The organism is Halovenus halobia, from assembly GCF_051414135.1.
In the GTDB taxonomy this organism is placed as follows: domain Archaea; phylum Halobacteriota; class Halobacteria; order Halobacteriales; family Haloarculaceae; genus Halovenus; species Halovenus halobia.
Genome location: NZ_JBLKOA010000001.1, coordinates 1,050,816 through 1,106,305, shown reverse-complemented (window position 1 = coordinate 1,106,305; position 55,490 = coordinate 1,050,816). Strand labels below are relative to the sequence as shown.

Here is a 55,490-nt window from a genome sequence, read left to right as displayed (position 1 = left end):
CAACGCCGTCGAGCACGGCTCGACGAACCAGGAGTCAGAAGTAACCATCAGTGTCGGCCAGTTCGAGGACGGTTTTTACATAGAGGACGACGGGCCGGGAATCGACGACGACGAGAAAGCAGCCGTCTTCGAGTTCGGCCACACGACCGCAGACGGAAGCGGGTTCGGGCTTGCAATCGTCGACACCATCGCACGAGCACACGACTGGAGCGTCCGCGTCACCGACAGCGCTGCCGGAGGCGCACGATTCGAGTTCGAGACTGACGGACAGACAGAGCGGTGTCTCGTCTGCTAACTGAGTGTAAGCGCAGGACAGAACGACGACTATCTCTCGTTTCCAAGTTCTAGTTTCGCAAACTACCACATATATCGGTTTCTACGATTGCAAAGCACTGGCAGCGCGGCAGTAGGTTAAGAGGCGGTCATGGTAACGAGCATGTATGCAATCCGGCGTCGACAAGGACAACGACGAGTTCATCGAGTGGAACGATGACCGGTACAGCACCGGAATCGACCGCTTCGACGACCAGCACCAGCGGCTGTTTGAGTTGTTGAACGAACTCTCTACCGCGATGGACGAAGGCCGGTCTCAGGAAGCCGTCGGCGAAATTCTACGTGAACTCGAGAAGTACACCGAGTATCATTTCGGCGACGAAGAAGAGTTCATGCAGGACTGTGGGTTCGCGATGGACTGCGCGAACTGTTTTTATAATCACCGAGAGATGCACGAACAGTTCGCAGAGAAGGTGAGCGAACTCAGACGGAAACACGAGGCCGGAGAGACGATCAGTATGGAGGTGTTGCTGTTCGCCAGAGACTGGCTCGATTCACACATTGCGGGACTCAATCAAGACCAGAACTACGCGGACTACTACGACGAGCAACTCGGTGGCTCCTACGAGTACGAACCCGGGACGCTGAAAGCTGACCGCAAAAGCGAGGACCCACACCCCGACGACGAGCTCCAAATCGATACCGATGGTCGCAAGCGCGGCTCGGAACAATCAGAAGAGAACACCGAGAGCGTGACACTCGCGAGCGAGATTCTCCGTGGAGACGAACTGAGCGTCCCAACAGAGCCGATGGCCGTCTGGCTCGAACGAACAGTCGACGAGTACGGCGACCGGACGGCAACGGTCGAACTAACCCCAGACGGTCGGCAGCGCAGCCAGTTCGCGGCGCTGTACAGGGAAGCGGTCGCAGTCGCCGGCGGGCTTCTCGACCTCGGACTCGACCCCGGAGACAGAGTCGGTATTCACGCCGACGCGAGCAGTGACTGGTCCACTGTGGAGATGGCAGTCCACCTCGCAGGCCTGGTGTCGGTGCCGCTGTCAAAGCTGTTCGACACGGACCGAGCACAACACGTGTGCCGCGACGCTGGAATCGACCTGCTCGTGACGGACGAGCCACTCCCGCCGGACGTGGGCGAGAGCGTCGACCAGGTGCTCCGGATGTCGTCGCTACCGACCGGCCGCGCGGGGACGCTCCCCGGACTGGACGCCGACGCTGATGACCTCGCGACGATCCTCTACCGGGTCGATACCAACGAGCATCCCAACGGCTGTGCAATTACCCACCGCAACCTGCGGGCGACTGTCGAGATGCTGTCAGAGGGGCTGCCGCTGGAACCCGGTCACACCGGCACCTGTTTCCTCCCGCTTGCCCACCCCTACCAGCGTGTGCTGACCTACCACCTCTGGAACACCGGCGGAACGGTTGCCTACACCCGACGCGAGCAGTTCTTGGACGACCTCCAGACGGTCGAGCCGTCGGTGCTAGTCGGCGTCCCGGCAGTGTACGAGCAACTTCGAGAGCAGATCGCCGAGCAGCGAGAGTCTCGCGGTGGGCTGCGGAGTTCCATCGCCAGCGGCGTCGCCGAATCTGTCGGCCACGCCAAGACCGATGGAGAGGGCGTTTCGACCTCGCTATCGCTCAAACACGCGCTCTCGAAGGGAGTGTTCGCAGACGTGCGTAAGGCTGTCGGGCTGGGAAACATCGAGTACGCACTGACCGGAACGGCCGCAATCGACCGCGAACTCCTCGATTTCTTCCGTGGCTTCGAGGTGCCGCTGAGTGAAATCTACGGCGCGACCGAACTCACAGGGTTTGCAACGATCAACCGTGCCGGAACGTACGACGTCGAGACCGTCGGCGGGCCGTTGCCCGGGGTCGAACTGGCGGTTGCCGACGACGGTGAAGTGCTCGTCCGAGGCCCAAATGTGATCGAAGGATACTGGAACGACCCGGTCACGTGGCGAGAGAAACTGAACGACGGCTGGTATCACACCGGTGACATCGGCACAATCGAAGACGGAGCCGTCGTAATCGAAGGACCGAAGTAATCAGGACTGGGTCGGAACTCGTCGTTCCCTCTTGTGGTTCTCAACAGTGAACTCGGACAGAAGCGACTGTAAGTCATCAGACTGCCCGGAGAGTCGCCGGATTGTCTGTGTCGCTTCAGTCACCGAGGCCGCCTGTTGCTCGGCTGCGGCGGCGACCGTCTCGGCTTCGGCGGTCGTCTCCTCGCTCACGCTCGCAACGTCGTCAATCATCCCAACAACCTCCTGTGTTGTCTGTGCCTGTTCGTCAGTTGCGTCGCTAATCTCCTGGACAGTCTGGTTGACAGCCGTCACATCGTCGACGATATCCTCGAAGTCGACGAGGGCCGTTTCGATTGTCGTGACGCTATCGGAGACCTGTGATTCCATCTCTGTGACATCGGTGACAGTCTGTTCGGAGGCGTCCTGAACAGTCTCGATTCGCGTCGAGATTTCGCTCGCGTACTCACGCGTCTCCTCGGCCAGTTGTTTGACCTCGCTTGCGACGACTGCGAAGCCATCACCGCCAGCGTCTGCGCGGGCAGCCTCGATGGAGGCGTTCAGTGCGAGCATGTTCGTCTCCTCGGCAATCTCTTCGATGAAGGAGACGATTTCGTCGATCTCACCGATCTGGTCGGCCAGTTCTTCGACAGCGTCGGCAGTCCTGTCGATACCGCGTTCGAGTTCATCCAGTTCCTCGAGCGCCCCCTGTGCCGACTCCCGGCCGGAGCGACTCCGGTCCGCGGCCGTCTGTGCAGTCGTTGCGGCGTTGTTGGCAGAGGCCGCAATCTCTTCGACGGTCGCAGAGAGATTGTTGACCTCCTCGGCGACCGCCTGCAGGTCCTCGGTCTGGCCCGCTGCGCCGGCCGAGATTTCCTGCACTGAGCGAGAAACGTCTGAACTCGCTTCGTCAATCTCCGCCATGCTCCCCTCTGCGTCGTCGCTGGCCGCTGAAACCTCGCCTGCGAACGATTGGACTTCCTGAATCGTCTCGCCGAGTGTTTCGACGAGACGGTTGTAGTTGGTGATGAGGGCGTCGTGTTGCTCTTCCTCGATGGCGAGTTCTGTGCGGTCGAGCGTCGCCGTCAGGTCGCCGTCCTGTGCCCGGTCGGCAGCGTCGGCAAACGCGGCCACGAGGGCGTCGAGACGCTCGGAGCGGCGTTCGAGACGGTCAGTCATCGCTTCCAGTTCGTCGGTGTGCGATTCGAGGCTGTCGGCCATCTGGGCCAGCGAGTCGCCGAACTCGCCGGGGACTTCCTCGTCCAGAACTGGGTCGTCGAACTGCTGGGCAGCCAGCGCGTCGGCCTGTGCCGAGACCGTTTCGAGGTACTCGTGCATCGCGCCAAAGGAGCGGGTGAGACTGCCGATTTCGTCGCGCTGGTCGCTGTCCGGAACGTCGACATCGAGGTCCCCCTCGGCGATTGCTTCGGCGCTCGTCTCGAGACGGCTGACCGGGCCGGTGAAATCGCGACGGACAATCAGGACCGTGTTGACCATCGCGACGATAGCCACGACAAACAGTCCACCTGCCAGCAGAGCCCACGCTACCCCCGAGACGATAAGCGGCGTCACAAAGATACAGACTGTGACGAGAAACTGGATAAACACAGCAGTGATGACCTTCCGTTCGATCGATTCTGTGACACCGAGGCCGTCCATGGTTGCCCACAGAAACGACTCGTAGGTTGCTCGTATGCGGGACGACGTTGTAGCTGACATACAGTAGCTTCGCCGGGGGGCGACATGAACACCCCCCACGTTCCCAGGCTGTGAAAATTAGCCGCAGGCGCGGTCGAGCCACGGGAAGAGCCGCTCACACAGGCGCTGCTCGGCGGTCTCAGAGAAGCGGTGGCCTTCCTCGGCGTACAGTTCGAGGGTGGTGTCGGTCGAGAGCACAGCGGCCGCGTCAAGACTGTCGGTAACAGGGACAGACTCGTCCTCGCGGCCGTGGAAGATAGCGACCGGGACGGTGATTTCTGTGGCTGTTGGCTCGAAGGGATGCGCGTCGAGGTCGGTGAAAAACGAGTCATCGGGCCCGACCACTGGAGACCCAGCGTCCGAACGATACCGGTCGAATGCTCGCGTATACGTGACCGGTGCGCGGGCAGCGATTGCGTCGATATCTTCGGTTGCGCCGACGTGGAACGCAACGCTTGCGCCGAAACTCGAGCCGAACAGGGCAACGGTTGGGTACTCGAACGCCGAGAGCACCGCCCGGAGGTCGGCGATGCGGGTGCTCAGCGTCTGCTCACCGAAGGAGCGGTCTGACTCGCCACAGCCACGGAAATCGAAGCGAACGGCGTCGTAGCCAGCAGCGACGGCACGCTCGCACCGACGCTCGTAGCTGCCTTCTTTGTCGCTGACGAAGCCGTGACAGAAGACCAGCAGTTTGTCACTGTCAGTCTCGTGGTGGACTGCAACGAGTTGGTCACCGTCGACCGTAATCTCGTGGCGTGTCTGTGTCATTCGGCGCTCGTACTCTCGAAGGCAGCGGTCACTGTCGTCGCCGTCACCGATTCGATGCGGCTGCTGGCGGGTTCCAGACAGCCAGCCGCGAGTGATGCCATCCCTGAGTTACTCCCAACGCAGAGCACAGTTGTGGCGCGCTCGCCTGTACTCGGTTCTTCCGCCGCCCGTGCCATGTCACCCACTTCTGGACGGGGGAATACAACTCTTGCTCCCGAAAGAGAAGAGCTCACGGCGCGACGCCGACGGTCAACAGCGTCCCCCACCGTCGGTAGCGGTCAACCATCGCTTCTCGGCTCTCCCAGTCTTCGGTCGGGAAGGCCTCTACGGGCGGTATCTCGGTCTCTTCGTCGGGAATCGTGTCCTGTTCGGCGACGAGTAACCCGGCCTCGCGAAACGCCTCGCGGTACTGTTTGCGGTCCCACAGCAGCATCTCGATGTCGATATTCTCCTGCCACGCGTGAGTGTGCGTGGACTCCTCGAAGTAGTTGACAGCGCAGTAAAACGTGCCGCCGGGCCGGAGAATCCGACCGAGTTCTTCGAGGACGGCAATGGGGTCCTGTGCGTAGTAAAACGCCTCCATACTCCAGACGTGGTCCACGCTGTTGGTTGCCAGCGGCAGGTGGTGAAAGTCGCCCTGCATGAAGCCAATCGTGGGGTCGTCGGTGTACTCACGGGCGTTGTGCACCATCTCCGGTGAGCCGTCGAGTCCGAGCGACAGGCCGGTCTCGTGTGTCTCACGAAGTGCGCGCAGCGCATAGCCCGACCCAGTGCCCAGGTCAAGCATCCTATCGCCGGCTTCGACCGGCATCCGAGCGAGTGCGTGTCTGGCTGTGTGCCAGTGTCGGTCTTCCATCCCGCGGTCCTTGCCCGACTGGGCCCAGGAGTCGAACTCCTCTTGAACGCTCATACCGACGACAGGGGCCCCACTGGCATACCCCTTACCTCTCCCACTCGTCGCTCGGTTCGCGTCGGAACTCTTCGTCGTCGTCCTCGTCGATACCGTCGGGGTCGTTGCCACGGGCGAGTCGGGTGTCGTCAGCGCGATTCTCGTGAATGTTGAACACGCTGTCGGTGTACATGTCGCGGTCGGGGTCAGGCGTGCGCTCGTCGCGCTCGAAGAGGTAGGCGAAAAAGCCGAAAAACGGGATGACAAACGAGATGAGCGCCCACTTGTAGGGGTTCATACCGTAGTTGGGCGCGTCGACGTAGGCAAAACCCGCGCAGAACGCTAACAACAGGATGGGAATCACGATCATTGCCGCTATCAGTACTGGGCCCGGCGCCATACTGTATCGTTGGCCCGAATGCACCTAAACGTTCAGCCTCGCCAGTCACGCGCATCGAAGCCCTTTTAGCTATCCCTGCGGAAGCCGGTCGCATGGTTGAGAAGGAGACCGGAGCGCAACTGCTCGCGGCGCTGGTTGCGATCGGTCTGTTCGTCACCGGACTGATTGTCCTGAGCCAGCAGTACGGGGAGCAGGTCAACGGCACAATTGAACTCTCCCCAACGGGAGGGATTGCTCTCGTCGGATTTATTGCCGTGTTTATTGTCGCAATGCCAGTGTTTGGCTATCTCGTCGAACGACGAGAGTTCGACTCGGAGTAGCCGTCAGGATTCAGAAGTCGCAGCCTCGTCCTCTTCACGCCAGTCGATCAGTTCGTCTTCGTCTGCGTCGTCGAGTTTTGCCTCGTAGTACGACAGCGGATGCGAAATCTGTTCACAGAGATTGTCCTTGTTCACACAGTCACCGTAAGACTGCATCGTCGAGCAGGCCGGTGGTGAGTACTGGGTCGGGCTGGTTTTCCCGCGGATGTGGTCGACCTGGTACCGGGTTGCTTCCTCACCGAAGCCAGGGTTGACCTCGAAAAGGTCGACAATCTCGTCAGTCGTCAGGCCAATCGTCGTCAGAAAGGTTGCAATCGCGAACCGCGAGTGGTGTTCGAGGTGTTCACCCTTCTGAACCTGGTCGAGCAGGGCGCTCATACACGGCGGGAACAGGTCCGGCACGACAGTGTCGATGTCGCGTGTGAGGTCCAGATCAGCGAGTCGCTCCTCCAGGCGCTCGCGCTCGGCTTCGAGGTGGGTTGCTATCGCCTCGGGCACCCCAAGCGGGAGCCCATCTGCGACGCGCTGTTCGATTGCCTGCTCGACCAGTGCGAGCAGTTCGACCTCGGTGAGTTCGACCTCGCCGTCCTGCAGCGGGCGGTTGACCAGTCGCCACTGGTCTTCGCGCTTGTCGCTGGCGTAGGTCAGATAGGTGCCGACGCCGACGGCGTACCCTTCGGCCGTTTCTCGGACCGTCTGACGCATCCCGAATTCCGTGAGCAACGTCTGAATCGTCAGTCGCTCGCGGTCCCGGCTCTTGAGGTCGTCGCCCTCGGTGAACGCTGCCTGGAGACGTTCGTGGGCCGTGGCCGCCTCCGCGGCGGCGTACTTCCGGGTGAGGATGTGCTGGTCGACCAGCGAGACGAGCACACGGGCAACGGGATAGGAGAGGAGTTCGACGCGGTCCCGGCGGTGGGTGTCGCCGACCCGGCCCGAATCCAGCGCCGTCTCGATGCGGTCGAGTGCGCGGGTTAGCACCGCCTCGTCACTGCGGACGACGCGGGCAAGGTCGACATCCGCGGCTTCGACAGCCTCGCGTGCGGCGTCGAGAAACGGGTACTGGGCGTGCAACGGCTTCATCGACAGCCCGTTGGAGGGGCGTGTGCAAAAAGCCCCCGTTCGCGCGATTATCAGTTTTTGTTGTCCGGGCGAACCACATATATTACCGCCATTACTACGGCCAGATATGTCACTGCCGGCGCTCAACGAGAAAGGGAGTTCTGAGACCATCGGGGTCGCAGTGCTCGTCGGGATGACGATTCTCGTCACCGCCGGACTGGGATTGGGTGTGCTGGTAATGGGCCAGCAGCAACAACAACAGACCGCAGATGTTGATTTCACGTTCCTCGGCGAGAAGTTGGTCGTGATCTACGAGGACTCAACCGACCGCCCAGCTGGGCGGTTGTTCGTCCAAGGAACGCAACAAAACATGAGCTGGGCTGAACTCGACGACAGCAAGGAACCCAGCGATATGGTAACAGAGAACGACAACGTTCGGCTTCAGGAAGATTCGGCCTGGGGAACGAGGGCAGACCCCAACGCCCGGTACGACCTCGTCTTCATCACTGAGGAGGGCGAGCGGTTCGTCCTCGCGAGCGTCAACGATGGCGGCAGCGGCTCCAGCAGCGGGTCGAGCGGCGGTCCGGGCGGAAGCGACAGGCCAAGCCCGCCGGGGTAATCAGCCTTTGATGTTACAGACCGGGTACGTGCGCGCAACCTTGTCACCGATACCCAGCGCGTCTGAGACGTTGACGACTTCGTCAACATCTTTGTAGACGCCGGGTGCTTCTTCGGCAACAGTTGCGCCGCTCTGGGCTTTGACGTAGATATGGTCCTGTTCTCTGAGGTTGTCTTGCACGTCCTCACCCCAGAACTCGTTTTTCGCCTGGGTCCGGGACATTAGTCGACCGGCACCGTGGGCCGTCGAACCAAAGGTCTCCGACAGTGAGTTCTCTCCACCCCGGAGGACGTAACTGCCCGCGCCCATACTGCCGGGAATGATGATAGGCTGGCCAACGTCGCTGTAGGCGGCGGGTAGTTCCGGCCGGCCAGCGGGGAACGCCCGGGTCGCTCCCTTCCGGTGGACGAACACCTCGCGGTCCTCGCCGTCGATGTCGTGGGTCTCGCGCTTGGCGATATTGTGGGCCACGTCGTACAGCAGTTCCAACTCGCCGGGTGCCGTATCGAAGATGTCGGCGAAAACCTGCCGGGTCTGGTGGGTGATGAGCTGGCGGTTCGTCCACGCGAAGTTGATGGCCGCACACATCGCACCGTAGTACTGCTCGGCCAGCTGCGAGCCGGCGGGGGCGGCTGCCAGTTCCTTGTCCGGCAGTTGGTTCAACAGCCCCTCGTGAGTTTGTTCGATTTCTCGCAGGTAGTCCGTACAGACCTGGTGGCCGAGGCCCCGCGAGCCACAGTGAATCAAGACGACAATCTGGTCAAGTTCGAGACCGAACTCGGCAGCCACGTCGTTGCGGAAGATGTCCGTCACGCGCTGAACTTCGAGGAAGTGGTTGCCGCTGCCGAGGCTGCCGAGCTGGTTGCGCCCGCGGTCTTTTGCCTTCTGTGACACTGCCGACGGGTCGGCGTCAGGCCGGCGGCCCTCGTCCTCGCAGTGGGCCAGGTCGGCCTCGGTGGCGTAGCCCTCCTCGACGGCCCACTCGACGCCACGGTCGAGCACTGCCTCGACAGGGGCGTTGTCGACGACACCACCGCCGCCGAGGCCGGACGGAATCGCCTCGAACAGCGCCTCGACGAGTTCCTGCTCGTGGCCCTGCACATCCCCGTAGGTGTGGTTTGTTTTCACCATTCTTACTCCACAATTAATGTCGTAGCCGACCGCTCCGGGGCTAATACAACCATTTTCGGCGTCGATGGCGGCGACACCGCCGACCGGGAAGCCGTAGCCCTGGTGGCCGTCGGGCATGCAGATGGCGTATTTCTGGATGCCAGGCAGGTGTGTCGTGTTCGTAATCTGTTCGATAGTCTTGTCCTGTGTAATCTCTTCGAGCAGCGACTCACTGGCGAGGAGGCGGGCAGGGACCCGCATGTCGCCGTGCTGGGGGACCTCCCAGACATACTCCCGGATGCGTTCGAGAGTTACGTCACCGGCCTCGAATGTCTCAGTCATATCTGTATATCCCGTGAGGAGGAGTAAGAGGGTTCGGAAGCAAAGGGGAGGGGTTCGTGAGTAGAATTAACACGTTCGGGCTGTATGTGAGAGGTATGGGAGACTCAGGGGTTAGCTTCGAACACGACGAAGAGACGCGGATGATTATCGACAACCTGGAGCAGTTCATTGACCAGGAAGTCGAACCGATTCAGAACGAACTCGGCGAGACCTACACGAATCCACGCCTGCGACACGAAACAGACGGTCGAATTGTCCCAGAGGTTCTCGAAGCGATTCAGGAGGTTCGGCGGCGTAGCGCCGAGGCCGGCTACTATGCGATGAACCTGTCCGAAGATGTCGGCGGGGGCGGCGTCTCGAACGTGACCTGGTACGAGGCAAAAAAGGCCGTCGCAGCCTCCGGCGTCGAGATGGCCGAACACGTCCTCGCCGGACCCGAGGGGCCGAAACCGTTGCTGATGCTCGCAGAGGGCGAACAGGTTGAACGGTATCTCGAACCAACAATCAGGGCCGAGAAGTCGACTGCCTTCGCACAGACCGAACCCGGGGTTGGGTCAGACTCGCCGAGTATGTCCACAAGCGCCGAAAAGGACGGCGACGAGTGGGTCATCAACGGGACGAAACAGTGGATTACCAACGGACCCTACGCGGACTTTGTTCAGGTCTTCGCGCGGACAACGCCACAGGAGGAGGTTGGTCGGTATGGTGGGATTACCTGCTTCATCGTTGAGTCTGATGAATACGAGGTGAGTTCGTTGAACAACGCCGTCGGCGCCGAGGGGATGCAAGCCGAACTGGTGTTCAACGACGTTCGAGTGCCCGAGGACCGCGTGCTCGGACAGGTCGACGGTGCGTTCTATCAGGCAATGGAGTTCCTCTCGCTGGGCCGTCTCGAACTCGGTGCTGAGGCAATCGGGCACGCAGAGTATCTCCTCGAACAGGGGGCGGAGTACGCCAACCAGCGCGAAGCCTTCGGCCGGCCGATTGGGAAGTTCCAGCAGGTGTCCTCGAAACTCGCAGAAGGGCGTGCAAAGACCTACGCTGCAGATTCCGCCGGTCTCCGCTGTGCCTGGAAGATGGACCAGGGCGAAAGCGTCATCGAGGACGCCTCGATTCTGAAGTATTACGGCACGAACGTCTTCTGGGATGTCGTCGACGACGTGGTGCAGATTCACGGCGGCAACGGTCTCTCTGAGGACAACCCCTTCATGCGCCACCTCCATATGGCGCGGATTCTCCGGATTGTCGAGGGGACTGACGAAATTCAGTTGAACACCATCGCCTCGGAGTTCGCGGGCCTGTGACTACGTCAAACGGCCTGAACGGCGGATTGTAGTTTACAGTTTATACCGTGAGTACCAGATAACTAAACAGCCCACGAGCTATTACTGTTTCACCGGAGAGCCGCCGGTCCGGCAAGATACGCCAACAGGCCGTTATATCGGGGGGAGGCAGACTATGTCGTCCCAGTCCGCGCGCGGTTTGCGAAAGAACCGAGTTCAGCCTCTATGCCGCACGTTGCCACTCAACTATTAAATTAACTCTTTGATGACAGAATTTATCTTTTCCGCCTGCGGCCTCCCAGATGTAAACGCCCACTTATAAAGGCCACCTTACACACGACAATAATCGTTATATAGGACGAAGGTGATTACACGGACAGACGATGTCGAAAGACACAACGGGAACCTACGAGGGGACGACGAGACGTAAAGTTATTCAGGCACTCGGGGCAGGAACTGCAGCGACCACACTTGCGGGGTGTGGGAGCCTGCTCGGTGTCGACGAATCAGGGGAGGGGTCACTCACGGTCGGCCACATTGCACCACTCGCGAGCCCGCTGGGAGTCGGTTCCGAGCGAGCGGCAGAGATGGCCAAAGAGGTCGTCAACGAAAACGGCGGTGTAATGGACTCCGATATCGAGGTCAAGACCCGGGACACACTCGTCCAGACGAGCGAGGCGACGCGTGTCACCGAGGAGCTTGTCACTCAGGAGAACGCCGACGTCATTGTCGGCGCATTCCAGTCCGAGGTCGGTCGGTCGATTATCGACCTGACCGCAGACCTTGGCGTGCCATATATTTCCTCTGGTCCAGCCGCACCAGACCTCTCGACCGGATTCGTCGGAGAGGACTACGAGAAGTATAAGGGATACTTCCGGGCAGGACCCATCAACTCGGCGCTGCAGGCCGAGGCGTTGGCAGGATATCTAACCTACCTGTCCGACCGCCACGGCTGGAATTCGCTCGCGTTCTTCCGCGACCAGGCCGCCTGGACAGAGGTCTTCGGCAGTAACCTGCCAGACCTGCTCAGCGAGCAAGGACTCACCATCGAGAACGGCGGCGGGACCGGCGAAGCCATCACGATTCAGGACCCGGACCTGAGCCCGATCCTTTCGACGGCAGAGAGCCAGAACGTCGACTACGTGCTTCGGTTCTTCGCACACATCAGCTCCTCGCCGTCGCAGATCTACCCAGAGTGGCGGGGGAGCCTCAACTTCGGACTCGAAGGGATTCACGTCCCCGGGATGCACCCCGAGTACGATATCGCGACGGAGGGACTCAACATCTTCGAGACCACCTCACAGAACGGCGCAGGTGGCGCGGCACCGATTACCGACGCGACCCAGCCATTCACCGAGGAGTACGTCAACCGGTACGCCCAGGACAGCTTCAACGCGGCGACGCCGGACGGCTCGCCGATGTACATGGGCTTCGGGACGTACGACGCCCTGCTCGTGCTCCAGAACGCGCTCAACGAAGCCGGCACGACCACGCCGGGCGAGAACATGGACGACTACGTCGACGCCATGCTGAACACCGAACCCGACGACGCGGCGACGATTTCGGGCGGCATCGAGTTCTACGGTCCCGACGAACGGTTCCCGCACGACCTGAAAGCGGACCGAGACTCCGAGGGCAAGGTCGTCAACTTCCCGGTGACGCAGTTCCAGCCGAACGACGGCGGAGACTCACCTGCACAGGTCAACTACGAGGGTATCGACCGGCCCGGCAAGGTCGAGTGTGTCTACCCAGAGAGCTTCCGTACGGCAGAGCACCAACAGCCTGACTGGATGGCTTAAAAAATGTTAGGCGCAGTCGCTACGGCCATCGTGCAGGCCGTGATGGTAAGTGCCGTTTACGCGCTGATCGCGATCGGGTTCACGATGATCTTCGGAGTCGCCGGTGTGCTCAACCTCGCACACGGGGCACTACTGATGGCCGGTGCGTACATCTACGGCATCCTCGTGATGCCGAACCTCGTCTCGGGGCTGACGTATCACCCGGCGATTGGCATCATTGCGGGAATCGGTTCCGTTGCGGTGCTATCACTGGCGCTCTACCAGATACTCGTTCGGTGGGTCGAGGATAACGTCGTCATCACCTTCCTCTCGACGGTGATTGTCGCCGTCGCCTCCACCGAGTTTCTGGTCTGGCAGTTCGGCGGCCAGAACAGCCGAATTGCACTCGGCATCGGCACGCAGTTCGGGATCGGCGGCGCGACGGTCCAGGCCTTCGAGGCTATCGGTTTCGTCGTCTCGTGGGTTGCAATCGGTCTGCTGTGGCTGTACGTAACAAAGACCGACGACGGTCGGTCGATACTAGCGACATCGATGAGCGAGCGCGGCGCACGACTCACAGGAGTCAACATTCGAATGGTTCGAGCCAAGACATGGCTCATCGCCGGTGCACTCGCCGGACTCGGCGGCATGTTCCTCGGCTTCAGTGGCGGTGTCAGCCCCCTGATGTGGCTTGACCCGCTGGCGGTGGCGTTCATTGCCGTCGTCGTCGGCGGTATCGGATCAATCAAAGGATCGGTCGCCGGCGCGTACCTGATTGGCTTCGTCGAACAGGTGACCGTCGAGCTAATCGGCAGTGGCTTCCGCGGGATGCCGACGCTCGTCCTGCTGGTTGGCTTCCTGCTGTTTATGCCACAAGGTCTGTTCGGGAGGGAATTTGCCCATGAGTAGTCTCACACTGTTTACGATTCTGGCGGCAGCGAGTGGACGCGTACGAGAAGTACTTGGAACGCTGCGACGGACGATATTCAGTCCAATTGGTCGCGTGTTTGACGTCCTGTTAGCACCAGTCGACCGGGCGTTCGGCCCGCTCGCACGAGCGTTCAACAACCGGCTCGGCCCGTACTTGGGCACGGTGACTGGGCTGCAGTTGGCTTTCCTGCTCGTCTCGTTCCTGTTGCTGTTGACGGGCGGCTTCTGGGGCGCAGGGGTTGTCGTCTTCGAGCCAGGGTCCGGCATCGTCGCAACGAGTTGGCTGCGCACGATGGCACTGGCCTCGTGTTGGGCCATCTTCGCGATGGGCTGGGACATTCAGAGCGGATACACCGGCTACATTAGTTTCGGTCACTCCGCGCTGTCCGGCGGTGCCGCGTACGCGACGGCAGTCATGCTCAACGAGATTAGCACGGGCCTGCCCTTCTACATCACCGCGCCGGTTTCGGTTCTCGTCGCGGTCACAATCGGGATGATCATCGCCCTGCCGTCGCTGCGACTGCAGGGACCGTACTTCTCGCTCGTGACCTTCGCCGCCGTGTTGCTGTTCTACTCGGCGACGCTGGCGCTCGATGTTCTCGGTGGGTCGGCGGGACTCGTCGTGAACCGGCTCGTCCCGATTCAGGGCGCGATTGGCCCCATTGGGTTCGTCCGGTACTATATGATGCTGTTGCCGATGCTGGCGATTGCAATCAGCCTCACGATTCTCGCGCGCTCGAACTACGGCCTGATATTCACCGCAATCCGTGAAAACGAAGACGCGGTTTCGGCCGCGGGTATCAACCCGACCAAGTTCAAGATTTGGTCGTTCTTCCTGAGTGCAATCGTGATGGGTATCGGCGGCGTGATGCTCGCCTCGTTCTACAGCAACGTCGACCCAACGACGTTCGTCCAGGTCGACCGCAGTATCGAGATGATTGCGATGGCAGTGGTCGGCGGAATGGCCTCCATCCTCGGCGCGATGGGCGGTGCCTTCGTGTTCTTCCTGCTGCGCGACGAGATTCTCGGTCTGTTCATCGAGGAGTCGGCACTGCGACTGATGTTGCTGTTCATCCTCGTCATCTTCATCCTCGTCTTCGCCCGGGACGGCCTGTTCAGAAAGCTCTGGCACCGACTCGGGAAGATTGGCCGTGACGACGGAGGTGAGGACTCGTGAGCGTCCTCGAAATCGACGGACTCACGAAACGGTTCGGTGGCCTGACGGCAGTCGACGACCTCAGCTTCAGTGTCGACGAGGGTGAGATTCTCGGCGTCATCGGGCCAAACGGCGCCGGGAAGTCCACAGTGTTCAACTGTGTGATGAGTCGCTACAGCGTCACCGAAGGTACAATTACCTTCAACGGCGACGATATTACCGACCTCGATACGTACAAGATTGTCAACAAGGGACTCTCACGAGTAACACAGGAGTCTGACCCGATCGATCTGTTCCCGGTCGGCGGGAACATCAAGCTGTTCACGCTGCCGAACAGTCTGCTCTCACTGTACGGCGGTGCCAGCGACAGAGAGATTGCAGGCTATGCAGCCCACGTCGACCTCGAGGACAAACTCGAAGAGACGCCCGACGAGCTCCCACACGCAGATGTGCGACGGCTCGAAATCGCGAAGGCGCTCGCAACCGAGCCCGACCTGATGCTGCTGGACGAGCCCTTCGCCGGGATGAACCAACAGGAGATCGGCACGCTCTCGGAGCAGATCGAGGCACTTCGCGAAGACGGGATGACGATGATTGTCGTCGACCACAACATGAGCGGACTGATGCAGTTAGTCGACCGAGTGGTCGTCATCCACAACGGCGCAAAACTCGCAGAAGGCAGTCCAGATGAGATTGCAGACAACGAGAAGGTCCAGAGTGCGTATCTCTCTGGAGAGGGATTCTGATGAGCGAAACACTACTACAACTTGACGACGTGGACGTGTCGTACGGAAAGACACAGGCGCTGCGTAACGTCTCGCTCAACGTCGACGAAGGCGAAATTGTCGGTGTCATTGGTCCCAACGGGGCCGGGAAGACGACGATGCTCGACTCCATTGCCGGCTACAAAGACTACAGTGGCTCGATCACCTACAACGGCACTGAAACCGCAACAGTCAGCAGCGGAAAGCTGGTCAACAATGGGCTCGTCTACTGTACGGAAGACCGGGACCTGTTCCCGTATTTCACCGTCCACGAGAATCTCCAGATGGGCGCACAGTTCCGTGACGACGACGGAATCCAGGACAGTTTCGATTTCGTCTACGACCTGTTCCCGCGGCTGGACGAACGCCGCGACCAGGAGGCACAGACGATGAGCGGCGGCGAGCAGCAGATGCTCGCACTCGGTCGTGCGCTGATGAGCGACCCTGACCTGTTGATGCTCGACGAACCGACGCTCGGGCTTGCACCGGTCATCATCGACGACATCAGCAAGGCGATTCAGCGGCTACAGGACGAAGGACTGACTATCCTGCTCGTCGAACAGAACTCGACGTTCGCCCTGCGTCACGCCGAGCGACTCTACCTCCTCGAACAGGGGTCGGTCGAACTCTCCGGCAGTGCAGAGGAGATGCGGGACAACGACTACATCCGCGACGCCTACGTCGGCGTGACATAAGCTCTGGCCCCCGTTTGCCTTTTTGTGGTGATAGTGAACAGTAGTCACCAGTGACGGGTGTACACAGTGTTCGCAACCGTTATATGTCGGCCTACACTCTACTCAGACGCAATGGCAGAAGGAACGGTTGATTTCTTTAACGACACAGGCGGTTACGGATTCATCGAGACTGAGGATGCGGACGAAGACGTGTTCTTCCACATGGAAGACGTCGGCGGCCCGGACCTCGAAGAAGGACAGGACGTAGAGTTTGAAATTGAGGACGCACCGAAAGGGCCGCGGGCGACGAATCTGACTCGCCTGTAAGGTCGTTTTACCGACGTCCTAATTTTCGTTTATTTTACTCGGGGAGCCCCCGGCCCGCCACGCTAAAGCCCCCACCAGTCGAAGCCACGACAATGCCAGTTGAGTCTGTCCCCGGCCGACCGTCGATGTACGCTGTCGAGACACCGATGCTCGGAATGGCGGGAACATGTAGCGTCTACGTCATCGACGGCCCGGAACCAGCAATCATCGACACCGGACCAGCAGACGCTGTCGAGGAGATTATCGCTGGACTGGAGACGCTGGATATCGACCACGACGCTGTCGAGTATATTGTCCCAACACACGCCCACCTCGACCACGCGGGCGGGGCAGGCCACCTTGCAGCAACCTGTCCGAATGCGACGGTCGTCTGTCACCCCACGGCAGTCGACTATCTCACCGACGAAGCGAAACTGACCCACCTCACGAAAAGCGTCGAGCGCGCTATTGGGATGGACAGTCCGTACGGCGAACCGCGACGCATCGACCGAGACCGGGTTCGCGTACTGGGCGGCGGTGACACGCTCACAATCGGCGAGCGCACGCTCGACGTAATCGACGCGCCCGGCCACGCGCCACATCAGTTCTGTCTGTTCGACAGGCCGAGTGCAGCACTGTTCAGTGCCGACGCCGCCGGGATGAACTTTCCTGATAGTGGCCACCGTCCAACGACACCCCCGCCAAACTTCGACCTCGAAGCGGCGCTTGAGAGTATCGACCGACTGCTTGAGTTCGAGCCCGAAACGCTGCTGTACGCACACGTCGGTGCCGGTGAGGACGGCGGCGCAACACAGGAACTTCGGCGGTACAAGGAGATGCTTCCGGGCTACGTCGATACCGTGGCGTCGCTTCGCGACGAACACGGCGAGGATGTGGCCGCAATCGCGGCGGCGATGAACGACCAGTGGGGCCACTGGTCGCTGCAGACTGATGTGGCAGGCGTCCTCCATTATCTGAGTGAGACTGGGGAGTAGGACCGGCCGAAAGCGAGTCGTTGATATGCCGGGCGCAGTACTGAGAGATATGTTCGAGACGACACTCCATCTCGGGACGGAACACCCACCACTACTGCGGATTGCCGCGAGTGTGCTGCTCGCGTTCGGCGCTGGGGCGGGTCTGGGACTGTACGCGCGACTGACATCGACGGCGGAGTCAGCCGAAACTGTCTCCGAACCGACCGAACAGTGACTTCGGCCGAACCGAACGCTCATATGAATTCGAGGAGGAAATACAGAGTATGACCAAGCGTGCAGTGTCGCTTCCTGACGAGGCTGCCGAAGGGATGCGAGCGTTCATCGACGAGGTCGACCAGCGACTTGCGGGCGACGAGGACACCTGCACTGTTGTCGAGGATGTGCTCGTCGACCTGCACGGTGACCGAAGCGCCTACGAGCGCTGGCAGGACGGCGCGGATATCTCGCCGGCCGAACAGGTCCGTCTCCAGGGGTACGACCCGTGTAACACGACCATCGAGAGCGAGTACTACGCCGAAGTCGACGCCCAGAGCGAGCAGTTCCGCCGCTCGAAACACCTCCAGTGGCTCTGGCGGCAGTTCGACGCCACGCCGATGGCCGACAACGTCGAGTTCGCCCTACAGTTCCGTCGGATGCTCGCCGACCACCTCTTCGACGAGTGTGGCGACAACTGCCGATTTTTCAAGGGGATTTCGATGACCTACGGCCACAACATTTCCATCGGTGACAACGTCGTCGTCCACGACGATGTCCACCTCGACGACCGCGGGAAACTGACGATTGGCGACCGCGTCTCGATTTCCGACGACAGCCACGTCTACAGCCACCAACACGATACCATCGACCAGACCGAAGTGCGCAACTATCACACGATTATCGAAGACGACGTGCGGCTCACCTACGATTCGATGGTCCAGGCTGGCGTTCGAGTCGGCCGGAACGCCATCGTAGCGCCGAAATCCATTGCGGGCGGAGATATTCCGGCCCACCACATCGCCGCTGGGTCGCCGGCGGAGTCAGTCGGTGTCAAATCTGACTGGGAGTCAGTCGCCAAACCGGCCGGTGTCAACCTCGAAACCAACCGCGACCAGCGCCGTATTTCCTACGAGATTCCAGATGACGTCGAGGTCTTCGACGAATTCCAGCGAGAGCTCTCAGGGCCCGAGTGACCGGCTACAACGGCCATTTCAGTGAAATCCGTCTTTGACTCTGTGTTAGTACGTTTTATATCCGGTCTGTAGCTGTAGTTGCAATGAGAGCGAAGATAGTTGCGCTGTTGACTGCCGTTGCGGTGATAGCGCTCACCGCGGGCGGCGCAGCAGCACTGCCTGCGGACGAATTGGCCCCCGAAGACGACACGGAAAATGCCACGGTCGGTATCTGCGTGGTTGGTGTCGACTCCCCCTGTAACGGCGACGCCGCCGACGGCTCGACCGGAGACCAGGTCGGTAGCAACGATTCCGACGACGGACAGCTGTGGATTCCCGAAGACCAGAACCGCGACGGCGAGATAGACGAGCGGTTCCGTGGTGAGGACAACGGGACAGAAATCGGTGACGGCGAGGATACCGAAGACAAACAGATTCTCCTCCCAGAGGACCAGAACCACGACGGTGAGATAGACGAACAGTTCCGTGGTGACACCGGGGCTGAAGAAGGCGACAGCGAACACAGACACGCTGACGCAGACGACCACAGACACGACAATACGGACGAAAAACACGAACACGGTACCGCAGAGGACGGACAGCTGTGGATTCCCGAAGACCAGAACCGCGACGGCGAAATTGACGAGCGGTTCCGCGGTGTGCCCGAGTTCCTCAACGAACTGTTCGCCACCCTCTTCGGACTGAACTGAGGCTTGCGTGCCCTGCTTGTGGGACTGTACCGAACTATGAAGTGGGCAGGTCACGTAGTTTGAGGTGTATGGAAACGTGGGCGTGGCTCATCGCGTACCTGCTCGGGTTCGCCCTCTTGCAGTTGTACCTGTACCGCTACTTCATGAACGGCAGTTCGACAACTGATACGTCGACGACGAACGCGACGCCGGGATTCGAGGGCGGCGCGCCGGTCGAAAGTGGCCAGGGTAGCACCGAGTTACCCGAGGACACTGTCGCTTGCAAAGAGTGTGGCGCGCACAACGAGTCGCACTCGACGTTCACTTTCTGCAAGCACTGTGGTGCCCGCCTCTGATGCGAGCAGTTGCGATCAACATCGGCGCAAACACGAACGAGCCCGGATTTCGCGGGCCAGTCTTTCCTGACGGAACCTTCGAGTATCTCCCGATTCCTGAATCCGAACCCACGACAGAACGGGTGCCGACCTACGGTGACCTTGCCCCAGAACTTGCGACGCCAATTCCTGACTCGCTGCGGGAGACGCCGGTCCACCTCGACCCCGAATTTCCCGAATATCCCTGCTGTGAACAGTACACGTACGGCGACGAACACGGCGTGAAGGCCGGCCCACTCTCGGAGTTGTCGGCTGGCGATATGCTCCTCTTTTACGCAACGCTAACCGTCGACGGCGAAGCAGCGTGGCTCCCGCCGGACTGGGGTGCGTTCATTATCGGCCACTTTGTGCTGGCGGCAGAGCCAGTGACTCCCCAGGACAGGGCGGTGCCCGAGTCCGAGCGAGCGTACTTCGAGAACAACGCCCACACGAAACGTGACCCGCCCGACGCGCGGGTACTGGTTCGTGGCGAGCCCGAGCAGTCACAACTGTACGAGACGGCGGTGGCGCTGAGCAGTCCCGCAGGCGGGACGGAAGCGAACGACATCGTCACGGAGTTATCAGCAGATTCTGGCCGTGGGCCGTGGTGGCGGCGGCCGCTCAGGTTCGACGACCACGCGACTGCGCGGCTTCGGGAGCGACTGTCATAGTCCAGTTGTCAAAGATGAAAAAGGATAGGAAACATCTATACGCCGAGCCGAGTTTGGTTAGGGTATGCGTATTTCGAGTGGCGTCCCTGGCTTCGACGAACTCGTCGAAGGGGGGTTGTTGAGTAATCGACTCTACGTCGTGAGCGGGCCGCCGGGAAGCGGAAAGACGACGTTCTGCTCGCAGTTCATCACGCAGGGCGCAAAGGAGGGGGAAAACTGCGTCTACATCACGATGCACGAGACCAAAGAGGAACTGATGCAGGATATGGCCGGATTCGACTTTGGTTTCGACCGGGCGATCAAATCAGACAGTATCCAGTTTCTCAACCTCGTCACCGAGTCCGGCAAACGGACAATCACGCAGTTTGGCACCGACGGCGGGCTGACGAATCGACTGATTGCGTTTCTCGAATCGAACGATGTCGACCGGGCAGTGATCGATTCGACGATGCTGTTACAGCACTTTTTCGAGGATATGTCCGACGAGATTACGGGCTTTCTCTCCGCGCTGAAACAGACGGACGCGACAATTCTGCTCATCTCGGAGATGACTGACCCAACGTCGTACTCCGACGAGCATTATCTGGCCCACGGCGTCATTTTCTTCCATAATTTCCTCGATTCGGCCGGGATGACACGAGGGGTGCAGGTGATCAAAATGCGGGGAACTGCCATCGACAGCGATATTCGGGAGTTATCGTTCTCGGAACAGGGGTTGCGGGTCCACACGAGCAAGAAAGTACAGCCATAGCCATGACAACCACCAGGGGAGACAAACAGAGCGAGCGTGACCGACGATGAGCCGATACGAACAGCAGTACGGCACCGACTGGGGCACACTCGACCCCGAGGAGGGTGTCGAGCGTGCCTACGCGCTCGGTGTGGCTGCGTCGCTCGGAGAGTACGACCGCGAGGAACTCGACGCGATTCGCGAGGAGATGAGTTCCGCGTACAACACCAGCATGGTCGAACTCGCCTTCCAGGAGGGGAAAAGCGAAGGAAAAGAGGCCGAGTCCGAAGAGACAGAAACGGTGTGGAACGAACTCGTTGTCGGCGAGGTGACGCTGGAAGAAGATGACGGGCCGACCGGTGGCCGGAACGGCCTCCCGGAGGCAATGGATATCACCGAAGTTCTCGATAAGCCAGACCGGGACAGCACCGACGCTGTCGACCTGCCGGAGTTTCTGCGGTAGTTACAACGAGAGCGGTTCGGAATCCTGCTCGCCCGGTGCTCGCGGGTCGCGGTCGCTGTAGCCTTTCCGACCAATCGCTTCTTCGCCAAGCATCCCGTAGGCGGCTTCCATCGCTTCTTCGGGACTCTCGTACTGTTCGTCGGGGAGTCGCGAGAACACGTCACCGAGGTTGTTGTTCCCGTTCGGGAGTTCGACTTTCATCTCACCGTACTCTTCGATCATTTCCTCGGTCGTCATCGGGAACGTCTGTGTCGAGAACGAATCTTCCGCGTCACTAACTAATCTCATAGATGATCGAATCCAGTCAGCGGCAATAAACCTTCACTATTTATAATCAATATTTCCTCTAGGACAGAGTATGGGTATAACCAACACAGAAAATCATGATGGTTCGGTAGGTGCCAAACGGTGAAACGTATCGAAAGCCAGAGACAGGTATGGTCGTCGCGGATTTACACGTACACACGACGAACTCGGACGGACAGTTAACGCTCGAAACGATTCCCGAGGCAGCAACGACCGCAGGCGTCGAGGTGGTTGCTGTCACTGACCACGACCGACTGCATCCAGACCTCGACCAGCCGGTCGTCGAGCGTGAAGAGCTGACTATCATTCACGGAATCGAACTACGGGTCGAAGCGGGCAACCAGCGGCTCGACTTGCTTGGCTACGGCGTCGAGCAGACGGACGACCTCACCGCGCTTGTCGACCACCTGCAGGAAAACCGTATCGAGCGGGCTGGACAGATTGTCGACTGTGTTGAGGACCGAACGGGCGTTGAACTGGATATTGAGCTCTCGCCGGGGGTCGGCCGACCCCACATCGCTCGCGCTATTGCCGACAGCGACGCCCCCTACGACTTTGGCGACTCCTTCGCAGAGCTGATTGGCGACGACAAGCCGTGTTATGTGCCGCGGGACATCCCGACGTTCGAGGAGGGCGCAGCAGTACTGAGCGAGGCCGCAGCAATCGTCGGGCTTGCCCATCCGTTCCGGTACGACGACCCGGCCGCGGCGCTCGACCGAGCACGGGAGCTCGACGCAGTCGAGATTCCCTATCCCTATGGCCACGAGGTGGACGTAACGCCGGCGGAACAGGTCGCGGCGGAGGCTGGGCTGCTCGTTACTGGCGGCACGGACGCACACGAACACACGCTCGGGGTTGCGGGGCTTGACCGTGAGCAGTATCAGGCCGTTGCGGCACAGCTCTGAGCGAGGTTGTCCGGCTTCGGAGGGTTCAATTGTCCGGATAGTGTATATTCGCGTATGGAGTGTCACTACTGCGAAGACGGAGCGGATGTCGTCGTCGAGAAGGACGGCATCCGTGTCGGCGTCTGTGAGGAACACTTCCGCGACCAGATGGACGAACTCGCGGAGTCCGAGTGGATCGAGGAGATTCAGGACCAACTCGACGTCGACCGGGCGGAGTAATCGCGGGAGGGGGAACAGACGGAACTGCTGAGAGCGCAGAAAATGCGGTCGCCTCGACAACCTTTTTCAGAGTGAGGGGTCGGCTTAGTCCGACTTCTCTTCGGCCTGTGCTTTGGCAACCTCGAGCGACCAGAAAAAGCCGAAATACGCCGGAATCCCCGATAACATGAACATATAGTACGCCCACGTCGGGGCGGTGGTGAAGACGAACTGGAACAGCGCCGAGATGAACGTCACCCAGACGACGGCGAACAGCAGGTCGTAGAACATGCCCTGTGAGTTGCCGGCGAGCTGGTCGCGCAGTCCGTCTCCGAGCGTCATCTGTGGCCCCGTTGTGGTGTCATTGGCAGTTGAAAGCGAGTGGTAGTTGGGAAGCGTTACTCGTCAGTCCCCTGGTAGTCAACGACAAGTACTGGGGTGTGCGTCGAGCGCAGCGTCCGCTCGGTGACGCTGCCGAGCAGCGCGCGCCGAACGCCCGCACGGCCGTGGCTACCCATTACGATGAGGTCGATACCGTGGTCCTCAGCGTAGTCGGCAATCATCGCGTGGGGTCGGCCGCCGGCATGGTGTTCGACAACCTCGATGTTGTGTTCGGCCGCAAGGTCGGCGACGTGTCCGGTCGCCGCCTCGGCCTCTTCACGCAGTTCGGTCATCTCGCTGAATTTCCCCTGCCGGATCCGGTCAACCTGTTCGGTCCCGAGGCCGTACGCGATGGCGTCGGTATCGGCAACGTACAGCGCGTGGATCTCCGCGCCGTACTTCTCTGCCAGGTCGACCGCCTGTTTGACTGCTGCTTCCGCCACGTCACTCCCATCGGTCGGAACGAGAATTCGGTCATACATTGTTAGCTCTCCTGTGAATCTGTCTCATTGTCTTCGACGCCGCCATCGGTCATCGGTTCGTCGTCGACGGGCTCACCGCCGTCGGTGGCCGCGTCGCCGTCGAGTTTTCGCTCGACAACCTCAGCAGCAGTTACGTTTTGGCCCATCGGCTCCGGACTGTGACACTGCCGGACCATCATCTTGGTCTTCATGTCGGGTTCAGCAGTCGCCAGCGAGACGGCAATCGTGACGAGGAAGACGAGCGGTGTGCCGGGCAGTGCCGCACCAATCGCAGGCACGATGTCAGCGTAGAGGTCGCTGAACGGGAAGATGAGGTCGTTGACGACCGCAGCCGTCCAGATAGTCAGTCCGGTGATCATCCCAGCGAGTGCGCCCTGTCGGTTGGTGTTCTCCCACCACAATCCGAGGAAGAACATCGGGAACAGGACGAGCGCTGCCAGCGAGAACGCCAGCGCGACGAGTTCGCCGATCAGCGCCGGTGGGTCGAGCGCGGTCAGCGTCACCAGCGCACCGATACCGACGATGGTTGCCCGGCCCAGCAGCACCTGCTGGCGCTGGGTCGCGTCGGGATTGATCAGTTCCGCGTAGATGTCGTGTGAGACCGCCGAGGAGGCGGTGATGAACAGTCCTGCCGTTGTGGCGATTGCTGCGGCCATCGCACCAGCCGCGACGAAGCCGACCAGCGGTTCGGGCAGGCCGGCGAACTGCGCCGCCAAGACGACAATCACGTCACCCTCTGCACCGGACATCCCGCCGGCTTCGGCACTGGCGAAGACCGTGTCGGGCGCGATGTTGTTGACCTGTGCGAACAGGTCCGTCCCGAGTGCAGCCATCGCTGGTGCCGACCAGTACAGGAGCATGATGAAAAATAGCCCCGAGACGGTCGACCAGCGAGCGGTCCGTTCGTTCTGGACCGTGTAGAACCGAACCAGCACGTGTGGCAGCCCACAGGTGCCGAAGATGAGCGAGAACGCCGTTGCAGCCCAGACGTAGAAGCCAGCATTAACGAATGGCTCCGAGAACTGCGTCGACAGGTCGCTAATCATTGCGCCGTACTGAATCTGGGGCACCAGGAAACCCTGGTGTGAGAACCCAACCGCGAAGACGCCAATCAGGAAGGCGGCGATGAGGATGACGTACTGCACAGCCATCCCCTTCGTCGCGCCCAGCATCCCCGACAGCGCGAGGTAGCCGACGGTAATCGACATCATCACGATGACCATCGGGACAAACTCGAGGCCGAAGACGTACTGGCCGACCAGTCCCATGCCGCTGGCCTGTCCGACCGAGTAGACGTACGCGATGAGCAGGGTCGTAAAGGCGGCAATCGCACGCGCCGCCGAGGAGTTGTAGCGGTCCCCGACGAAGTCCGGTGCGGTGTACTTCCCGAACCGGCGCATCTGGGCGGCCAGGAAGATGAGCAGGATGAAGTAGCCGGTCGTCCAGCCGACGACGAAAGCCAGTCCGTAGAATCCTGCCAGCGCAATCAGCCCGGCGAGTCCGAGATACGACGCCGCGGACATCCAGTTCGCCGCGATTGCCATCCCGTTTTCCATGTAGCCGATACCTCGGCCCGCGACCCACATGTCGTCGGTATCGGCGACTCGGAAGAAGTAGCCGATGCCGAGGAATGTGGCCATCATCAGGAAGACGATGGCTGCCCCGACGGGCTTGAACGAGATGTCGAGTTCCCCAGCAGCCTGCAGCAACACGGCGTTCATTCAGCGACACCTCCGTCAGTGGCAGCGGCCTCGTCGGTACCGCTTGGCGTCTCAGTAGTGCTACCGGTGTCGACGCCGTACTGTTCGTCGAGTTTGTCGCGTCGGTGTGCGTAGATTGCTGCCAGAATCAGCGAACTCGTCGGCGCCATGAAGCCGACGAGGAAGTAATGCGCCGGGAAGCCGATAATCGACAGCGATGTCATCGTCTCCGGTGCAAGAAACGTCGCCGTCACTGGCCCCCATGTCACGAGAATCCAGACGAGAAAACTCGCCCAGACGAGCTTCAGGTGGTCGCGCATAAAGCCCGTGCTCGGGCTGAGCAGGTTGACCTCGGCGTCGAGATACTGCTCGCCTGGTTCGGCCGTGCCCCCGTCGGTTACAGCCGATTGGTCTTCACTTGGTTCTGTCACTGTTCCCCCCGTCGTATCCGCGTCTGAGTCGTGCATCTGTGTGGTCCCCCCGGTTGGTTAGTCGCCGCGAACTTTCGCTTCGATTTCGTGGACGACATCCGGGTTGCGCAGCGTGCTGGTGTTCCCGAGTTCGTCCCCGTTCGCGATGTCTTCGAGCAGCCGCCGCATGATCTTCCCCGAGCGCGTCTTCGGCAGTTCGTGGGTGAAGATGACCTGCTCTGGCCGTGCGATTGGGCCGATTGCGTCCTCGACGGCCTCGATAATCTCGTCGCGGAAGGCGTCGTTCTCTTCCTGACCGTCTTCGGTGATGACGTAGGCGTAGACAGCTTCGCCTTTCATCTCGTGGTCGCCGCCGACGACTGCCGCCTCGGCAACCCCCGGGACGCCGACGATAGCTGATTCGATTTCCATCGTCCCCAGCCGGTGGCCAGAGACGTTGATCACGTCGTCGACCCGGCCGAGCACGGTGACGTAGCCGTCTTCGTCGACCTTCGCGCCATCTTCTGGGAAGTAGACCCACTCGTCGGCTTCGGGGTCAGAGTATTCATCCCAGTATTCGTTGATGAATCGCTCGTCGTTTTTGTAGAGTGTCCGCAGCATACCGGGCCACGGATTGTTGACGGTGAGGTAGCCGGCGCGGCCAGCGCCGACCTGTTCACCGTCCGTATCGACGATGTTGGCGTCGATACCCGGCAACGGTGGTCCGGCAGAGCCGGGCTTCATATTGCTGACAGCAGGCAGTGTGGTGATCATCATCCCACCGGTTTCGGTCTGCCACCACGTGTCGACGACCGGACACTCCTCGTCGCCAATGTGTTTGTAATACCACTTCCAAGCCCGCGGGTTGATCGGTTCACCGACAGTCCCCAGCAAGCGCAGGCTGGAGAGGTCGTGCTGTTCGGGGTACTGTTTGCCCCATTTCATGAACGCCCGAATTGCGGTCGGTGCGGTGTAGAGCTGGTTCACGTCGTAGTCGTCGACAATCTCCCAGAGACGGTCTTTGTCCGGGTAATCCGGCGTTCCCTCGTACATAACCGATGTCGTCCCGAGCGCGAGCGGCCCGTAGACGATGTAGGAGTGGCCGGTAATCCAGCCGATGTCAGCCGAACACCAGTATGTATCGTCTGGCTTGACATCCAACACCGCGTGGCTGGTCCACGCGGCGTAGGAGAGATACCCCCCGGTCGTGTGTTTGACCCCCTTCGGTTTGCCAGTCGTCCCCGAGGTGTACATCAAAAAGAGCATGTCCTCGGCGTCACGGACGACTGGGTCGACGTCAGCTCCCTGCTGCTCGTCGACCAGCGAATCGTAATCGAGTTCGCTCTCTCGGTGGTCGACCGTTCGTTCGTCGCCGAGTCGGTCGACGATAACAGTCGTCACGTCGTGGCCGACATTGCCCAGCCCATCACGGGCCTTCTCGAGGTGGTCGAGCGGTTCGCCGCGACGGTAGTAGCCGTCACAGGTCACGAGCGTCTCCGAGTCAGCCGACTCCATCCGCTCGGCCAGCGCGTCAGCCGAGAAGCCCGCGAAGACGACGGAGTGTGGCGCGCCGATGCGGGCACAGGCCAGCATCGCAACTGGCAACTCCGGAATCATCGGCATGTACATCGTCACGACATCCTCCTCCTCGACGCCCTGCTCGCGCAGCGCGGCGGCGAACTCGTTGACCTCGCGGTGCAGTTCGTTGTACGTGTACGTTCGCGTTTCGTCGACCGGTTCCCCGACCCACTCGATAGCGACTTCGTCGCCTCGGTCGGCGAGATGCCGGTCGAGACAGTTTTCTGACGCGTTCAGTTCCCCCCCGACGAACCACTCGTAGAATGGTTCGTCATCGTCGTTGAGGACGTCGTCCCACTCGGAGTCCCAGTCGAGCAACTCAGCCGCACGCTCCCACGCGTCCGGCCAGTTCTCCTCGAACTCCTCGTAGATGTCCTCGTCGGTGACGTTCGCCTGTTCGACGAACGACGCCGGCGGCTCAAACTCTTCCTGTTCGGCGAGTCGAGCCTCCAGTTCGACATCTGGTTGGTCTGACATTGCATATATCTCTCCATAAGGGACCATATTAATGGGACAGGCTAACTATCATAATCGTCCATTGGACTCGACGGGCGATGCTAGCGGATTCGAGTTCCCGTAAGAATCGAACCCAAAACGTCCACAGACGGCGGGTCCGGTTACTCTTCGAGGAGTTCCGCAAGGATACTCTGCTGGGCACGCCGCAGGTGATTGTGCAGCGTCGGCGAGGAGACACCCATCGACTCGGCAAGGTCCTCGGCGGTGCTGCCGCGAGGCCACTCGAAGTAGCCCGAGTGGTACGCCGTCCGGATGACGTCGCGCTGTTTCTCGGTGAGTTGCTCCTCGAGAAGACTGGAACTGTCGAGCCCTGCCGTCGTCGCGGTCCGTTCCTGTTTGCTCCGCAACTCCGCGCCGACGGTCGCCGCAAGTCGGTCGTGAATCGCACGCAGGTCAGCGTCCGGCGCGAGTTCGCAGGTCAGCGTCGCCTGCCCGTCCTCGACAGTCAACTCGGTCACCGTCCCGCCGCGGTCGGTGACAACCAACAGCGGCGACGAGCCTGTCAGTGACAGTTCGAGAACCCCCTCGTCCTCGGTGCTACTAATGAGTCGCGCGCCTGCAATTGGGTCACACGCTGTGGCCGCTTCGAGGGCCGCCTGTGCGGAGCCCTTGAACGTGACGAAACAGAGCAACCCGTCGTCGCTCGGAACCGCACCGTCGAGCGATAGCCGAGTGTCGAGAGCCGCCGCCAAGTCGACGAACACAGCGGCTGTGTCGTCGTACTGGAACTGGACTTCGAGGACGACGCCACCGAGGACGAGTTGTTTGCGGTCGACGGCAGTGAGTGCGAGACTAACCTGCCGACCGAGCATCGCGAGCGCCCTGCGTTCAGGCTCTTCAAATGCCTCCGCAGCAGCGCGGACAACCAGCACGCCGTGTTCGGTTTCGCCGTGGCGCACCGGGACGGCGGCGAGCAGCCCGGACGACCGCTCATCTGGCGTGACCTGCACCCGGCCGGACTGGAGTCTCTGGTCCAGCACAGAAACGTCGCGGTCCCCCTGGAAGTAGTCGGGGTCCTCGCCTGCGTGAGCCCGGTCTCGGTTCGGGTCGCGGTCCAAAATCCAGGCAGCGTCGTACTGGTCGACCAACTGCTGGCAGACAGCCCGCTCCAACTCGGACCGAGAGTTCGTCTCAGCCAGCGAGTCGACGACGCTGTCGAGTGTCTCGACCACAGCCGGGAGTCGACCAGCCGTGTCGCGGGTGGCTTCGAGTTGCTCGAAGGCAGCAGTCACCTCGCTGTCGGCGGGCGCAGGGACCGAAGAGAGCAACGAGTCGACCCCTTCCCAGCCGCCAGCAGCCGTGACCGCCCGCACGTCGACACCGTCTTCGACCAACAATCTGCGCGCGAAGTACTGCCGAAGTGACGCGGGAGTAACGTCTCCGACAGCCTCCTCAGCCCGGTCTGCAACCGCCGACACGAGCATCTGGACGCGTCGCTCGCTGACGTCGACAATCTCTTCGTCGTCGTCGATATCGCTGGCCTCCAGATACTGCTGGACTGTGTCGGCAAGGTCCGACAGGAGCGGGACTGTCCGCCGGTTGCCGTCGCCTTCGCGGACCACGAGCTTGTACTCCAGCGACGAGCCGTCAGAAGGGGTGAGGTCCGCGGGACGAACGCGGACAAGTTCGCCAGCCCGGAGCCCTGCCTCCCCGGCCAACCGGACCACCAGCTCCTCGCGGTCCGTGCGGCACGCGCGTCGTAGCTGCTCGTATTCCCGAGCAGACAGCACCTCTCCAGCCTCGGCCGCCATTTCGCTTCTACTGTCGAGCGCGAAATGCAAAAGTCTGCCTCCTGATTTGGGCTCGTTTCCGCGGGAGCGAGCTCAAAGCCAGACAGCGTGTTTCGGTATTTCGATGAAAAGCGAAACAGTGACTCAGTCGCTGTTGGTGGCTGAATCGATTTCGCCGACAACCTCTGGGTTACGGAGCGCGCTCGTGTCTCCGAGGTCGTTTCCGCGGGCGATATCCGTCAGGAGACGGCGCATGATTTTTCCCGAACTGGTCTTCGGGAGTTCAGGCGTGAGGACGATGCGGTCGGGGCGGGCAAAGGAGCCGATCTGCTGTTCGATTGCATGGTTGATCGCCGCCCGGACCGCCTCCTCGTCAGCGCCGGCCGCAGGATTGGCATACGCGTAGATCCCCTGACCGTGCTCTTCGTGACCACTGACGACCGCCGCCTCGGCAACATCCTCGACGCCGACGATAATTGATTCCAGTTCCAGCGTCCCGTACCGACGGCCACCGACGTTGATCACGTCGTCAACGCGGCCGAGAATTGTCACATATTCGTCCTCGGCCATGACCGCACCATCGCCGGTCATGTACGCCCACTCCGAGTCGGGCAGGACACCGCTCGTCTCGGCCCAGCGCGTCTCTGTCGAGAGTTCGCGCGGCATCCCGGGCCACGGCGTCTCGATGGCGAGATAGCCACCAGTGTTCGGGTCGACTTCCGTCCCTGTTTCGTCGACAACAGTCGCGTCGACGCCGGGCAGCGGCGGGCCTGCAGTTCCGGGTTGCATCTCGTCGACACCCGGAATCGTCGTGATCAGGTGCCCACCTGTTTCGGTCTGCCACCACGTATCGACGACTGGACACTCCTCGTTGCCGATGTGTTCGTAGAGCCACCGCCAGACCTCCGGGTTGATTGGTTCACCAACTGTCCCGAGCAGGCGCAGGCTCGAGAGGTCGTGCTGTTCGGGGTACTCTTTGCCCCACTTCATGAAGGTCCGGATGGCCGTCGGTGCGGTGTAGAGGATATCGACGGCGTGTTTCTCGACCAGCTCCCAGAGTTTCGTCTTCGGGGCCTGGTCAGCCTCGCCCTCGCGGAGCAGCACAGTCGCGCCGAGCGCGAGCGGTCCGTAGACGACGTAGGAGTGGCCGGTAATCCAACCGATATCGGCGGTACAGAGATAGGTATCGCTGGGTTCGATATCCAGCACGGCGTGGCTGGTCCAGGCAGTGTGTGCGAGATAGCCGCCGGTGGTGTGTGTGACGCGTTTCGGTTTGCCGGTCGTCCCCGAGGTATAGATCAGAAACAGTTCGTCGGTGGCCGCTCGTGTGACAGGGTCGACTGTCTCGCCGCTGTGGGCCGCCAGCAGCTCCTCGTAGCGATGGTCGCGGTCACCAAGACTGTACTGGTGGCGGTCACCGAGTCGGTCGACGACGACCGTCGTCACCTCCTGGTCGAGCCCCGCTCGGACCGTCTCGGCACGGTTCGTCAGCGAGACGGCGTCGCCGCGGCGATAATACCCGTCGCTGACGACGAGATACGCTGACTCGGATTCTGCCATTCGCGTTGCGAGCGCCTCCGGCGAGAACCCGGCGTAGACGACGGCGTGGACCGCACCGATACGGGCACAGGCGAGCATCGCCACGACCAGTTCGGGGATGACGGGCATGTGTAGCGTGACAACGTCGCCTTCCTCGACACCGAGGTCGCGGAGTCCCGCTGCGAAGGCGTTGACTTTTCTGGAGAGTTCGAGGTAGGTCAGCGTTCGAGTTTCGTCGAGTTGGCCCTCCCAGACCAGCGCGCGCTGGTTTTTGCGCTCGTCCAGATGTCTGTCCAGACAATTCGCCGCAGCGTTGAGTTGGCCGTCGGGGAACCAGTCGGAAGCGTCCTCGTCGAAGACCGTCCGGTAGGGTTCGTCCCACGTCAACAGGTCGCCAGCCATCTCCCACGCGTCGACGCCTTCCTCGGTGAACCGTTGCAACTGCGCCGGGGTGACGTTCGCCTGCTCGACGAAGGACTGCGGCGGGGTAATTCGCTCTGCAGGTAACTCCCCGGTTTCAAGCTCGAACTCCTCGCCGCCAGCCATCTTTCTATGAGAGTGTACGGCTTCCAGTCTAAAAGCGTTGGCACCGAGTTGCAATTGTTGAAACTGAAGCCGCCGATGCCCACCGATTTTTACGCCGCGGGCCAAACTGGATGACGATGATCACCCTGAGTTCTGATTTCGGCTCGCCGTACCCCGGTGCGATGAAAGGCGTTCTCTCGCAGTGGACCGACAGCCAACTTGTCGACGTAAGCCACGAGTTGCCGCGACAGGACCTGCGCCAGAGTGCGTTCTGGCTGCGTGAGACGCTGCCGTACTTTCCACCAGCGGTTCATCTCGTCGTCGTCGACCCCGGTGTCGGCACCGACCGCGACGCCGTCGTCATCCGGGCGGGCGGCCACGCACTGGTCGGCCCGGACAACGGCGTCCTCCTCCCGACAGCACGCGCCCTCGGCGGCAAGGGGTTCGAGTTGTTCCGCATCGAAACCCGCGAGGAGGCTACCGAAGGCACCGACCGAACCGGCTGGCCGCCTCGACTGGCGAGTTCGACGTTTCACGGCCGCGACGTGTTCGCCCCCGCGGCCGGCCGTGTCCACGAAATTGGAATCGACGCACTCGATGATGACGCGGGACTGCATCGACTCGACGACTACGAGTCGCTTCGCTTTCCCGAGGCTGTCGTCGGCGAGTCGGCAGCAACTGGCACCGTGCTCGCGGTCGATGACTTCGGCAACACTATCACGAACGTGCCGGGGTCGTTCGTCACAGAATCGTTCGGCGGGTCAGTGTCAGTCAACGGCGACACGGTCCCGCTGGCACGCTCGTACGCTGCCGTCGACCCCGGAGAACTGCTTGTCACTGTCGGAAGCCACGGCAACGTCGAACTGGCAGTAAATCGGGGCCGCGGCGACGACGGGTTCGGACTGACTGCGGGCGAGGACGTACATCTCGAACTCGTGTGAGAGCCCCCTGCCATGGGAACCATAATGATTAATAGTCTACGTCGACACGATTCAGACGCATGTACGAGATCATGTGCGAAAGTTGCGGTAAAATCGGATTCCACCCGTCCCGGCTGGCGGCGGAATCCCGAGCAGAAACACACATTGACGACACCGGCCACGAGTGCTCGATTGTGGAGATGGGCGACGTATAAGATCTCGTTTTTCGCGGATTGTCCGTTGTTTTCACGTGCCGCTTAGAGTTGACTCCGCGCACCGGCGACAACCAGCGGCAGGGTGATGGTGGCGTCAGCGTAGACGGAGACGTTGCGCGCCGACTTCTCGAGTTTGCCCCACGACCGTGCCTCGTCGAGCGTCGCACCCGAGAGGCCGCCAGTCTGTGGCGGGTCCATCGTCAACTGGACGGCGTAATCGTAGGCTCCGGGAACGACCAGCATCGTCTGCAGAACGTAGTTTTTCGGGACGCCGCCGCCGACAATCATCGCCCCCGCTTTCTCTGCCTCGTAGGCAACGTCGTTGAGGCCGGTCATATCTGCGAGCGCGTCGAGCGAGAAGTCTGATGTCTGGCTGTACATCCACGCCTGCAATCCGAGCACCGAATCCTGCACGGCAGGGCAGTAGGCCGGCACGTCGTTCTCGTAGGCCGCCGCGGCGATACCGCCGTCTTCGTCGATAGCTTCGCTGTCGTTGATCTGGCTGTTGGCTTTGCCGAGTTGTTCGGTAAAGCGCTGGATGCTGACGACCCCCTCCGCTTCGAGCGGCGGGAAGACGTGCTCGCGGAGGTGGTCCTCGAACAGTGCGAAGTGCTCCTGTGGGAGGTAGACGTTATAGATACGGTCGACGCCTTCGTCGCGCAACTGCTCGTCGTACTCCGTCGTCTCGGTCGGCGTGTCGCCCAGTTCGCCGTGGTGGTGTTTGCCGCCGATTGCCTCGATGGTGTCGTGGGTGAGGTTCGCGCCAGTCGTCACTAAGGCGTCGATGTGGCCGTCCCGGATGAGGTCAGCAACAATCTGTCGCATCCCCGAGGGAACCATCGCACCCGCCAGTCCGAAGACGTTGGTTACGTCGCCGGAGAGCATTTCGGCGTAGATGTCTACTGCCTCGCTGATTTGGGTCGCGCCGATACCGGCGTGGCCGTACTGCTCGATCAGTTCAGAGACAGACATATCGCCATCGACCGCCGCGTGGCCGATGGGGTCGTGGGCAAACTCCTCGCGGTCGGAATGGTCGTGGTCGGTCATGTCCGATTCTGGACGGGCTGGAGGTTTCAACGAATCGGTCTTATGGTCAGTGGGTTTTGAGAGAGTTTTGCCCGAATACAGCCAGAGAAGTCGAAACCCTCAGCGGTTGAGACAAACGGTGTGCTGAATAAAGAGTGTGCAGTCAGGAGCAAAACTATACTTAGTTCACGCTGAAACTGCTGAACCAACCGCTGACTAAATATGCGAATTGAGCATATCCACAGTAATGCTGCTTGGCGAATAATTAGTTGTAGCCCAATCGGTAGTCGTCACAACACCTCGCTGACAGGGGTTTCGATAACAACAGTGAGAAATTAACACGTGACAAGAATTTCTATCTAGCGTGTTTTCAATGGCCGGGCTCGTTTGAGATGCATGGTGACCGTCGTTCCGCTGTCACTGCCATTGATTTCCAGCTCGCCGCCGGATTTCTTGACATACCAGTTCATCACCCATAACCCGACCCCGGATCCGTGAGTGAGCTGTGTTTCCGTGCCGCTGTTCAGCATTTCTATTTCATTAGTTTCGATTCCCTCTCCAGTATCCGAAATGACCAACGAAACCGTTTCATTGTCGACATATGCGGCGATACTGATTGTTATCGGTCCAGGATTGTGCGTAATCGCGTTCTCGATTGCATTACTCACTGCGTTGTCGAACCCGTTGACAACGTGTACTGACTCGTCAGGGAGGTCTATCTCCACTGAGACATCGGCTGGTAGCTCTGACTGTTCAGCCACAGCGTTGCCGACGAGTTGTTGCAGGCTCATCTCGGTCCGATCAGGCTCAGTATCAATGAGTTTCTCTATATCTCTCGTCTTTTCAGCATGCGATAGTAAGCGGTTAGCTGCTTGCAATGCACTCCCTGCACTCTCTGTGAGGGACTCGTCTGTGAGCCGATCCGCAATATATGACAGCCGAGCTGTGACAACGCTCAATTCGTTACGGATATTATGGCGGAACACCCGAGAGAAGAGTTGCTTCAGCATATCTAAATCCCGCTCGCGCTCGATCCGTTCGGTGATATCCGTGTAAATCCCATATCCCTCCACGGCACCACCTATTGTGGTTTCCATGGCTGTCCGCTGCAGAAACGTCCGTTCCTCGCCAGTCGCCGTGATTCGAGTCACTTCCTGATCGGTCTCATCGTTGGTTCTCGCCCACACATCCATCCCATACTCTGTGTTAGACGGGACAATTAAATCGGCAAGTGGCTCCCCACGGATCGCTGCTTTCTCGTAGCCGAATACTGTCTCGAACTCTCTATTGACGGTTTTCACGACTGGAACAGATTCATCAAACATCACGACAACGGCCGGATCTGGCACGTTCTCCAGCAGGGTATCGAACCGTTGTTGTGCCTGTGTCTGAATTTGTAGTTCTGTGGCAATCTCGGCTATGTATCCGTCGTACTCAGCCGCGATCTCCTCGCATACATCTCTGACATCAAATCCGGAGTATGTCTCTTGCTGTTCAAATCCGAGTGCTGCTTCCGCTTCAGCCACAATACTCTCGGCTTTCGACACCCCGACGACTTGACTGAGCCTCGATATTAACTCATCCCGATTCATTCCGGAAAGAGATTGATCACCGTCGTGCTGTTGTGGAACCCGCTTGTCTGTCCAAAATTCATGTTCATCTCCCCGTAGGTCTCGAACCCGACGAACGGCTTCGTAAGTTCACTTCGCATCGCATCAACAGCCGTATCGAATTCATCGTCCAGAATCACGTGGCGACAGGCACAATCGTAGATGAACGCACCGGAATACTGACCGCCGGAAATCTCGTTGGCGGATTGTGCTGCCGTGCGTGCCGAATCAATCTGTGAATCGACGGTGCCACGCATTACCTGGACGTGTGTTCCCTCCGGAATATTAACCAGTGCCGACATCGTGCCGGCGTCGGGATTGGACTCAATACACGCCCGCATCTTGTACGATTTCCCTTGATCGATGCCGAACTCGAAGACGCCCATCATCCGAAGCATCGTCTGATGATCATCAGCCACTTCATCGAGATCGATGTCGAACATCTCACGAGCATATGGCCGGACAGCCTCTTGCCATACCTCAAGGGCTGGTCGCCCATCAAGTTCAACCAGTTGGCGGCCATCAGCTTCCGTCACTTCGAACCGTTCGGAAATTACTTCGTGGCCGTGATTGCCCACTATACACGACTGATGTTCGGAATCGATAGTCGCAATGACGACGGCGTCGTTCTCGACTCGGTCGCCACAGAAGACGGGCGTTGATTCGAGCTGGTAGGTGTCAGAAGCGGCTCCACCAGCAAACGGGACCCGGGCCCCGAGCTTTCGTCGAACTCGATGGGCGAGTTCCTCGCCGTCGCTGTTGAGACTGTCATAGAGTACGAGTGCGGAACGGTACGGGAAGGAGTCATCAGTGCCCGAGAGGTCTTTTCGAGCGTCGCGTAACGCTCGGTGTATCCCGTCGCTGAGCCCCGTCCCGATACCGGTCTGAAATGTCATCGTCTCGCTACTAACCAATGCGAGAGCAATTCCCGATTCAACACTGCGGACATCTGTAAATGGGCCAGTTCCAGCACAGCCAATCAACGCTGGTTCGTCTCCGACAACTGAGCGAATGCCAGCCAGTACGTCGTCGTAATCAAAATGTGCGGTAGAGAATACTTGGCAGAAATCTGCTGTGGTTCCGTTCAAATTAGAGGCGGCTTCCCGCCCTGCTTCCACGCCGGCCTCATATCCATCCCCGGCTACTCCGTCAGCGATACCAGACGCGAACTGCGTTTCCATCCTAGCACGTTTTCTTCTTGACCCAACAAAATAAACATTCCCTTAAATGTTATATTCTGATACTCAAAAGAGACCGATACAGCCTGACTTTGTCATTCGCTCTGCGATCTTACTCTCCAGAGAGACTTGTTTTCAGCCAGCTAGTTGGTACACCGCCTGTACTGGCCATCTCAGGCTACCGTTTTCTGGCAGGGGTTCCGTGAGAGATACGCGTTTTGTACCTCACACGGTGCTTACAACCTATGTTGGGTTGATAAGATTGTGAGAGATCAGTTCGCATCTATCTAACTCCGAATCCGAGATATCGCTACTACACATTCCGGCAGAATATTACCCGTTCCCGTGATAGTCCCGCCATGGTAGTCGTATCGGAATCTCTGTTCTTTCTACTTTATGTTTCGGTGTTTGCTGTGGCGGCGCTCGCCTGTTTTGCAAGTCTTACACGGCTCCAGCAGATCACGGACTCCGATACTCGATGGGGTTTGAGGGCTCTTTTGCTGACGAGCGGCGGGTGGGCGACCGCTCACGTCGGGTATCTCGTCTCCCCGACAACCTCGCTCAAACTCGGATGGTATACCATTGGGTTGGTCGTAGGCCTCGCAACTGTCGGCGCGTGGCTGTACTTTTGTTCTGCGTACACTGGACGCACATACCATCGGAACCCGACGTACCGTCGCCTTGCCGTTGCCGTCTACATCGCACTTACCGCGGTGAAGCTCACCAATCCCCTCCACCAAGGGTACTTCACAGCAACGGCCATCGCCACTCCGTTTCCCCATCTGTCCGTCTACACGGGACCACTTCACTGGACTGCGATGGGACTCTCATACGCGTTCGCGTTTGTCGGCTACTTCATGTTGCTAGAGTTGTTCACCGAGATCGACCTCGACACGCGAGCCCTGTTTGTTCTCATCGGAATTACTGCCTTTCCTGCCGTGTTCGATCTCATCGGATACACGACGCCGTTCCTGCTCGACATGACCTACGAACCACTAGGAGTCGCCGTCTTCGCTGTCGGAGTCGCGTTCGTCTACACCGACCGGCTTGATGCTGTCCAGCTGGCCGCTGAACAGGACGACCCCGTTATCGCGCTTGATGTGGACAAGCAGATCCGGGACACAAACCAGGCTGCCCGGACTGTTTTCCCCGACCTTGTCGGTGCAGAGGGCACTCAGTTAGAGATGACACTCCCACAGGTGGCCAACTGTCTCGGTAGCGACGACCCGATTCTAACTGTCCAGAAGGAGGGCAACACGCGGTATTACCGTGTCACAGAGGCCCCTTATGGGACTGCGAACACCAGCCTCGGTCGGACCATTGTGTTCACCGACGTGACCGACCGCGAGCAGTATAGTGAAGAATTGAAGCGTCAGAACGAACGCCTCGAACGGTTCGCCAGTTTGGTGAGTCACGACCTGCGCAATCCACTCAACGTGGCCCAACTGCGGTTCGAGTTACTCCGCGAGGAAGCGGAGGTGCCAGAAAATAATGACCACGCAGCGGCTGTTGAACGGTCACACAGCCGGATGGAGGAGTTAATTGAGCAGATTCTCACGCTCGCCCGCGATGGGAAACCCGTCGACCAGTGGGACGCAGTGTTACTCTCATCGGCAGTGGAGGAGTGCTGGGAGATGGTCGATACGGGCACTGCCGAACTACGGCTAGAGGACGATCTGACGTTCAAAGCCGACGAGAAACGGCTGCAACGACTCTTCGAGAACCTCTTTCGGAATGCCCTTGACCACGCCGGCCCGGATGTGACGGTCACCGTTGGGGCGCTTCCTGACCGGTCGGGCTTCTACATATCTGACGATGGCCCTGGCATTCCCGAGGGAGACCGTGAGTCCGTACTCGAACCGGGATATACAACCCGCAAGGAGGGGACCGGGTTTGGACTCGCAATCGTCGACGAGGCGGTCACTGCGCACGGATGGGAGATTTATGTAACAGAGAGTGACGATGGTGGCGCTCGATTTGAGATCACCGGCGTCCAAACGTTAGCCTGATCAGTCCCGATGTGCTCCAAACGCTCCGGTGGCCTTCCCCTCTACATTGATCGATCACAGTACGCTTGAGCAGACCAATCCGTGGTGCAAGATACGCGCTTTCTATTCAGCACGGCTACTGAAACCTATAACAGATTGAAAGATTCCACAGATCTAACCAGAAGAGGGCGTTCACGGCGCGAAGCCTCCGACAACGACGGCCCTTTCGGTTCCTCACAGTCCCTGCTGAGTAACCGAATCCATCCTCACAGCCCCGTTGGGTGCTCGATGAACGTCGTCTCCAGCCCCCAGTCCTCGACCAGCGACGCCAGCGCTCGCACGCCGAAAGTCTCCGTGGCGTAGTGACCACCGAGCACGACGTTGAGTCCCGACTCCCGGGCCTCGTGGTACACAGACTGCTTGCCCTCCCCGGTGATGAGAACGTCCGCGCCAGCCTCGATGGCTTCGTCGAGCCAGTCGACGCCGCTGCCAGTGACGATAGCCACGTCTTGCACCGTCTCCGGGCCGAACTCTAGAGTTTGTACCTCGTGGTCGCCGTCCAGCCCGCCAGCGAGGTTTGCAACGAGCGTACTGAGGTCTGTAGACTCGGATAGCCGTCCCCGCTGGCCGATGTACTCCCCACCGTAGGCTCCGAAAGGTTCGCGCTCGCCGAGGCTGAGCAGGTCGGCAATCCCTACGGCATTGCCGAGTTCCTGATGGCCATCCAGCGGCAGGTGGGCGGCGTACAACGCGAGGTCGTTGTCGATGGCCGTGGCGACGCGGTCGTACTCTCGGTCCGTGACGCGCTCGATGCCCCCCCACGAGATACCGTGGTGAACGACAAGGAGGTCAGCGTCGTGTTCTGCAGCCGCCTCGAGGGTTTCGACAGCCCCGTCGACGGCGAAGGCGACGCGGTCGACCTGCTGGTCTGCAGGCCCGATCTGTAGCCCGTTCGCACTCGCGTCCGCACTCGCGTACGCAGCGATATCCAGCCGCTCGTTGAGACGGTCGGCAAGCTCCTGACAGCGCATACCGGGAACTCGCCCGGCAGACACGTAGGCGTTACTCCTCGACGACCGACAGGAGCCGGTCGTACGCGCTCCGGTCTCGGTCGCTTCCGCAGCGGTCGACCACGTCGTCGAAGTACGCGATGCGCTCGCGCAGTTGGCCGCTGTCGTAACTCTCGACATTGAGGCGAGAGGCAGCGACGGTCCCTTCGACCACTGCGGCGTATCCCCGTGAGAACGTTGGAACAACCCGTGACTCGACGGCCGAGTCAGTCCCCCGAAGTTCCCACTCGACCCACTGAGTCCCGCCCTCACTGCCGTTGTCAACCTGTTCGGGATGAACCTCGACCCACGCGCTGGCGTTGTCCAGCACTGGCTCCGCCACTTCGTGAATCGACAGCGCGGCGTCGACAAAGAGGACCGGGTCAGTTGTGAACTGGACGTATCCCACGCCTCGTTCACGGAAGTTCCGCCACGTCCGGGTCCGTCCCCACGTGCGGGCTGTCGGCGGCCCGTCTTCAGGCTCATGCACACCCAGCGCAGCGACGTTCCAGCGGTCGTTCGGGCCGCGTGTCGTGACGAGCGTTTCGGTCACGCCGGCGAGGTCGACAGGCCACGCCGTCATCTCAGACCTCCAGCCCGCCCTCGAGGGCAACAAAGAGACCGCCAGCCACGAGGTCAGCTGTCGTTCCGGGGTTGATACCACGCTCGACGAACTCGGTGGCGAGGTCGGACACGTCTTCCGCTCCGTCGAGGGCGGCCTGTGCACGCTGGCGCACCTCTTCGGCGGTCTCGTGGTCGTGCTGGGTCACGACGAAGGTGTCAATCTCAGCAGCGAGGGCTTCGAGAAAGGCGCTGGCGGCGCGGTCGGTAACTGGACCTGTGCCGTCACTGATTCGTTCTGCCATCGCAAACGTGCGCTCGAAGCCGTTGACGTACTCCGCCGCGAGTCCATCGACATCGGCGCTTTCGGCCATCACGTCTTCCAGCGTCAATCCCCGCTTGCGGAGGGCCGGTTCGGCGTCAGCGCCGTGGCGCACGTCCGGCGCGCCGAGGTCCTCCGGCGGGTCGTCGACAGCCACGCCGACGTGCTCGAACGCGCGGTAGAAGCCAACGGCGTCGTCAACGGTTGTCTCTGCCACAACCTCGCTCGTGTTCTCGGGCGTCAATGGTCGCGGGAGGTCGGCGTCGCCGTGGGTTTGAGCAGCAGCGACGGCAAGCGGCGTCATGAGCAAAATCGCGCCGAATTGCGTGTTGCCGCCGGACTGGTCGCTCATCCCAGCGATAGCCTGCTCGAAGGCGTCGCCAACGGGGCCACCAGTCGCCGCCCGCTCGAGACCGCGGCGTGCGCCGACGCCACCGGTGATGAAGTGCTCGAAGCGGAGGTCTTCGTACTCGTGTTCGCGGTCGACGTTGCCGGGCTTGGGCGTACTCGACACTTCGAGCAGCAGCGCTAGCTGGGCGTTGTCGGCAATCGACCTCACGGCGACACCTCACTGAGATAGGATTCTGCCGCCGACGTGACGCGGTCGAGTACCACCGGATTATCGCTCGGTCGCCCGACACTCACCGCGTCGGCACCGTAGGAGAGATATTCGACCACAGATTCGCGGTCCCGGACCTCGTTGTTCGCGATGACCGTTGCCGTCGTCTGCTCGACAACATCGGCGATGACTGACTCCGAATCCATCGCGTCGACGTGCAGGTAGTCCGCGCCAGCAGCGTCGAGGTCAGCCGCCAGTGCGGGGAGCGAAACGCCCTCGACCTCGGTGCGGAGTTTGACGCTGACCGCCGCACCGGTTTCGGCGGCCGTCTCGACCTGCGCACAGAGCCGCGCGGAGTCACGGAGCAGCGATTCGCCAGCACCGGCCGCACACATCTCGTCCTGTCGGCAGTGGGCGTTGAGTTCGATGATGGCGTCGTGGTCGGCACAGACCCGACCAGCCCGCGCGAGTGGGTCGTGGCTCGTCGTCCGAACGTTGAAGCCGGGAACCAGCGGGACATCCGCGAGGGCAGCCAGTTGGTCATCGATGAACGCGATGGGGTCTGCCGGGAGGAACTCTGTCCGGTCGCGTGCCACCAGCTCGCGGGCTGCCGCTCTGGTCGGAGCGTCGAGTGCAATCCCACCGAGAAACGCCGCACCGGCGTACTCGGACGCCTGTCGGGCCCACTCGGCGTCGGCCTCGCCGCTGAGACTCGCCAGCGCCACCGGCGGGTCGAAGACTGCGTCGGTCATCCCGTCACCTCCCGCAGTGCCTGCTGGACTGCGCCGGCAACTCGTTCGGCGTCGGCCTCGGTATCGAGCGTCGTGTCGGTTCTGACAACTGGCTGATCGAGTTCTGTTCCGTCGACCTCGTCCAGCACGAACGCGTCGGCGAAGGGATAGGCCTCGGCGACGCCAGCAGTCGAGGGGTCGTAGCCGTCCGCCTCCATGAGTTTCGCCGCTGGCCCGGAGAATACCTCGTCCTCGATGAACGGCGAGACGGCGACAACGGGCGTCTCCGCGAGTGCTTCGGCGACGCCGTCGACAGCGAGCATCGGGCCGATACTCGTGATTGGGTTCGAGGGGCCGAGGACAACAGGCTCCGAGAGTGCCTCACGGACGGCAGGGGTCGCCGTGGCTGTCTCGGCACCGCGAAACTCGACAGCCTCGACTGTCGGCTCGCCGTTGCGAGCGACCCAGAACTCTTGAAAGTGCATCATCCCGTCCGGGGTGTGAATCAACGTCGCGACCGGGTCATCACTCATCGGGAGCAGTTGCCACGGCACGTCGAAGGCCGTCGCGAGTGTCTCTGTCACCGCAGTCAGCGTGTGGCCTTCGTCGAGCAGTCCGGTCCGGGTGAGATGGACCGCGCGGTCACGGTCGCCGATGTGCATGAACTCCGCAACCGCAGAGAACCGCCGCCAGCGCGCAATCTCCCGGCCGGACGTCTGTGCCGCGTCGTCGAGATACCGCGGTCCCGGGGGTAGTCCTGCGGCCGCCGCAATGTCCTGCAGATGCCCGTGGGTTTCAGCAGTGTCCTCGGCAATCCCCCACCACGTCTCGCGGTCGAGTTCGTCGCCGCCGAGAAAGAGCACGGTGTCCAGATCCGGACAGACGAGAAAGCCGCCGAGTTCGACATCGTCGCCGGTGTTGGCGACGACTGTCGTCTCCCGAGGAGCGAACTCTGCCCCGGCCCCAGCGAGGAGTTTCGGCGTTCCCGTCCCGCCGGAGAGAAACGTAACCATACGGTCGGTTGGTGCCTGTGGGTGAGAAAACTTGCGACACCGGACCCCGGCCAAGGCTCAGAAGTCAGTCAACTGTGACTGGACGCCGGACACGAGTTTGGACTTGCGCCGGAGGTCACCCAGCGAAACCGGGAGTTCGCCGGCCAGCCCGTGGATTGCGCCGTGGAACGTCTCCGCAACCGCTGGCTGGCTCTCCTCGAAGGCGTGGCGGATGCCCTCGCGAATCTGCCAGACACCGACGGGTGCCCAGTAGGCGTCGCTGGCGTGACGAATTACCAGACAGGTCGCCTGACGGTCAATTTCTTCGAGATGTTCGAGCACACCCAGTCGGGTGGCGTAGTATGCGCCGGAGGTTTCGTCGACGTAGTTATCTCGGCCGCTGTATCCCTCGTTGTCGGCAGCCATGTAGTACTGCCCGCCCTCGTCAGGATTCCAGATACTGCCTGGCGCTTTCAGTTCGACCAACTCGAACTCCCAGTTGCCCGGCGCGAGGATAATCCAGTAGTCGTTTGCCATGTACTCGTTGTACCAGACCTGCACCTCGTCGATGCTCGGCGCGTTGCGAATCGACCCGCGCAGATACTGGCCCACTGTGTCGTCGACGGCAGTAATCGACCACCGGGTCGGAACCAGTCGGCGGTTCTGTCCCTGCCCCAGCGCGCCCGCCGAGAGAATCGTGTTGATGTCGTACACGTCGAACCCGCGGCGGTAGAGGTAGGTCATCGCGCCGTCGGCTTGCCAGTCGTCGTCTTCGAGTGTCTTCTCGACGGCGCGGGGCACAGAGGGATTCTCGGCGAGCGTCGCGTCGGTGGCGCGTGCTCGCGGCCCTGTCGGTGTCGAAATATCGTCGAGCGAGAGGTCGAGGTCCGGATTGCCGTCGAGACCGAGTTCCACGTCGACGGGATTGTCGGCGATTGCGACCTCGCGCTGGACGCCGACGAAGCCGTCCCAGACATCTTCGACGTTCACTCGTGTCGAGTGCGTGGAGTTCAGCAGTCCGGTCCGGCGCTGGAGTACATCCTCGACGCCCAGCCCCTGCTGGTACCACTCGCCGCTGGTGGCGAACTCCGCGGCGTCAGCCTCGCGGTCCATCGGCGAGAGCACGCCTGTCGAGATGTTGGGGTAGTTCGACCGCCCGACAAAGATTTCGGGTGCGGTCGAGCCAAAGAGTGAGTCGCCCTGGACGACGCTCTCGAACTGACGCTCGACATCGTCGAGATGGTCAGTGATTTCGTAGGATTTCTCGCGGGCGAGTCGCCGTCGCTCGGCAGCCTCGTCGCGCTCGAAATCCGCCATGAACTCGTCCAGACGCATTGACTGGCTGTTGGGCACAGGTGGGTATCAATGTGTCTGTCAGGGTTGCGAACAGGTGACCCGAAGGCCCCCGACGCGGTGGGTCACACAACCGCAAACCGCGCCGGAGCACAACTCAGCGCATACGACGCGCTGGTCCGGCGATCGGATAAAAACGTTAGCTGTGGATGCCCATTGCCTCGATCTGCTCCTGATACCGGTTGCGGATCGTGACTTCGGTTACCTGTGCCACGTCCGCAACCTCGCGCTGTGTCTTTTTCTCGTTGCAGAGCAGTGACGCAGCGTAGATTGCAGCCGCAGCGTAGCCGGTCGGGGATTTGCCCGAGAGCAGCCCCTTTTCGGCTGTCGTTTCGATGATTTCGTTTGCCTTTGTCTGTACTTCCTCCGACAGTTCGAGTTCCGAGCAAAAGCGCGGAACGTACTTTTTCGGGTCGACAGGCTCCATCTCCAGGCCGAGTTCCTGTGAGATGTACCGATAGGTACGGCCGATCTCTTTCCGTTCGACCCGGGAGACCTCCGAAATCTCTTCGAGACTCCGTGGGATTCCCTCTTTTCGACAGGCGGCGTACAGCGCACTCGTCGCGACCCCTTCAATCGAACGCCCCCGAATGAGGTCTTCGTTGAGTGCCCGTCGGTAGATCACACTTGCAACCTCCCGAACCGAGCGTGGCACACCCAGTGCGCTTGCCATCCGGTCGATCTCAGACAGGGCGAACTGCAGATTTCGCTCGCCCGCGTCTTTCGTCCGGATACGCTCCTGCCACTTGCGAAGCCGATGCATCTGGCTTCGCTTTTTGGAGGAGATCGAGCGCCCGTAAGCGTCCTTATCTTTCCAGTCGATAGTGGTTGTCAGCCCCTTGTCGTGCATCGTCTGTGTCGTCGGCGCACCGACACGAGACTTCTCCTGGCGTTCCTGATGGTTGAACGCACGCCACTCCGGACCAGGGTCGATGTTCCCCTCCTCGACGACCAGACCGCAGTCGTCACAGATGAGTTCGCCCCGGTCGGAGCTTTTGATCAGGCTGTCTGACCCACACTCCGAACACTCGCGGACCCCCTCCTCCTGTTCTTTGTTACTTGTAGACTCGCGCTCGCGCTCCCGCTGGCGGCTAGACCGTGTCATCGCATTTTTATAGTAGTAAGATACACGCACTTAAACCCTTGGCAAGTATTTTGTGGTTATCCCTCGGTCGGAATTGAAACACAGAATAAACCGGTGAATTGTTCCGGGTCTGTTCGCCAACCCGAAACGGATAATCCCGTTGGGACCTCGATTGCTGGTAGATGCCAGTACTGAACTGCGATGTCGAGCAGGCCCGCGACCGACTGGAATCCGCGGGTGTCGACGTATCTGCGGGGAATACGGACCACGAGCGCTGGCGCGCAAGCTACGAAGGCGCGACAGCGGTCGCCTACGACAACAAGGTCGTCATTCAGGGCGGGAATCCGGGGCGACTACAGGCGCTACTCGAAGGGAGCAGCGGCGGGCGCGCGCACGTCTACTTCGATGGGGCCTGCCGAGGGAATCCCGGCGAGGCCGCAGTCGGATGGGTCATCGTCACTGACGGCGGCATCGTGACCGAGGGCGGCGAGCGGGTCGGACGAATGACCAACAATGCCGCCGAGTACGAAGCACTGCTCAAGGGGTTAGAACTGGCCGCCGAGTACGACTTCGAGGAGGTCGAGATTCGCGGCGACTCCGAACTCATCGTCAAGCAGGTCCGCGGCGAGTACGATACCAATGACCCCGACCTGCGGGAGTACCGCGTCCGGGTGCGAGAGCTGTTGACAGCGTTTTCGGAGTGGTCGATTTCGCACGTACCGCGAGACATAAACGAGCGAGCCGACAAACTGGCAAACGAGGCGTTCGAGGATGGCTAAACACACCGACGAGTCTGAGACTGAGAGCGACGACTACCCCCTCCCAGATGGGGTTGTCGACGAAGCCGAGCGACTGACGCGACTGGCCCGAGACGCAATCGACGAAGACGAAGCCGCCGCCTACCGCGAGGCGCGCGCGGACCTGCTCGCCGACCACGACTACATCGCCCGGATTCGAGATGAAGACGACACACTCGTGGTCCACCCCGAGGAGTGGGTCGAGGATGGCACTGTCTATCCAGAGCGGATCGACGACATCGACCGCGGCGTCGAGCGGCCACTCTCCGGGGCGGGCGACCCCGACGATTGGGAGGAAGTACGCGAGCACAACGAGGCCATCGTCGAGGATGTCGAAGCAGAGTACGACAGCACCCACGCTGCCAACGCGCAGGCGCTCGCCGAGTTCATGAGTAACCACTACGCGAAGCCCATCGAGCAGGCTACAGAGGCGGAGCTCGCGGAGTTTCTGGAAGAGTATTATCCGAGAAATGTGTGGCCGACCGACGACCAGAAAGCGGTCGTCGAAGAGTCGGTCGCGCTCGTCGAGGACGTTATTCAGCGTCGCTGACGAGCGATTCGACGTCTGCCTTGCGGTCTTCGTTGGTGATGATCTTGCCGAACGTCCAGTCGAGCTGGTCGAGGACAGCCTGATAGCCGTCGTCAGTCAGTGCGTACTGGTTCGTTCGTTTGTCGAGTTCACTCTTTTCGACGAGGTCCATGTCGACGAGTTCGTCGAGGTTCGGGTAGAGTCGACCGTGGTTTACTTCCGAGTCGTAGTAGGTTTCCAGCTCCCGCTTAATCGCAAGACCGTACCGTGGTTCTTCGGCGAGAATCGTCAGGATGTTCTGCTGGAATGCCGTGAGTTCGCGTGCGATACCTGGCGTGTCAGGAACTGCTTGTGCCTCTGACATACTTGATTGAATGTCATCTATCTACTTAACGCTTGTTAATTCCTATTATCGTTGTCACGAGAAAACCGACATACGGGAGGCGGTTACACCGGTGTAACTACCCGGAATCGTACATGTTCCTCTCGGGGGAGAGCGCTGACCCGAACGCTGTGCCTACTGCGACGGTAGGGAGATAGACCGAAAGTAGTTTTTGGCCAAAAAATCAGATACGATAATGATGGCAAATCTCTGGGAAGACCTAGAAACCGGACCGAACCCGCCAGAAGAGATCTACGCAGTCGTTGAATGTCTCAAAGGCGAGCGCAACAAGTACGAATACGACAAAGATATTCCGGGCGTGATGCTGGACCGCGTGCTGCACTCGAACGTCCACTATCCGAGCGACTACGGCTTCATCCCGCAGTCGTACTACGACGACGAGGACCCCTTCGACGTGCTCGTGCTCGTCGAGGACCAGACGTTCCCTGGCTGCGTCATCGAGGCCCGTCCGGTCGCGATGATGAAGATGGACGACGACGGCGAGCAGGACGACAAGGTCATCGCGGTGCCAATCGAGGACCCGCGCTACGACCACATCCAGGACCTGGAAGACATTCCACAGCAGACGCTCGACGAGATTGACGAGTTCTTCAAGACGTACAAGAACCTCGAAGAAGGCAAAGAAGTCGAGACACAGGGCTGGGAAGACAAACAGGCCGCGATGGACGCTATCGAACACGCACAGGACCTCTACGAAGAACACTTCGGCTAACCCCACGGCTGGGCGCCAGTATTTCCAACGTAGGACAGAACAGACGAAAAGAGAGGAATCGTTAACAATTCTGCACCTAAGAGCCGACACCATTAACTCGATTCGCTTAGAGGAGCCGGTATGGAGAAAGTCACAATCGACGACGTGCGTAACGAGGTTAATCCACTGCAGGTCCACGATATCCGCCGTCCGGTGTCGGACGCGCTGGGTACCGAGCACTTCGCGATGAACTACTTCGAACTCGGCCCGGGGGACTCTTTCTCTGGCGGCCTGCACACACACCACGACCAAGAAGAGGTCTTCTACGTCGAATCAGGGACAGCTATCTTCGAGGTTGGGAAAGACCGCGAGGAAGTGACCGTCGACGAGGGGGAGGTCATTCGCTTCGAGCCCGGCGAATTCCAGACTGGCTATGCCAAAGAAGCGGAGGACAACGAGGTTGTCGGCTGGGCACTGGGCGCACCCACCTCACAACACGACTGGGAAGAACTCGAATCGATGATTGTCTGCCAGGAGTGTGAAGAAGAGCTCCCACACGGGACATCCATCAACGACGAGGGCCGCTTCGAGTTCACCTGTACCGAGTGTGGGAACGTCTTCGCGATGTGAGACAGGGCGAGAACGTTCCCAGAAGTGTAGAACCCATCCCACCGAGTTGCAACGTGAGAGTGTCCTTTATCCGACCGGCAAGTAGCGCCAATCGTAATGTCGAACCCAATTGGCGCCCCCGGCGACGGTTTGTCGCGACGTGATTTTGTGAAAGCGACCGGCACTGCTAGTATTCTCGGACTTGCAGGCTGTACGTCACTCGGAGACAGCAGTACCCCCGCCGAGACCAACCAGCCACGGACCCAAAACAACGGGTCACCGGCCCAAGACCTCCCGACGACCAGCCCCCCAGAGGTCGTCAACGTCGACGAGCAGGGCAATCAGGTCACGATTCAGTCCCAGCCAGCCAGACACGACGTCCATCCACTGGAGACGATGGGCGGTCCCGTCGAACTCCCCCAGGTCTGGGCGTTCAGCGCCGACGACGGCCCGCCAAGTGTCCCCGGGCCAATCCTGCGGACGACCGAGGGCGAGGACATGGAGGTCACCCTCGACCTCACCGAGGGCCAGATGCCGCACACGATTCACTTCCACGGAGTGACCAAGACGTGGAAAAACGACGGCGTGCCGACCACGACCGGAATCACGGTCCAACCCGGCGAGAAACACACCTACGAAATCCCAGCCAACGTGCCCGGAACGCACCTGTATCACTGTCACTACCAGACCCACCGCCACATGGAGATGGGGATGTACGGAATCCTGCGGGTCGACCCGAAAGGGTACGAACCGGCAGACAAGGAGTACTTCATGACGCTGCGGGACTGGGACTCCCGGCTCCCCCGACAGTTCGCCGGCGAGGATGTTAGCTACGACCCGCGAAACCGCCAGCCAGACATCTTCACGATTAACGGCAAATCTGCTCCCCGGACGCTCCACCCAGAGCAGGGCTCGCCGATTATCGTCCAACAGGGCGATACCGTCCGGGTTCACATGGTCAATGCGGGCTACATGAGCCATCCGATGCACATCCACAACCACCGCTTCCGGGTCGTCGAGGAAGACGGTGCACAGATTCCCAACGCTGCCGTCCACGAACAGGATGTGACGAACATCGCACCCGGACAGCGACACACCCTCGAGTTCGACGCGACGGTCGACCCCGGAATCTACCTGATGCACTGTCACAAGGTCAACCACGTCATGAACGGCCAGACCTACCCCGGCGGCATGCTCGGCGGCATCGTCTACGAGAGCGTCATGGATACCGATATCTTCGCCGACCTGATGGAGTACGCCGGCTACGAGGGCTGATTCCGCCCTCTCTTTCCCGTCTGGTGTTGCTCACAGTGTGTAATCCTCGCCGCCAACTTCGTCTTCGAGAAACGCCGCAAGCAAGTCGATAGTCGCCTCGACATCCTCGACGTGAGCGCTCTCGGTGACGGTGTGAAGATATCGCGTCGGAATCGAAATGGCACCGACCGGCGTTGCGCCGCCAAAGCGCTGGAAGCCTGCTGTGTCGGTGCCGCCGGCTGGCAGGACTTCGAGTTGGTACTCGATCTCTTCAGCCTCGGCAACGCTTTCCAGTCGGTTGTTGACCTTCGGACTGGTGATGACACTGGAGTCTTTGAGCTTGATTGCCGTTCCCTCGCCGAGTTCGGTGACGTGGTCACCGGGCTCGAAGCCGGGCACATCGTTGGCCACGGTCACGTCTAGTGCGATGGCGAGGTCCGGGTCGAGGTCGAAGCCAAGCGCCTGCGCGCCGCGGATGCCGACCTCTTCTTGCACCGTGGCGGCGAAGTGAATCGTCACGTCCGGGTCGTCAACTCGGCGGGCCGCCTCGATGATGCTGAACAGGCAAATCCGGTCGTCGAGCGCCTTGCCCGTCACCGTGTCGCCGACGAGTTCGGTCGTCTGTTCGAGCGTCACGAGGTCGCCACGGGAGACTCGCTCCTGTGCAGTCTCGCCGTCGAGGCCAAGGTCGATGTGGACATCCCCAACCTCCGGGTCGGCGGCCAGTTGCTCCTCGTCGAGCGTGTGTGGCGGCGGCGAGCCGATGAGCCCTGTCAGGTCGCCGTCGTCGGTGTGGACCGTGACGCGCTGGGCTTTGAGAACGCGGGCGTCCCAGCCACCGAGTGCGTCGACCTGTACGAAACCGTCCTCGGTGACATGGCGGACCATGAAGCCGATTTCGTCCATGTGCGCGGCGACGACAACGTCAGTGTCGGAACTCCCTTCGATAGTGCCGACGACGTTGCCCATGTTGTCGGTTCGGAGTTCGTCGACCTCAGGTTCGAGTTCGCGGCGGACAACGTCACGGATGCGGTCCTCGTAGCCGGGGACGCCGCTGGTTTCTGTCAGTTCAGTAAGTAGGTCAGTGTCGAACGACGGTGACATACTCGGCGCTACTCGCGGGAGCGTCAAGAACGTGTGCGAAACGGCAACCTCAAGAGGTCCGTTCGACGAACTTGACAACCTCCTCGGCGATCTCCTCGCCAGCGTCTTCTTGCAGGAAGTGCATCGCACCTTCGATCCAGATGTCGGGCTGCTCGCTCGCGGTGGGGAACAGTTCGCGCATCGGGTCGCGTGCGTTGCCGGTAATCGGGTCCGAATCAGAGAAGAGGACGAAGGCGGGTTTCTCCCACTCTGAGAGTCGTTCCTTGGCGGCGGCCATCAGGTCAGCGCCGGGGTCATCGGGCGACGTTGGAATCAGTCGCGGGAGAATCCGTGCGCAGGCCTTGGACTCCTCGGTGTGGAACGGCGCTTCGTAGGCAGCGACCACCTCGTCGGGCAGGTCGGTCGCAGTCGCGTTCTGGATGAGCATGCCAATCGGGAGTTCGTCGACGTCATCCACAAAGTCGGCAAACTGGTGCCAATCGTCGCTCATCTGCTGGGTCCCGTCGGGAACGCCGGTGTTCATCGGGACGAGTCGAGCGAAGCGCTCGGGGTTGTGCCCCGCGAGTGCCAGCCCGAGGATACCGCCCCAGTCCTGGCAGACGAGGGTTATCTCTTCGAGGTCCAACTCGTCGAACAGCAGTGTCTCGAAGGAGTCGTAGTGCAGGTCGAAGCTGTAGTCGTCGGTGTCAGTGTACTTGTCCGAGCGGCCGAGGCCGAGCAAGTCCGGCACGATGACGCGGCCGTGCTCGGAGAGCGTCGGGATGAGTTTTCGGTAGAGGAAGCTCCACGATGGCTCGCCGTGCATCAGCAGGAACGTTTCGTCGGCGTCGTCACTCGTTGGTTCGACATCGACGTACGCCATCTCCGCGCCGTCATCAGTCACAGGCACACGCTCGTATGGGTAGTCGAAGTTCGGTACGTCCTCGAATCGCTCCTCGGGAGTGGTTACGTAGCTCATAGACAGCCTGTCACAGCGGCGAGTTAAAATTGTTCGGGGAATCGAGAAATGAATTACCGCAGGAAAGCCTGAGAGCCGGAAGCGAAAACACTGACTATCATGCAAACGATAGCGACGGGACAAAAAGAGTGAAACGGTGACCGTCCGAAGCGCCCACAATGACAGAGCGAGCGATAGTAATCGGTGCGTCCTCGGGGATCGGTGAGGCACTGGCACGAAAGCTGGCGGCGGAGGGATACGAGGTTGGGCTGACAGCCCGGTCAGTCGACAAACTGGAAACGATTGCCGAGGCGCTCCCCACACGGTCCTACGTCGCAGAGATGGATATTGCCGATACGGAAACAGCCAGAGAGACATTCACCGACCTGACGGCCGAAATGGGAACTGTCGACGTCGTTGTTGTCAACGCTGGCGTCGGCCCAGAGAATATCGACCTCGACTGGAAACCGGAGCGGGACACCATCGACGTGAACGTACGCGGATTCACGGCGATGTCCGTCGCAGCGATGAACTTCTTCGAAGAACAGGGCCACGGCCAGTTAGTCGGCGTCTCGTCAGTTGCCTCCTACGTGGGCAGTAGTCGTATTCCGTCGTACTACGCCTCGAAGGCCTATGTCTCGAACTACCTCGACGGCCTCCGGTACAAGGCGCGACACCTGGACGCCGACATCACGGTTACTACGGTTGAGCCAGGATTCGTCGACACTGACCTCGCGGGCGGAGAGTTCTGGATGTGCTCGCCCGAGACGGCGGCGGAGCTCATCCACGAAGCGATTGCGGAGAAGAAACGACAGCAGTTCGTGACGAAACGCTGGCGGCTTGTCGCGCTGGCATTGACGCTGCTGCCAGACCTACTGAAGCGACGACTCTTCTAAGCCGGGACCAGTGGGTTAACCGGTCGACTAAACCGCGCGAGCCGAGATTCGAATTTTTCGTCCTCTGGCGTTGGCTCCGACACAGTTGTCACGCTCTTGTACTCTTTGGCCCCGCAATTTGAACATTCAGTCAAGAAGCCATCTGATTTCGAGTTACACGACAAACACACCAGCTTGCGTTCAGCCATATGTCCAACTATATTGAATATAACTAAAAAAGCTTCTGCGCTAGGAATATAAGGTTCGTAAAAGAGCACTGAACAGTCGGTACCGAAAACAGGTCGACAGTCGGGCGTTAGTCGCCCGCGGCGGGTGCGATTGGATTCACCGGTCGGGTGAGCTTGGCGAGTTCGTCGGTGAGTGGTTCCTCTTCTTGTTCGTCGTCGTCGTCGTAGTCGGTCGTGCTCTCGAACTGCGTCGACCCGCACTCGGGGCAGGGTTCGAGAAAACTCTCGGTGCGGGCCCCACAGTCAAGGCATACGAAGGTTCGTTCTGACATATTGAAAACTTCCAACTGATCGTATAAAAGGGTGTTCTTGTTTCTCCACTCTGTGGAACGCTGACACAGCCATATACAGCGACTACCACACAGCCCCATGGGACAGACACACAGTCAGGGGCACCCACACTCACGGCCGCAGTATTCCCGTCGCTCATGACGGCAACAGTTGCCGATTAGTTATGAGCATGGGTAATTATTTGAGTATACAGGACCTACCGGAGAGTGTGATGGCAGCACGCAACCAGCCCCTTGGTTTCGACCACCCGACCGTCGTCCCGGCGAACTTCGAGTCCGACGACCAGCAGTCGACCAACGAGGAGAGGTCGGAGTCAACCGAGCGGGAGTGACAGATATTACTGCTTCCGCCGACGGGAGCAGGGAGTCGCTGGCGGCGAACAGGCGCATGCAGAGAAGAAGAAGCTTCTTGTGCGATACACCAGTAGCGGTGATATGGGATTGTTCGACCGGATCCGTGGCGATGGTGGTCCACGGGTCGCCTTCATCGGTATCGACGGTGTGCCGTATAGTTTGCTCGCCGACCACCCTGAGGAGTTCGAGAACTTCGCCGCTATCGAATCCGAGGGCACTGCAGGGGCAATCGACAGTATCGTTCCGCCAGAGTCGAGCGCTTGCTGGCCAGCGCTGACGACAGGAATGAACCCCGGTGAAACCGGTGTCTACGGCTTCCAGGACCGCGAGGTTGGCTCTTACGAGACCTACGTCCCGATGGGCCGTGACGTACAGGCCAAACGACTCTGGTCGCGGGTCGACGACGCGGGCCGAGAGGCGACCGTGATGAACGTCCCCGTCACCTTCCCACCGGACCGCGAAATCCAGCGACAGGTGTCCGGCTTTCTCTCCCCCGGCGTCGATAAGGCTGCCTACCCCGACGAGCTCCGAGAGAACTTGGAGAGCATCGGCTACCGTATCGACGTCAACGCAAAACTCGGTCACGACGAGGACAAAACTGAGTTCATGGAGGACGCTCACGAGACGCTTGACAAGCGCTTCGAGGCCTTCGAGCAGTACCTCACGCAGGACGACTGGGACCTGTTCTTTGGCGTCTTTATGACTACTGACCGAGTCAACCACTTCCTGTTCAAAGACTACGAGGAAGACGGCGAGAACTACGACAAGTTCATGGATTTCTACCGGAAGGTAGATGACTATATTGGCAAGATTCGAGCGATGTTGCCCGACGACGTCACGCTCGTTATCGCGTCGGACCACGGCTTCACCAGCCTCGATTACGAGGTCCACTTCAACGAGTGGCTCGAACAGGAGGGCTGGCTCGAATACGAAGACGACGACGCCGACGAACTGGGCGATATTGCCGACGAGACACGGGCGTACTCGCTGATTCCCGGCCGATTCTACATCAACAAGGAGGGCCGAGAGCCACGCGGAAGCGTGCCCGAGTCGGAGTACCAGGAGACCAGAGCCGAACTGAAGGAGGCTATCGAGTCGCTGACCGGCCCGGACGGCGAACCGGTCGTCGAGCGCGTCGAGACGAAAGAGGACGCTTTCCGGGGCGACCACGACGATATTGCGCCTGACCTAGTCGCCATCCCGAACCACGGCTTCGACCTGAAGGCCGGATTCGGTGGCGACGGCGACGTGTTCGGGAGCGGCCCACGAAACGGAATGCACAGCTTCGACAACGCCTGCCTGTACATCGACGAGCCGGACGCTCGCATCGACGACGCCGACCTCTACGACATCACGCCGACGATTCTCTCGCTCCTGGAGATGGACTACGACCGCGGCACCTTCGACGGCGCCACGCTGGTCAAATAATCGACGCTGTCGATATTTTCGAGTTGGGATTTTTTTGGAGGTGTGCTGAATACAGGGCGCGAGTCTTGCAGAGGTGGGCAATCAGTTCGCGGTCTTACTCGTGATGCCGTATCCAGTCTCCTGTTTTGATGAATCCGGTTTCACCGCACATCCCACACGAGTCGGGAGGTTCGAATCGGTGCTTTCCTACGGAGACACGGAACGGCGTTCCAGCGTGGATTGTTTGACAGTTCTCACAAATATACCGAGTTATGCTCTCAGGTTGATGTGCCATACTATATTACGCAGTTGTAGACAGATAGACCTACTCACACCCGAATCTGGGGGGTGGTGTAGTGCCACGTTCACGCTCTACAGATTGCACGAGTTTTTCCCAGTTGGTGGATCGTTCGTAGTTCTCGGTGGCCGAGATTTCGTATCAAGACTTTCCTGAGCGCGGCATCACGATTGAATGAGGGATGACACCACGAGTGCAACTCACCGAGTGGGAGACACTGATTGACGAACTACGTCGATTCGGTCGTGCGGGTGATGTAACGGCGACTGATGATCGGATTCACATCGACTTCGGCTCTGCACGTGTCGAATTGTCGCGCGACGGGACGCTCCAGGCCGGGATGCCATTGCAC

The 55,490-nt window shown here is 60.5% G+C and carries 60 protein-coding genes (2 of these 60 cut by a window edge); 31 read left to right on the top strand and 29 right to left on the bottom strand.

The annotated features are described in order from the left end of the window. Positions 1–295, top strand: partial view of a PAS domain S-box protein gene (locus ACMGFM_RS05925; protein WP_436901519.1) — the 3' end only. Its footprint begins 1,634 nt before the window's first position; only the last 295 of its 1,929 coding nucleotides appear in the window; the start codon falls outside the window, past its left edge; its stop codon occupies positions 293–295. A gap of 145 nt (positions 296–440) precedes the next feature. Then, a complete protein-coding gene (locus ACMGFM_RS05920) occupies positions 441–2,342 on the top strand; it encodes a bacteriohemerythrin (RefSeq protein ID WP_436901518.1) in 1,902 nt (633 codons plus the stop codon). Here the strand turns inward: ACMGFM_RS05920 and ACMGFM_RS05915 are convergent, their stop codons facing one another. From ACMGFM_RS05915 to ACMGFM_RS05895, 5 genes are all read right to left on the bottom strand, one after another. Then, positions 2,343–3,977, bottom strand: a complete 1,635-nt coding sequence (locus ACMGFM_RS05915; RefSeq protein ID WP_436901740.1) for a methyl-accepting chemotaxis protein — start codon at positions 3,975–3,977, stop codon at positions 2,343–2,345. Positions 3,978–4,094: 117 nt separating this feature from the next. Next, complete coding sequence (locus ACMGFM_RS05910) at positions 4,095–4,784, bottom strand: alpha/beta hydrolase family protein (RefSeq protein ID WP_436901517.1); 690 nt, start codon at positions 4,782–4,784, stop codon at positions 4,095–4,097. Next, positions 4,781–4,960, bottom strand: a complete 180-nt coding sequence (locus ACMGFM_RS05905; RefSeq protein WP_436901516.1) for a hypothetical protein — start codon at positions 4,958–4,960, stop codon at positions 4,781–4,783. The genes ACMGFM_RS05910 and ACMGFM_RS05905 overlap by 4 nt, the downstream gene beginning before the upstream one ends. A gap of 53 nt (positions 4,961–5,013) precedes the next feature. Then, positions 5,014–5,694: a class I SAM-dependent methyltransferase gene (locus ACMGFM_RS05900; RefSeq protein ID WP_436901515.1), complete on the bottom strand. Its 681-nt coding sequence runs from the start codon at positions 5,692–5,694 to the stop codon at positions 5,014–5,016. Between the two features lie 31 nt (positions 5,695–5,725). Then, positions 5,726–6,073, bottom strand: coding sequence for a hypothetical protein (locus ACMGFM_RS05895; RefSeq protein WP_436901514.1), 348 nt, complete (start codon positions 6,071–6,073; stop codon positions 5,726–5,728). Between the two features lie 92 nt (positions 6,074–6,165). On the opposite strand from ACMGFM_RS05895, the gene ACMGFM_RS05890 reads away from it, so the two are divergent. After that, positions 6,166–6,393 (top strand): DUF7472 family protein, encoded by a 228-nt coding sequence (locus ACMGFM_RS05890; protein WP_436901513.1) that lies wholly within the window; start codon positions 6,166–6,168, stop codon positions 6,391–6,393. Between the two features lie 3 nt (positions 6,394–6,396). On the opposite strand, the gene priL is transcribed toward ACMGFM_RS05890, so the two are convergent. Continuing rightward, a complete protein-coding gene (priL, locus tag ACMGFM_RS05885; protein ID WP_436901512.1) occupies positions 6,397–7,473 on the bottom strand; it encodes a DNA primase regulatory subunit PriL in 1,077 nt (358 codons plus the stop codon). 106 nt (positions 7,474–7,579) lie between these two features. Here priL and ACMGFM_RS05880 point away from each other — a divergent pair, with 106 nt between their 5' ends. Next, positions 7,580–8,071, top strand: a complete 492-nt coding sequence (locus ACMGFM_RS05880) for a hypothetical protein (RefSeq protein WP_436901511.1) — start codon at positions 7,580–7,582, stop codon at positions 8,069–8,071. On the opposite strand, the gene ACMGFM_RS05875 is transcribed toward ACMGFM_RS05880, so the two are convergent. Next, positions 8,072–9,523, bottom strand: coding sequence for an RtcB family protein (locus ACMGFM_RS05875; RefSeq protein ID WP_436901510.1), 1,452 nt, complete (start codon positions 9,521–9,523; stop codon positions 8,072–8,074). It lies immediately after the preceding gene. A gap of 95 nt (positions 9,524–9,618) precedes the next feature. On the opposite strand from ACMGFM_RS05875, the gene ACMGFM_RS05870 reads away from it, so the two are divergent. The 15 genes from ACMGFM_RS05870 to ACMGFM_RS05800 all read left to right on the top strand — a co-directional run bounded on the left by ACMGFM_RS05870 (position 9,619) and on the right by ACMGFM_RS05800 (position 21,484). Further along, the gene (locus ACMGFM_RS05870; RefSeq protein WP_436901509.1) at positions 9,619–10,827 is read left to right on the top strand and encodes an acyl-CoA dehydrogenase family protein; all 1,209 of its coding nucleotides are present in this window, start codon (positions 9,619–9,621) and stop codon (positions 10,825–10,827) included. A gap of 362 nt (positions 10,828–11,189) precedes the next feature. Continuing rightward, entirely contained in the window at positions 11,190–12,605 is a 1,416-nt protein-coding gene (locus ACMGFM_RS05865; protein WP_436901508.1) for an ABC transporter substrate-binding protein, read from the top strand. A 3-nt stretch (positions 12,606–12,608) separates the two neighbouring features. After that, entirely contained in the window at positions 12,609–13,493 is an 885-nt protein-coding gene (locus ACMGFM_RS05860; RefSeq protein WP_436901507.1) for a branched-chain amino acid ABC transporter permease, read from the top strand. Further along, a complete protein-coding gene (locus tag ACMGFM_RS05855; RefSeq protein ID WP_436901506.1) occupies positions 13,486–14,691 on the top strand; it encodes a branched-chain amino acid ABC transporter permease in 1,206 nt (401 codons plus the stop codon). Before ACMGFM_RS05860 ends, ACMGFM_RS05855 begins: the two co-directional genes overlap by 8 nt. Next, positions 14,688–15,416, top strand: coding sequence for an ABC transporter ATP-binding protein (locus ACMGFM_RS05850; RefSeq protein ID WP_436901505.1), 729 nt, complete (start codon positions 14,688–14,690; stop codon positions 15,414–15,416). The genes ACMGFM_RS05855 and ACMGFM_RS05850 overlap by 4 nt, the downstream gene beginning before the upstream one ends. Beyond that, positions 15,416–16,129 carry an ABC transporter ATP-binding protein gene (locus tag ACMGFM_RS05845; RefSeq protein WP_436901504.1) on the top strand — a complete coding sequence of 238 codons (714 nt, stop codon included), beginning with the start codon at positions 15,416–15,418 and terminating at the stop codon, positions 16,127–16,129. Before ACMGFM_RS05850 ends, ACMGFM_RS05845 begins: the two co-directional genes overlap by 1 nt. A 111-nt stretch (positions 16,130–16,240) precedes the next feature. After that, the gene (locus tag ACMGFM_RS05840; RefSeq protein WP_021043552.1) at positions 16,241–16,435 is read left to right on the top strand and encodes a cold-shock protein; all 195 of its coding nucleotides are present in this window, start codon (positions 16,241–16,243) and stop codon (positions 16,433–16,435) included. A gap of 92 nt (positions 16,436–16,527) precedes the next feature. Further along, positions 16,528–17,409 carry an MBL fold metallo-hydrolase gene (locus ACMGFM_RS05835; protein ID WP_436901503.1) on the top strand — a complete coding sequence of 294 codons (882 nt, stop codon included), beginning with the start codon at positions 16,528–16,530 and terminating at the stop codon, positions 17,407–17,409. Positions 17,410–17,458: 49 nt separating this feature from the next. Continuing rightward, entirely contained in the window at positions 17,459–17,623 is a 165-nt protein-coding gene (locus ACMGFM_RS05830; RefSeq protein WP_436901502.1) for a hypothetical protein, read from the top strand. Positions 17,624–17,672: 49 nt separating this feature from the next. Then, on the top strand, positions 17,673–18,578 hold the full coding sequence (locus ACMGFM_RS05825) for an acyltransferase (RefSeq protein WP_436901501.1): 906 nt from the start codon (positions 17,673–17,675) through the stop codon (positions 18,576–18,578). A gap of 83 nt (positions 18,579–18,661) precedes the next feature. Then, on the top strand, positions 18,662–19,267 hold the full coding sequence (locus ACMGFM_RS05820; RefSeq protein ID WP_436901500.1) for a hypothetical protein: 606 nt from the start codon (positions 18,662–18,664) through the stop codon (positions 19,265–19,267). 68 nt (positions 19,268–19,335) lie between these two features. After that, positions 19,336–19,602: a DUF7577 domain-containing protein gene (locus tag ACMGFM_RS05815; RefSeq protein ID WP_436901499.1), complete on the top strand. Its 267-nt coding sequence runs from the start codon at positions 19,336–19,338 to the stop codon at positions 19,600–19,602. Further along, positions 19,602–20,291: an Nmad3 family putative nucleotide modification protein gene (locus tag ACMGFM_RS05810; RefSeq protein WP_436901498.1), complete on the top strand. Its 690-nt coding sequence runs from the start codon at positions 19,602–19,604 to the stop codon at positions 20,289–20,291. The genes ACMGFM_RS05815 and ACMGFM_RS05810 overlap by 1 nt, the downstream gene beginning before the upstream one ends. A gap of 64 nt (positions 20,292–20,355) precedes the next feature. Further along, complete coding sequence (locus tag ACMGFM_RS05805; RefSeq protein ID WP_436901497.1) at positions 20,356–21,042, top strand: RAD55 family ATPase; 687 nt, start codon at positions 20,356–20,358, stop codon at positions 21,040–21,042. Positions 21,043–21,088: 46 nt separating this feature from the next. Beyond that, positions 21,089–21,484, top strand: a complete 396-nt coding sequence (locus tag ACMGFM_RS05800) for a DUF8057 family protein (protein ID WP_436901496.1) — start codon at positions 21,089–21,091, stop codon at positions 21,482–21,484. Here the strand turns inward: ACMGFM_RS05800 and ACMGFM_RS05795 are convergent, their stop codons facing one another. Continuing rightward, positions 21,485–21,772, bottom strand: coding sequence for a DUF5789 family protein (locus ACMGFM_RS05795; RefSeq protein ID WP_299272753.1), 288 nt, complete (start codon positions 21,770–21,772; stop codon positions 21,485–21,487). A gap of 149 nt (positions 21,773–21,921) precedes the next feature. Between ACMGFM_RS05795 and ACMGFM_RS05790 the strand changes: the two genes are divergently transcribed. Both ACMGFM_RS05790 and ACMGFM_RS05785 read left to right on the top strand, forming a co-directional pair. Further along, positions 21,922–22,695, top strand: coding sequence for a PHP domain-containing protein (locus tag ACMGFM_RS05790; protein ID WP_436901495.1), 774 nt, complete (start codon positions 21,922–21,924; stop codon positions 22,693–22,695). A gap of 54 nt (positions 22,696–22,749) precedes the next feature. Continuing rightward, complete coding sequence (locus ACMGFM_RS05785; protein WP_436901494.1) at positions 22,750–22,914, top strand: DUF6757 family protein; 165 nt, start codon at positions 22,750–22,752, stop codon at positions 22,912–22,914. Between the two features lie 84 nt (positions 22,915–22,998). Here the strand turns inward: ACMGFM_RS05785 and ACMGFM_RS05780 are convergent, their stop codons facing one another. The 7 genes from ACMGFM_RS05780 to ACMGFM_RS05750 form a co-directional block, all read right to left on the bottom strand. Beyond that, on the bottom strand, positions 22,999–23,235 hold the full coding sequence (locus tag ACMGFM_RS05780; RefSeq protein WP_436901493.1) for a DUF8119 family protein: 237 nt from the start codon (positions 23,233–23,235) through the stop codon (positions 22,999–23,001). A gap of 56 nt (positions 23,236–23,291) precedes the next feature. Beyond that, entirely contained in the window at positions 23,292–23,756 is a 465-nt protein-coding gene (locus tag ACMGFM_RS05775; RefSeq protein ID WP_436901492.1) for a universal stress protein, read from the bottom strand. Positions 23,757–23,758: 2 nt separating this feature from the next. Beyond that, positions 23,759–25,477 carry a sodium:solute symporter family transporter gene (locus ACMGFM_RS05770; RefSeq protein WP_436901491.1) on the bottom strand — a complete coding sequence of 573 codons (1,719 nt, stop codon included), beginning with the start codon at positions 25,475–25,477 and terminating at the stop codon, positions 23,759–23,761. After that, positions 25,474–25,923, bottom strand: coding sequence for a DUF4212 domain-containing protein (locus tag ACMGFM_RS05765; protein WP_436901490.1), 450 nt, complete (start codon positions 25,921–25,923; stop codon positions 25,474–25,476). Before ACMGFM_RS05765 ends, ACMGFM_RS05770 begins: the two co-directional genes overlap by 4 nt. Before the next feature lie 21 nt (positions 25,924–25,944). After that, the gene (gene acs / locus ACMGFM_RS05760) at positions 25,945–27,921 is read right to left on the bottom strand and encodes an acetate--CoA ligase (protein WP_436901489.1); all 1,977 of its coding nucleotides are present in this window, start codon (positions 27,919–27,921) and stop codon (positions 25,945–25,947) included. Positions 27,922–28,061: 140 nt separating this feature from the next. Continuing rightward, on the bottom strand, positions 28,062–29,711 hold the full coding sequence (locus ACMGFM_RS05755; RefSeq protein WP_436901488.1) for a bacterio-opsin activator domain-containing protein: 1,650 nt from the start codon (positions 29,709–29,711) through the stop codon (positions 28,062–28,064). Positions 29,712–29,834: 123 nt separating this feature from the next. After that, on the bottom strand, positions 29,835–31,775 hold the full coding sequence (locus tag ACMGFM_RS05750) for an acetate--CoA ligase (RefSeq protein WP_436901487.1): 1,941 nt from the start codon (positions 31,773–31,775) through the stop codon (positions 29,835–29,837). A 116-nt stretch (positions 31,776–31,891) separates the two neighbouring features. Here ACMGFM_RS05750 and ACMGFM_RS05745 point away from each other — a divergent pair, with 116 nt between their 5' ends. After that, complete coding sequence (locus ACMGFM_RS05745; RefSeq protein ID WP_436901486.1) at positions 31,892–32,695, top strand: SAM hydrolase/SAM-dependent halogenase family protein; 804 nt, start codon at positions 31,892–31,894, stop codon at positions 32,693–32,695. Between the two features lie 236 nt (positions 32,696–32,931). Here ACMGFM_RS05745 and ACMGFM_RS05740 read toward each other — a convergent pair whose 3' ends face one another. From ACMGFM_RS05740 to ACMGFM_RS05730, 3 genes are all read right to left on the bottom strand, one after another. Beyond that, complete coding sequence (locus ACMGFM_RS05740; protein WP_436901485.1) at positions 32,932–33,936, bottom strand: deoxyhypusine synthase; 1,005 nt, start codon at positions 33,934–33,936, stop codon at positions 32,932–32,934. A gap of 338 nt (positions 33,937–34,274) precedes the next feature. Then, positions 34,275–35,462 carry a PAS domain-containing sensor histidine kinase gene (locus tag ACMGFM_RS05735; protein WP_436901484.1) on the bottom strand — a complete coding sequence of 396 codons (1,188 nt, stop codon included), beginning with the start codon at positions 35,460–35,462 and terminating at the stop codon, positions 34,275–34,277. Between the two features lie 41 nt (positions 35,463–35,503). Continuing rightward, a complete protein-coding gene (locus ACMGFM_RS05730; protein WP_436901483.1) occupies positions 35,504–36,706 on the bottom strand; it encodes an FIST signal transduction protein in 1,203 nt (400 codons plus the stop codon). Positions 36,707–37,062: 356 nt separating this feature from the next. Here ACMGFM_RS05730 and ACMGFM_RS05725 point away from each other — a divergent pair, with 356 nt between their 5' ends. Then, complete coding sequence (locus tag ACMGFM_RS05725; RefSeq protein ID WP_436901482.1) at positions 37,063–38,712, top strand: sensor histidine kinase; 1,650 nt, start codon at positions 37,063–37,065, stop codon at positions 38,710–38,712. Positions 38,713–38,957: 245 nt separating this feature from the next. Here ACMGFM_RS05725 and ACMGFM_RS05720 read toward each other — a convergent pair whose 3' ends face one another. From ACMGFM_RS05720 to ACMGFM_RS05690, 7 genes are all read right to left on the bottom strand, one after another. After that, positions 38,958–39,722 carry a Nif3-like dinuclear metal center hexameric protein gene (locus ACMGFM_RS05720; protein WP_436901481.1) on the bottom strand — a complete coding sequence of 255 codons (765 nt, stop codon included), beginning with the start codon at positions 39,720–39,722 and terminating at the stop codon, positions 38,958–38,960. Between the two features lie 31 nt (positions 39,723–39,753). After that, on the bottom strand, positions 39,754–40,323 hold the full coding sequence (locus ACMGFM_RS05715; RefSeq protein ID WP_436901480.1) for a DUF447 domain-containing protein: 570 nt from the start codon (positions 40,321–40,323) through the stop codon (positions 39,754–39,756). Position 40,324: 1 nt separating this feature from the next. Next, positions 40,325–41,182 (bottom strand): triphosphoribosyl-dephospho-CoA synthase, encoded by an 858-nt coding sequence (locus tag ACMGFM_RS05710; RefSeq protein ID WP_436901479.1) that lies wholly within the window; start codon positions 41,180–41,182, stop codon positions 40,325–40,327. Then, positions 41,179–41,934, bottom strand: a complete 756-nt coding sequence (locus ACMGFM_RS05705) for a tRNA-dihydrouridine synthase (RefSeq protein ID WP_436901478.1) — start codon at positions 41,932–41,934, stop codon at positions 41,179–41,181. Before ACMGFM_RS05705 ends, ACMGFM_RS05710 begins: the two co-directional genes overlap by 4 nt. Then, a complete protein-coding gene (cofD, locus tag ACMGFM_RS05700) occupies positions 41,931–42,926 on the bottom strand; it encodes a 2-phospho-L-lactate transferase (protein ID WP_436901477.1) in 996 nt (331 codons plus the stop codon). The genes ACMGFM_RS05705 and cofD overlap by 4 nt, the downstream gene beginning before the upstream one ends. Before the next feature lie 57 nt (positions 42,927–42,983). After that, positions 42,984–44,240 carry a DNA repair protein NreA gene (nreA, locus tag ACMGFM_RS05695; RefSeq protein WP_436901476.1) on the bottom strand — a complete coding sequence of 419 codons (1,257 nt, stop codon included), beginning with the start codon at positions 44,238–44,240 and terminating at the stop codon, positions 42,984–42,986. A 157-nt stretch (positions 44,241–44,397) separates the two neighbouring features. Then, positions 44,398–45,363 (bottom strand): transcription initiation factor IIB, encoded by a 966-nt coding sequence (locus ACMGFM_RS05690; protein ID WP_436901475.1) that lies wholly within the window; start codon positions 45,361–45,363, stop codon positions 44,398–44,400. A gap of 161 nt (positions 45,364–45,524) precedes the next feature. Here ACMGFM_RS05690 and rnhA point away from each other — a divergent pair, with 161 nt between their 5' ends. Both rnhA and ACMGFM_RS05680 read left to right on the top strand, forming a co-directional pair. Beyond that, positions 45,525–46,121, top strand: a complete 597-nt coding sequence (gene rnhA, locus ACMGFM_RS05685) for a ribonuclease HI (RefSeq protein ID WP_436901474.1) — start codon at positions 45,525–45,527, stop codon at positions 46,119–46,121. Next, positions 46,114–46,689, top strand: a complete 576-nt coding sequence (locus ACMGFM_RS05680) for a DUF7108 domain-containing protein (protein WP_436901473.1) — start codon at positions 46,114–46,116, stop codon at positions 46,687–46,689. The genes rnhA and ACMGFM_RS05680 overlap by 8 nt, the downstream gene beginning before the upstream one ends. On the opposite strand, the gene ACMGFM_RS05675 is transcribed toward ACMGFM_RS05680, so the two are convergent. Further along, on the bottom strand, positions 46,673–47,032 hold the full coding sequence (locus ACMGFM_RS05675; RefSeq protein WP_436901472.1) for a PadR family transcriptional regulator: 360 nt from the start codon (positions 47,030–47,032) through the stop codon (positions 46,673–46,675). The two genes, ACMGFM_RS05680 and ACMGFM_RS05675, sit on opposite strands and share 17 nt — an antisense overlap. Positions 47,033–47,249: 217 nt before the next feature. Between ACMGFM_RS05675 and ACMGFM_RS05670 the strand changes: the two genes are divergently transcribed. The 3 genes from ACMGFM_RS05670 to ACMGFM_RS05660 all read left to right on the top strand — a co-directional run bounded on the left by ACMGFM_RS05670 (position 47,250) and on the right by ACMGFM_RS05660 (position 49,646). After that, positions 47,250–47,783: an inorganic diphosphatase gene (locus ACMGFM_RS05670; RefSeq protein ID WP_436901471.1), complete on the top strand. Its 534-nt coding sequence runs from the start codon at positions 47,250–47,252 to the stop codon at positions 47,781–47,783. Between the two features lie 120 nt (positions 47,784–47,903). Next, positions 47,904–48,392 carry a cupin domain-containing protein gene (locus tag ACMGFM_RS05665; protein ID WP_436901470.1) on the top strand — a complete coding sequence of 163 codons (489 nt, stop codon included), beginning with the start codon at positions 47,904–47,906 and terminating at the stop codon, positions 48,390–48,392. A gap of 96 nt (positions 48,393–48,488) precedes the next feature. Continuing rightward, the gene (locus ACMGFM_RS05660; protein WP_436901469.1) at positions 48,489–49,646 is read left to right on the top strand and encodes a multicopper oxidase domain-containing protein; all 1,158 of its coding nucleotides are present in this window, start codon (positions 48,489–48,491) and stop codon (positions 49,644–49,646) included. Between the two features lie 30 nt (positions 49,647–49,676). On the opposite strand, the gene ACMGFM_RS05655 is transcribed toward ACMGFM_RS05660, so the two are convergent. Beyond that, complete coding sequence (locus ACMGFM_RS05655; protein ID WP_436901468.1) at positions 49,677–50,729, bottom strand: M42 family metallopeptidase; 1,053 nt, start codon at positions 50,727–50,729, stop codon at positions 49,677–49,679. A gap of 49 nt (positions 50,730–50,778) precedes the next feature. Continuing rightward, on the bottom strand, positions 50,779–51,687 hold the full coding sequence (locus ACMGFM_RS05650; RefSeq protein WP_436901467.1) for a haloalkane dehalogenase: 909 nt from the start codon (positions 51,685–51,687) through the stop codon (positions 50,779–50,781). Positions 51,688–51,845: 158 nt separating this feature from the next. On the opposite strand from ACMGFM_RS05650, the gene ACMGFM_RS05645 reads away from it, so the two are divergent. Beyond that, a complete protein-coding gene (locus ACMGFM_RS05645; RefSeq protein WP_436901466.1) occupies positions 51,846–52,562 on the top strand; it encodes an SDR family NAD(P)-dependent oxidoreductase in 717 nt (238 codons plus the stop codon). Between the two features lie 295 nt (positions 52,563–52,857). On the opposite strand, the gene ACMGFM_RS05640 is transcribed toward ACMGFM_RS05645, so the two are convergent. Continuing rightward, positions 52,858–53,061 carry a hypothetical protein gene (locus ACMGFM_RS05640; RefSeq protein WP_436901465.1) on the bottom strand — a complete coding sequence of 68 codons (204 nt, stop codon included), beginning with the start codon at positions 53,059–53,061 and terminating at the stop codon, positions 52,858–52,860. 453 nt (positions 53,062–53,514) lie between these two features. On the opposite strand from ACMGFM_RS05640, the gene ACMGFM_RS05635 reads away from it, so the two are divergent. After that, positions 53,515–54,861, top strand: coding sequence for an alkaline phosphatase family protein (locus tag ACMGFM_RS05635; protein WP_436901464.1), 1,347 nt, complete (start codon positions 53,515–53,517; stop codon positions 54,859–54,861). Positions 54,862–55,319: 458 nt separating this feature from the next. After that, on the top strand, positions 55,320–55,490 hold the 5' portion of the coding sequence (locus tag ACMGFM_RS05630; RefSeq protein WP_436901463.1) for a hypothetical protein. The gene runs 108 nt beyond the window's last position; the window shows 171 of its 279 coding nt (coding positions 1–171); it begins with the start codon at positions 55,320–55,322; its stop codon lies beyond the right edge, outside the window.

Coding starts and splice junctions, on each gene's coding strand:
- ACMGFM_RS05745 (WP_436901486.1), top strand. CDS start 31,892: ATGATCACCCTGAGTTCTGATTTCGGCTCGCCGTACCCCGGTGCGATG.
- ACMGFM_RS05755 (WP_436901488.1), bottom strand. CDS start 29,711: ATGGCGGCCGAGGCTGGAGAGGTGCTGTCTGCTCGGGAATACGAGCAG.
- ACMGFM_RS05815 (WP_436901499.1), top strand. CDS start 19,336: ATGGAAACGTGGGCGTGGCTCATCGCGTACCTGCTCGGGTTCGCCCTC.
- ACMGFM_RS05820 (WP_436901500.1), top strand. CDS start 18,662: ATGAGAGCGAAGATAGTTGCGCTGTTGACTGCCGTTGCGGTGATAGCG.
- ACMGFM_RS05910 (WP_436901517.1), bottom strand. CDS start 4,784: ATGACACAGACACGCCACGAGATTACGGTCGACGGTGACCAACTCGTT.
- ACMGFM_RS05855 (WP_436901506.1), top strand. CDS start 13,486: ATGAGTAGTCTCACACTGTTTACGATTCTGGCGGCAGCGAGTGGACGC.
- ACMGFM_RS05655 (WP_436901468.1), bottom strand. CDS start 50,729: ATGTCACCGTCGTTCGACACTGACCTACTTACTGAACTGACAGAAACC.
- ACMGFM_RS05810 (WP_436901498.1), top strand. CDS start 19,602: ATGCGAGCAGTTGCGATCAACATCGGCGCAAACACGAACGAGCCCGGA.
- ACMGFM_RS05680 (WP_436901473.1), top strand. CDS start 46,114: ATGGCTAAACACACCGACGAGTCTGAGACTGAGAGCGACGACTACCCC.
- ACMGFM_RS05640 (WP_436901465.1), bottom strand. CDS start 53,061: ATGTCAGAACGAACCTTCGTATGCCTTGACTGTGGGGCCCGCACCGAG.
- ACMGFM_RS05865 (WP_436901508.1), top strand. CDS start 11,190: ATGTCGAAAGACACAACGGGAACCTACGAGGGGACGACGAGACGTAAA.
- ACMGFM_RS05645 (WP_436901466.1), top strand. CDS start 51,846: ATGACAGAGCGAGCGATAGTAATCGGTGCGTCCTCGGGGATCGGTGAG.
- ACMGFM_RS05665 (WP_436901470.1), top strand. CDS start 47,904: ATGGAGAAAGTCACAATCGACGACGTGCGTAACGAGGTTAATCCACTG.
- ACMGFM_RS05870 (WP_436901509.1), top strand. CDS start 9,619: ATGGGAGACTCAGGGGTTAGCTTCGAACACGACGAAGAGACGCGGATG.
- ACMGFM_RS05825 (WP_436901501.1), top strand. CDS start 17,673: ATGACCAAGCGTGCAGTGTCGCTTCCTGACGAGGCTGCCGAAGGGATG.
- ACMGFM_RS05915 (WP_436901740.1), bottom strand. CDS start 3,977: ATGGACGGCCTCGGTGTCACAGAATCGATCGAACGGAAGGTCATCACT.
- priL (WP_436901512.1), bottom strand. CDS start 7,473: ATGAAGCCGTTGCACGCCCAGTACCCGTTTCTCGACGCCGCACGCGAG.
- ACMGFM_RS05725 (WP_436901482.1), top strand. CDS start 37,063: ATGGTAGTCGTATCGGAATCTCTGTTCTTTCTACTTTATGTTTCGGTG.
- ACMGFM_RS05670 (WP_436901471.1), top strand. CDS start 47,250: ATGGCAAATCTCTGGGAAGACCTAGAAACCGGACCGAACCCGCCAGAA.
- ACMGFM_RS05790 (WP_436901495.1), top strand. CDS start 21,922: ATGGTCGTCGCGGATTTACACGTACACACGACGAACTCGGACGGACAG.
- ACMGFM_RS05795 (WP_299272753.1), bottom strand. CDS start 21,772: ATGAGATTAGTTAGTGACGCGGAAGATTCGTTCTCGACACAGACGTTC.
- ACMGFM_RS05765 (WP_436901490.1), bottom strand. CDS start 25,923: ATGCACGACTCAGACGCGGATACGACGGGGGGAACAGTGACAGAACCA.
- ACMGFM_RS05905 (WP_436901516.1), bottom strand. CDS start 4,960: ATGGCACGGGCGGCGGAAGAACCGAGTACAGGCGAGCGCGCCACAACT.
- ACMGFM_RS05770 (WP_436901491.1), bottom strand. CDS start 25,477: ATGAACGCCGTGTTGCTGCAGGCTGCTGGGGAACTCGACATCTCGTTC.
- rnhA (WP_436901474.1), top strand. CDS start 45,525: ATGCCAGTACTGAACTGCGATGTCGAGCAGGCCCGCGACCGACTGGAA.
- ACMGFM_RS05875 (WP_436901510.1), bottom strand. CDS start 9,523: ATGACTGAGACATTCGAGGCCGGTGACGTAACTCTCGAACGCATCCGG.
- ACMGFM_RS05920 (WP_436901518.1), top strand. CDS start 441: ATGCAATCCGGCGTCGACAAGGACAACGACGAGTTCATCGAGTGGAAC.
- ACMGFM_RS05780 (WP_436901493.1), bottom strand. CDS start 23,235: ATGACGCTCGGAGACGGACTGCGCGACCAGCTCGCCGGCAACTCACAG.
- nreA (WP_436901476.1), bottom strand. CDS start 44,240: ATGCGTCTGGACGAGTTCATGGCGGATTTCGAGCGCGACGAGGCTGCC.
- ACMGFM_RS05660 (WP_436901469.1), top strand. CDS start 48,489: ATGTCGAACCCAATTGGCGCCCCCGGCGACGGTTTGTCGCGACGTGAT.
- acs (WP_436901489.1), bottom strand. CDS start 27,921: ATGTCAGACCAACCAGATGTCGAACTGGAGGCTCGACTCGCCGAACAG.
- ACMGFM_RS05860 (WP_436901507.1), top strand. CDS start 12,609: ATGTTAGGCGCAGTCGCTACGGCCATCGTGCAGGCCGTGATGGTAAGT.
- ACMGFM_RS05800 (WP_436901496.1), top strand. CDS start 21,089: ATGAGCCGATACGAACAGCAGTACGGCACCGACTGGGGCACACTCGAC.
- ACMGFM_RS05650 (WP_436901467.1), bottom strand. CDS start 51,687: ATGAGCTACGTAACCACTCCCGAGGAGCGATTCGAGGACGTACCGAAC.
- ACMGFM_RS05775 (WP_436901492.1), bottom strand. CDS start 23,756: ATGTATGACCGAATTCTCGTTCCGACCGATGGGAGTGACGTGGCGGAA.
- ACMGFM_RS05785 (WP_436901494.1), top strand. CDS start 22,750: ATGGAGTGTCACTACTGCGAAGACGGAGCGGATGTCGTCGTCGAGAAG.
- ACMGFM_RS05690 (WP_436901475.1), bottom strand. CDS start 45,363: ATGACACGGTCTAGCCGCCAGCGGGAGCGCGAGCGCGAGTCTACAAGT.
- cofD (WP_436901477.1), bottom strand. CDS start 42,926: ATGGTTACGTTTCTCTCCGGCGGGACGGGAACGCCGAAACTCCTCGCT.
- ACMGFM_RS05900 (WP_436901515.1), bottom strand. CDS start 5,694: ATGAGCGTTCAAGAGGAGTTCGACTCCTGGGCCCAGTCGGGCAAGGAC.
- ACMGFM_RS05895 (WP_436901514.1), bottom strand. CDS start 6,073: ATGGCGCCGGGCCCAGTACTGATAGCGGCAATGATCGTGATTCCCATC.
- ACMGFM_RS05890 (WP_436901513.1), top strand. CDS start 6,166: ATGGTTGAGAAGGAGACCGGAGCGCAACTGCTCGCGGCGCTGGTTGCG.
- ACMGFM_RS05675 (WP_436901472.1), bottom strand. CDS start 47,032: ATGTCAGAGGCACAAGCAGTTCCTGACACGCCAGGTATCGCACGCGAA.
- ACMGFM_RS05805 (WP_436901497.1), top strand. CDS start 20,356: ATGCGTATTTCGAGTGGCGTCCCTGGCTTCGACGAACTCGTCGAAGGG.
- ACMGFM_RS05730 (WP_436901483.1), bottom strand. CDS start 36,706: ATGGAAACGCAGTTCGCGTCTGGTATCGCTGACGGAGTAGCCGGGGAT.
- ACMGFM_RS05740 (WP_436901485.1), bottom strand. CDS start 33,936: ATGACCGACCACGACCATTCCGACCGCGAGGAGTTTGCCCACGACCCC.
- ACMGFM_RS05840 (WP_021043552.1), top strand. CDS start 16,241: ATGGCAGAAGGAACGGTTGATTTCTTTAACGACACAGGCGGTTACGGA.
- ACMGFM_RS05635 (WP_436901464.1), top strand. CDS start 53,515: ATGGGATTGTTCGACCGGATCCGTGGCGATGGTGGTCCACGGGTCGCC.
- ACMGFM_RS05720 (WP_436901481.1), bottom strand. CDS start 39,722: ATGCGCTGTCAGGAGCTTGCCGACCGTCTCAACGAGCGGCTGGATATC.
- ACMGFM_RS05715 (WP_436901480.1), bottom strand. CDS start 40,323: ATGACGGCGTGGCCTGTCGACCTCGCCGGCGTGACCGAAACGCTCGTC.
- ACMGFM_RS05835 (WP_436901503.1), top strand. CDS start 16,528: ATGCCAGTTGAGTCTGTCCCCGGCCGACCGTCGATGTACGCTGTCGAG.
- ACMGFM_RS05830 (WP_436901502.1), top strand. CDS start 17,459: ATGTTCGAGACGACACTCCATCTCGGGACGGAACACCCACCACTACTG.
- ACMGFM_RS05705 (WP_436901478.1), bottom strand. CDS start 41,934: ATGACCGACGCAGTCTTCGACCCGCCGGTGGCGCTGGCGAGTCTCAGC.
- ACMGFM_RS05845 (WP_436901504.1), top strand. CDS start 15,416: ATGAGCGAAACACTACTACAACTTGACGACGTGGACGTGTCGTACGGA.
- ACMGFM_RS05880 (WP_436901511.1), top strand. CDS start 7,580: ATGTCACTGCCGGCGCTCAACGAGAAAGGGAGTTCTGAGACCATCGGG.
- ACMGFM_RS05750 (WP_436901487.1), bottom strand. CDS start 31,775: ATGGCTGGCGGCGAGGAGTTCGAGCTTGAAACCGGGGAGTTACCTGCA.